Annotated in this window: 56 protein-coding genes, 2 pseudogenes and 1 riboswitch (1 of these 59 only partly in view); of the genes and pseudogenes, 17 read left to right on the top strand and 41 right to left on the bottom strand. The window is 53.3% G+C overall.

The window, feature by feature from the left end; genetic code table 11:
• On the bottom strand, positions 1–304 hold the 5' portion of the coding sequence (locus BUB55_RS05920) for a hypothetical protein (RefSeq protein ID WP_073189072.1). Its footprint begins 263 nt before the window's first position; only the first 304 of its 567 coding nucleotides appear in the window; it begins with the start codon at positions 302–304; the stop codon falls past the left edge of the window.
• 256 nt (positions 305–560) lie between these two features.
• On the opposite strand from BUB55_RS05920, the gene BUB55_RS05915 reads away from it, so the two are divergent.
• From BUB55_RS05915 to BUB55_RS05895, 5 genes are read left to right on the top strand one after another with little or no spacing between them, the layout of a single operon-like run.
• The gene (locus BUB55_RS05915) at positions 561–2,030 is read left to right on the top strand and encodes a hypothetical protein (protein WP_143152935.1); all 1,470 of its coding nucleotides are present in this window, start codon (positions 561–563) and stop codon (positions 2,028–2,030) included.
• Positions 2,031–2,039: 9 nt separating this feature from the next.
• Entirely contained in the window at positions 2,040–2,666 is a 627-nt protein-coding gene (locus BUB55_RS05910; protein WP_143152934.1) for a hypothetical protein, read from the top strand.
• Positions 2,667–2,684: 18 nt separating this feature from the next.
• Entirely contained in the window at positions 2,685–3,554 is an 870-nt protein-coding gene (locus BUB55_RS05905; RefSeq protein WP_073189067.1) for a hypothetical protein, read from the top strand.
• 12 nt (positions 3,555–3,566) lie between these two features.
• Complete coding sequence (locus tag BUB55_RS05900; protein WP_083596904.1) at positions 3,567–3,959, top strand: hypothetical protein; 393 nt, start codon at positions 3,567–3,569, stop codon at positions 3,957–3,959.
• A gap of 4 nt (positions 3,960–3,963) precedes the next feature.
• A complete protein-coding gene (locus BUB55_RS05895; protein WP_234971821.1) occupies positions 3,964–4,629 on the top strand; it encodes an epoxyqueuosine reductase QueH in 666 nt (221 codons plus the stop codon).
• Here BUB55_RS05895 and BUB55_RS05890 read toward each other — a convergent pair.
• Positions 4,626–5,378 carry a flavodoxin family protein gene (locus tag BUB55_RS05890; protein ID WP_073189065.1) on the bottom strand — a complete coding sequence of 251 codons (753 nt, stop codon included), beginning with the start codon at positions 5,376–5,378 and terminating at the stop codon, positions 4,626–4,628. The two genes, BUB55_RS05895 and BUB55_RS05890, sit on opposite strands and share 4 nt — an antisense overlap.
• 93 nt (positions 5,379–5,471) lie before the next feature.
• Between BUB55_RS05890 and BUB55_RS05885 the strand changes: the two genes are divergently transcribed.
• Positions 5,472–7,556, top strand: coding sequence for a YgiQ family radical SAM protein (locus BUB55_RS05885; RefSeq protein WP_083596903.1), 2,085 nt, complete (start codon positions 5,472–5,474; stop codon positions 7,554–7,556).
• A 13-nt stretch (positions 7,557–7,569) separates the two neighbouring features.
• Here BUB55_RS05885 and BUB55_RS05880 read toward each other — a convergent pair whose 3' ends face one another.
• The 3 genes from BUB55_RS05880 to BUB55_RS05870 form a co-directional block, all read right to left on the bottom strand.
• Positions 7,570–8,412 carry a 50S ribosomal protein L11 methyltransferase gene (locus BUB55_RS05880; protein ID WP_073189132.1) on the bottom strand — a complete coding sequence of 281 codons (843 nt, stop codon included), beginning with the start codon at positions 8,410–8,412 and terminating at the stop codon, positions 7,570–7,572.
• Positions 8,413–8,490: 78 nt separating this feature from the next.
• A complete protein-coding gene (locus BUB55_RS05875) occupies positions 8,491–9,609 on the bottom strand; it encodes an NHL repeat-containing protein (protein WP_073189061.1) in 1,119 nt (372 codons plus the stop codon).
• Positions 9,610–9,676: 67 nt separating this feature from the next.
• Complete coding sequence (locus tag BUB55_RS05870; RefSeq protein WP_073189060.1) at positions 9,677–11,740, bottom strand: TonB-dependent receptor; 2,064 nt, start codon at positions 11,738–11,740, stop codon at positions 9,677–9,679.
• A gap of 49 nt (positions 11,741–11,789) precedes the next feature.
• Positions 11,790–11,975: riboswitch (cobalamin riboswitch) on the bottom strand.
• Between the two features lie 55 nt (positions 11,976–12,030).
• Between BUB55_RS05870 and BUB55_RS05865 the strand changes: the two genes are divergently transcribed.
• Positions 12,031–13,059: a Fic family protein gene (locus BUB55_RS05865; RefSeq protein ID WP_073189130.1), complete on the top strand. Its 1,029-nt coding sequence runs from the start codon at positions 12,031–12,033 to the stop codon at positions 13,057–13,059.
• Positions 13,060–13,065: 6 nt separating this feature from the next.
• On the opposite strand, the gene BUB55_RS05860 is transcribed toward BUB55_RS05865, so the two are convergent.
• From BUB55_RS05860 to BUB55_RS05830, 7 genes are read right to left on the bottom strand one after another with little or no spacing between them, the layout of a single operon-like run.
• On the bottom strand, positions 13,066–13,785 hold the full coding sequence (locus BUB55_RS05860; protein ID WP_073189058.1) for a hypothetical protein: 720 nt from the start codon (positions 13,783–13,785) through the stop codon (positions 13,066–13,068).
• 43 nt (positions 13,786–13,828) lie between these two features.
• Entirely contained in the window at positions 13,829–15,235 is a 1,407-nt protein-coding gene (locus tag BUB55_RS05855) for a DEAD/DEAH box helicase (protein ID WP_073189056.1), read from the bottom strand.
• A 3-nt stretch (positions 15,236–15,238) separates the two neighbouring features.
• The gene (locus BUB55_RS05850; protein WP_073189054.1) at positions 15,239–16,306 is read right to left on the bottom strand and encodes a glucokinase; all 1,068 of its coding nucleotides are present in this window, start codon (positions 16,304–16,306) and stop codon (positions 15,239–15,241) included.
• Between the two features lie 43 nt (positions 16,307–16,349).
• Positions 16,350–17,690, bottom strand: a complete 1,341-nt coding sequence (gene glmM, locus BUB55_RS05845; protein WP_073189052.1) for a phosphoglucosamine mutase — start codon at positions 17,688–17,690, stop codon at positions 16,350–16,352.
• 16 nt (positions 17,691–17,706) lie between these two features.
• Entirely contained in the window at positions 17,707–18,039 is a 333-nt protein-coding gene (locus BUB55_RS05840) for a cupin domain-containing protein (protein ID WP_073189050.1), read from the bottom strand.
• A 39-nt stretch (positions 18,040–18,078) separates the two neighbouring features.
• Positions 18,079–19,827 (bottom strand): 1-deoxy-D-xylulose-5-phosphate synthase, encoded by a 1,749-nt coding sequence (locus tag BUB55_RS05835; RefSeq protein WP_073189048.1) that lies wholly within the window; start codon positions 19,825–19,827, stop codon positions 18,079–18,081.
• Positions 19,828–19,868: 41 nt separating this feature from the next.
• A complete protein-coding gene (locus tag BUB55_RS05830) occupies positions 19,869–20,756 on the bottom strand; it encodes a LysR family transcriptional regulator (protein ID WP_073189047.1) in 888 nt (295 codons plus the stop codon).
• Between the two features lie 111 nt (positions 20,757–20,867).
• Here BUB55_RS05830 and BUB55_RS05825 point away from each other — a divergent pair, with 111 nt between their 5' ends.
• Both BUB55_RS05825 and BUB55_RS14665 read left to right on the top strand, forming a co-directional pair.
• Positions 20,868–22,535 (top strand): putative transporter, encoded by a 1,668-nt coding sequence (locus BUB55_RS05825; protein ID WP_073189128.1) that lies wholly within the window; start codon positions 20,868–20,870, stop codon positions 22,533–22,535.
• 18 nt (positions 22,536–22,553) lie between these two features.
• On the top strand, positions 22,554–22,676 hold the full coding sequence (locus BUB55_RS14665; protein ID WP_255369495.1) for a hypothetical protein: 123 nt from the start codon (positions 22,554–22,556) through the stop codon (positions 22,674–22,676).
• Between the two features lies 1 nt (position 22,677).
• Here BUB55_RS14665 and BUB55_RS05820 read toward each other — a convergent pair whose 3' ends face one another.
• Positions 22,678–23,679, bottom strand: coding sequence for a bile acid:sodium symporter family protein (locus tag BUB55_RS05820; RefSeq protein ID WP_073189045.1), 1,002 nt, complete (start codon positions 23,677–23,679; stop codon positions 22,678–22,680).
• 13 nt (positions 23,680–23,692) lie between these two features.
• Positions 23,693–24,037 carry a hypothetical protein gene (locus BUB55_RS05815; RefSeq protein ID WP_073189043.1) on the bottom strand — a complete coding sequence of 115 codons (345 nt, stop codon included), beginning with the start codon at positions 24,035–24,037 and terminating at the stop codon, positions 23,693–23,695.
• A gap of 107 nt (positions 24,038–24,144) precedes the next feature.
• Between BUB55_RS05815 and BUB55_RS05810 the strand changes: the two genes are divergently transcribed.
• The gene (locus tag BUB55_RS05810) at positions 24,145–24,465 is read left to right on the top strand and encodes a hypothetical protein (protein ID WP_073189041.1); all 321 of its coding nucleotides are present in this window, start codon (positions 24,145–24,147) and stop codon (positions 24,463–24,465) included.
• On the opposite strand, the gene BUB55_RS05805 is transcribed toward BUB55_RS05810, so the two are convergent.
• Positions 24,455–25,156 (bottom strand): hypothetical protein, encoded by a 702-nt coding sequence (locus BUB55_RS05805; protein WP_143152933.1) that lies wholly within the window; start codon positions 25,154–25,156, stop codon positions 24,455–24,457. The genes BUB55_RS05810 and BUB55_RS05805 overlap by 11 nt on opposite strands.
• A gap of 259 nt (positions 25,157–25,415) precedes the next feature.
• Here BUB55_RS05805 and BUB55_RS05800 point away from each other — a divergent pair, with 259 nt between their 5' ends.
• On the top strand, positions 25,416–26,159 hold the full coding sequence (locus BUB55_RS05800; protein ID WP_143152932.1) for a hypothetical protein: 744 nt from the start codon (positions 25,416–25,418) through the stop codon (positions 26,157–26,159).
• Between the two features lie 9 nt (positions 26,160–26,168).
• Positions 26,169–27,086 (top strand): hypothetical protein, encoded by a 918-nt coding sequence (locus tag BUB55_RS05795; protein WP_073189035.1) that lies wholly within the window; start codon positions 26,169–26,171, stop codon positions 27,084–27,086.
• Between the two features lies 1 nt (position 27,087).
• Here the strand turns inward: BUB55_RS05795 and BUB55_RS05790 are convergent, their stop codons facing one another.
• From BUB55_RS05790 to BUB55_RS05720, 16 genes are all read right to left on the bottom strand, one after another.
• A complete protein-coding gene (locus BUB55_RS05790) occupies positions 27,088–28,134 on the bottom strand; it encodes a tetratricopeptide repeat protein (protein ID WP_073189033.1) in 1,047 nt (348 codons plus the stop codon).
• A gap of 13 nt (positions 28,135–28,147) precedes the next feature.
• A complete protein-coding gene (locus BUB55_RS05785) occupies positions 28,148–28,795 on the bottom strand; it encodes an energy transducer TonB (RefSeq protein ID WP_234971820.1) in 648 nt (215 codons plus the stop codon).
• Between the two features lie 105 nt (positions 28,796–28,900).
• Entirely contained in the window at positions 28,901–29,305 is a 405-nt protein-coding gene (locus tag BUB55_RS05780; RefSeq protein WP_073189032.1) for an ExbD/TolR family protein, read from the bottom strand.
• Positions 29,306–29,307: 2 nt separating this feature from the next.
• Complete coding sequence (locus BUB55_RS05775; RefSeq protein ID WP_073189030.1) at positions 29,308–29,991, bottom strand: MotA/TolQ/ExbB proton channel family protein; 684 nt, start codon at positions 29,989–29,991, stop codon at positions 29,308–29,310.
• Positions 29,992–29,998: 7 nt separating this feature from the next.
• On the bottom strand, positions 29,999–31,519 hold the full coding sequence (locus BUB55_RS05770) for a MotA/TolQ/ExbB proton channel family protein (protein ID WP_083596901.1): 1,521 nt from the start codon (positions 31,517–31,519) through the stop codon (positions 29,999–30,001).
• On the bottom strand, positions 31,516–32,352 hold the full coding sequence (locus BUB55_RS05765) for a DUF3450 family protein (protein WP_073189028.1): 837 nt from the start codon (positions 32,350–32,352) through the stop codon (positions 31,516–31,518). The genes BUB55_RS05770 and BUB55_RS05765 overlap by 4 nt, the downstream gene beginning before the upstream one ends.
• 76 nt (positions 32,353–32,428) lie before the next feature.
• Positions 32,429–34,060 (bottom strand): hypothetical protein, encoded by a 1,632-nt coding sequence (locus BUB55_RS05760; protein ID WP_159431933.1) that lies wholly within the window; start codon positions 34,058–34,060, stop codon positions 32,429–32,431.
• Positions 34,044–36,575 (bottom strand): TonB-dependent receptor plug domain-containing protein, encoded by a 2,532-nt coding sequence (locus tag BUB55_RS05755; RefSeq protein ID WP_234971819.1) that lies wholly within the window; start codon positions 36,573–36,575, stop codon positions 34,044–34,046. Before BUB55_RS05755 ends, BUB55_RS05760 begins: the two co-directional genes overlap by 17 nt.
• Positions 36,576–36,665: 90 nt before the next feature.
• A complete protein-coding gene (locus BUB55_RS05750; protein WP_073189024.1) occupies positions 36,666–38,969 on the bottom strand; it encodes a caspase family protein in 2,304 nt (767 codons plus the stop codon).
• Complete coding sequence (locus BUB55_RS05745; protein ID WP_143152930.1) at positions 38,966–39,778, bottom strand: hypothetical protein; 813 nt, start codon at positions 39,776–39,778, stop codon at positions 38,966–38,968. Before BUB55_RS05745 ends, BUB55_RS05750 begins: the two co-directional genes overlap by 4 nt.
• A complete protein-coding gene (locus tag BUB55_RS05740) occupies positions 39,775–40,278 on the bottom strand; it encodes an RNA polymerase sigma factor (RefSeq protein ID WP_073189020.1) in 504 nt (167 codons plus the stop codon). The genes BUB55_RS05745 and BUB55_RS05740 overlap by 4 nt, the downstream gene beginning before the upstream one ends.
• A gap of 71 nt (positions 40,279–40,349) precedes the next feature.
• Complete coding sequence (locus BUB55_RS05735) at positions 40,350–41,330, bottom strand: hypothetical protein (protein WP_073189018.1); 981 nt, start codon at positions 41,328–41,330, stop codon at positions 40,350–40,352.
• Positions 41,331–41,393: 63 nt separating this feature from the next.
• Positions 41,394–42,146, bottom strand: coding sequence for a thioredoxin family protein (locus tag BUB55_RS05730; RefSeq protein ID WP_083596900.1), 753 nt, complete (start codon positions 42,144–42,146; stop codon positions 41,394–41,396).
• Between the two features lie 41 nt (positions 42,147–42,187).
• A complete protein-coding gene (locus BUB55_RS05725; protein ID WP_073189014.1) occupies positions 42,188–42,523 on the bottom strand; it encodes a CopG family antitoxin in 336 nt (111 codons plus the stop codon).
• Positions 42,489–42,731, bottom strand: a complete 243-nt coding sequence (locus BUB55_RS13975; RefSeq protein ID WP_143152929.1) for a DUF4258 domain-containing protein — start codon at positions 42,729–42,731, stop codon at positions 42,489–42,491. The genes BUB55_RS05725 and BUB55_RS13975 overlap by 35 nt, the downstream gene beginning before the upstream one ends.
• Before the next feature lie 553 nt (positions 42,732–43,284).
• A complete protein-coding gene (locus BUB55_RS05720; protein WP_073189012.1) occupies positions 43,285–44,694 on the bottom strand; it encodes an RNA-binding domain-containing protein in 1,410 nt (469 codons plus the stop codon).
• A 343-nt stretch (positions 44,695–45,037) separates the two neighbouring features.
• Here BUB55_RS05720 and BUB55_RS05715 point away from each other — a divergent pair, with 343 nt between their 5' ends.
• Positions 45,038–45,841: a hypothetical protein gene (locus tag BUB55_RS05715; RefSeq protein ID WP_143152928.1), complete on the top strand. Its 804-nt coding sequence runs from the start codon at positions 45,038–45,040 to the stop codon at positions 45,839–45,841.
• Between the two features lie 137 nt (positions 45,842–45,978).
• Here BUB55_RS05715 and BUB55_RS05710 read toward each other — a convergent pair whose 3' ends face one another.
• A complete protein-coding gene (locus tag BUB55_RS05710) occupies positions 45,979–47,139 on the bottom strand; it encodes an NYN domain-containing protein (protein WP_073189008.1) in 1,161 nt (386 codons plus the stop codon).
• Positions 47,140–47,201: 62 nt separating this feature from the next.
• Between BUB55_RS05710 and BUB55_RS05705 the strand changes: the two genes are divergently transcribed.
• Positions 47,202–47,387 (top strand): hypothetical protein, encoded by a 186-nt coding sequence (locus BUB55_RS05705; RefSeq protein ID WP_073189006.1) that lies wholly within the window; start codon positions 47,202–47,204, stop codon positions 47,385–47,387.
• A gap of 54 nt (positions 47,388–47,441) precedes the next feature.
• Here the strand turns inward: BUB55_RS05705 and BUB55_RS05700 are convergent, their stop codons facing one another.
• Entirely contained in the window at positions 47,442–48,050 is a 609-nt protein-coding gene (locus tag BUB55_RS05700) for a C-terminal helicase domain-containing protein (RefSeq protein WP_073189004.1), read from the bottom strand.
• An 11-nt stretch (positions 48,051–48,061) separates the two neighbouring features.
• Here BUB55_RS05700 and dinD point away from each other — a divergent pair.
• Positions 48,062–48,232, top strand: a pseudogene (gene dinD / locus BUB55_RS14740) (DNA damage-inducible protein D); the annotation flags it as partial.
• Positions 48,233–48,403: 171 nt separating this feature from the next.
• Here the strand turns inward: dinD and BUB55_RS05690 are convergent.
• The 8 genes and pseudogenes from BUB55_RS05690 to BUB55_RS05660 all read right to left on the bottom strand — a co-directional run.
• Positions 48,404–48,625 carry a hypothetical protein gene (locus tag BUB55_RS05690; protein WP_073189000.1) on the bottom strand — a complete coding sequence of 74 codons (222 nt, stop codon included), beginning with the start codon at positions 48,623–48,625 and terminating at the stop codon, positions 48,404–48,406.
• Positions 48,618–49,634, bottom strand: a complete 1,017-nt coding sequence (locus BUB55_RS05685; protein WP_073188998.1) for a helix-turn-helix transcriptional regulator — start codon at positions 49,632–49,634, stop codon at positions 48,618–48,620. Before BUB55_RS05685 ends, BUB55_RS05690 begins: the two co-directional genes overlap by 8 nt.
• A gap of 98 nt (positions 49,635–49,732) precedes the next feature.
• Positions 49,733–51,127 (bottom strand): AAA family ATPase, encoded by a 1,395-nt coding sequence (locus BUB55_RS14565; RefSeq protein WP_234971824.1) that lies wholly within the window; start codon positions 51,125–51,127, stop codon positions 49,733–49,735.
• Positions 51,124–52,029, bottom strand: a complete 906-nt coding sequence (locus tag BUB55_RS14560; protein WP_234971818.1) for a hypothetical protein — start codon at positions 52,027–52,029, stop codon at positions 51,124–51,126. Before BUB55_RS14560 ends, BUB55_RS14565 begins: the two co-directional genes overlap by 4 nt.
• A 14-nt stretch (positions 52,030–52,043) precedes the next feature.
• Positions 52,044–52,763: a hypothetical protein gene (locus BUB55_RS05675; RefSeq protein ID WP_143152927.1), complete on the bottom strand. Its 720-nt coding sequence runs from the start codon at positions 52,761–52,763 to the stop codon at positions 52,044–52,046.
• Between the two features lie 114 nt (positions 52,764–52,877).
• Entirely contained in the window at positions 52,878–53,861 is a 984-nt protein-coding gene (locus BUB55_RS05670; RefSeq protein WP_073188994.1) for a hypothetical protein, read from the bottom strand.
• Positions 53,862–53,917: 56 nt separating this feature from the next.
• Positions 53,918–54,643 (bottom strand): metallophosphoesterase family protein, encoded by a 726-nt coding sequence (locus tag BUB55_RS05665; protein WP_073188992.1) that lies wholly within the window; start codon positions 54,641–54,643, stop codon positions 53,918–53,920.
• A gap of 2 nt (positions 54,644–54,645) precedes the next feature.
• Positions 54,646–55,146 (bottom strand): annotated as a pseudogene (locus BUB55_RS05660) (type II toxin-antitoxin system death-on-curing family toxin); the annotation flags it as partial.
• Between the two features lie 178 nt (positions 55,147–55,324).
• Here BUB55_RS05660 and BUB55_RS05655 point away from each other — a divergent pair.
• Complete coding sequence (locus tag BUB55_RS05655) at positions 55,325–56,014, top strand: hypothetical protein (RefSeq protein ID WP_073188990.1); 690 nt, start codon at positions 55,325–55,327, stop codon at positions 56,012–56,014.
• A gap of 59 nt (positions 56,015–56,073) precedes the next feature.
• Entirely contained in the window at positions 56,074–56,370 is a 297-nt protein-coding gene (locus BUB55_RS05650) for a hypothetical protein (protein WP_143152926.1), read from the top strand.
• Positions 56,371–56,484: the final 114 nt, after the last annotated feature.

Here is a 56,484-nt window from a genome sequence, read left to right as displayed (position 1 = left end):
GCGGCAAAAGACTACTCGAAGAGCTAGGAGGCTGCTGAACGTCCGACGAGCTGGTTGGCAGTGCATCCGACGAACTGGTTGGCAGTGCGTCCGACGAACTGGACTCGGGTATAAAAACAGCGCCGCCCAGGGGTTCCACCACAGAGCTGGATTCGGGGGCGGGTTCCGCTGCGTCGTCGCCCGAAGACGAGATATCGCAAGCCGCCAGCGGGAGGCTCACGGTGATACCCAGGGCCGTAGCAAGGGCGCCCCTCCTAGAACGTGTCCACTTGGACTCAGTAACAATGTGCTTTTCGATCTTCATGCTACCGAATATAAACTAAAAAAATACCCATTTTCAAAGGATACAAAAAGAATACAGGAAAATGCAAAAAAAAGGGGCGGAAATCACGTCCTTTGCGTTTTTTCACAAAACAGACGCCTGCCAACTGGGAATTTGTTGACGGCGGGCCGTTTCATGGATTTTTCAAAAAAGCGCTTGACACGGGAGTTTTGTGTATTTATTTTTACAATGCATTCTTCTCACCATATTGGCAGTAACCCGTAGCCTCGTCTTTTCCATGAAAAAAATCCTACTCACTTTGATTGCAGCCACGGTCCTTTACGCCAATGAGGCCGGCATGTGCAGGTCCCTTTGCGGGCCATGCGCAGAGACTCCCGAAGACGCCACCTGCATGAGGCTCGATTCCCTATGCAGCTGCCAAGCACTTTTGGATAACATCGCAAAAAACAAAGAACTGTTCAAGGAGAAAGCCCTGGCATCGGAAGGAAAGTCCAAGTTTTACTCACGCACAGTACATTTTAAGGACGGCGTGTTTGTGGACGCCCAAAAGGCAAAGAACCCCTTGACAGAAGATCAACTCAAGCAGTTTCACAAAGAGCATAATCGGGCTTCTGCAAACGCCGAAGCCCCCATCCAGGTTCCCTCCATGGGCGACCAATGCAAGCAAATCTGCACCTCCTGCCCCGCCGACACAAGCCTATTCGAAACCACAGCAACGGCTCCCGAAAACACCAAGAACCCGCTCTGCAACAAAGTGGAAGAAACATGCAAATGCTACGAATATAGCCGCGCCCTTTGGCAGGCGGCAAAGTTCCACGAACAGGACAGCATCGCCAAAATCGAAGCGAGCCTCAACCGAATACAAAACGAAAACGCCGTAACAGATTCCATATTTGGAGTGTGCGACACGGTTGGCGACTGTTATGTCATCATAACCATGCACCGCGAGACGGGACTCCTCGTTGAAGTCGCAAAAACCGCGACAGATGCAGCAAAAGATTCCGCAACCGCTGTCGTCGCCGTAGACTCCCTGGAAACAGGACGCGACAAGGTGGAACCTACAAAGAACGATGAAAAGCCCAAAGCCCCGACAAAATCTGGAGACATCTTCTACTGGGGCATAGGCCTTGTAGTGGGAAGCCTCGACGAGAACGACTTCCTGGAGAACCACATTGACGGCGCCAACGAGATGGTCGGCGACTTCAATATGGAGGCAGGTATTTCATTCCTATTCCGCTGGTATTTTTACAGCGCAGGTTCATTCCAATTTGGTCTGAGCGCCCTGTACCGTCACCATGACTATATGCATACGAACGGGCAATATCTGGGCGAAATTTCAAATTCAAATTCCTTTTTTGGCACTTCGTACGCAACCCTCTTTGTAGACCTGTGGGCCGAATATCACGAGCTACTTGCTGAAATTCCTCTTTCCCTGAGGATAGGCATCCCCATTGTCAAATTCTTCGCCCCCTTTGCCGACTTGACCTTCAGCGTCCGCAAGCCCATCTATGGCTGGAATACAGCAGACATTAACGGATGGCGAGTCGACGAGACCTTTAACTGGGACGGTGATTTCTATAGCGAAGAAGACTGGGAATTCCTTTTGTGGCTGGGGCCTGGGATTGAATTTACCAAACACTTCTCTGTAGAAATCCTCTTTATGCTCATTGACGCCAAGTCTGGAATTGGGCATAACTACGCCGACGAGAACGACAGTTTCCGCCTCAACCTGCAATTCGCCTGGTAAGAAGGGATTATGAAAAAACGCATTTCACTTTCATTTGCCGTCTTTTTGACAATTGCCGCACTTACCGCCTGCGGCAACGGCCCTCTCAGCCCCGACACCTACGAAGACGCCATTTATGATGTCTCTCGTGAATCTTCAGATGAGATCGACTTCTATAACAGAGAAAACGATACAGACGATGATTACTCTTATTCTGGCAGTTCGGCATATACTTCAGCCTACACAAATGGACAAACAACGCTGTCTGTGTTCTTGGAATATTACTTGCAGCTAAAAACAATGGATGATAACGGCTTAAGCGATGGGGACCCGCGTATTTCATTTACCCTAAAAACTTATCGTGACGGGGAAAAAAAAGATTCCATCAAGACTTCAACAATCAATTTAGGAGATAATGTCGGCATCTGGAGTGATAACAAATCCGTTACGGTCACACTTTCCAGCGGCATCAACGAGATTTATGTGTGTCCGAATTTTGTAGATGAAGACCCGTTTTTTGACGACAAGGAATATTGTTCTAATTACTGCTACGGCTTTGACAATGTCGGGCAAAAAATAGGCGAGGAAATACTACAGGACGATTATATGGCCACCCACTACGTACTTAAATGGTATGCAGTTCTGGACTACAAATAAGCCCTAACGGAGAGCACTATGAAAAACGTTCTAAAAATCAGCGTAGCCTTTGCGGTAGCGGCCCTTTCGTTTTCCGCTTGCGGCGACGATTCCAGCAGCAACGCATCCACAACATCATCCGCCAAGTACATCCTTGACGAAGCCAACCAGCGCTTTGGCATCATTTATGATCGCTGTTACATAACGGAGAATTCCACCCGCTGGGACGAGAATGTAGATACGACGTTTTTCCGTTACAAATTCGAAGGCGACGCTCTGATCGTCTCCGATGACAATGAACACGATGAGTTATTCACGATGACTGGCGGCAAAGCGGGGAGTATTTTCAGTACGTGGAAAACCTCCGGAATCGCAAAGGACTATGGAGACGGCGATGTGGAATACAGCACCTTTATAACCACTCTCCGTGTAACCGACCATAGCCTAAATTTTGCAACTGAATTCAACACGGACATTTGCTACGCAGAAGACGAACTCCTTTACAAAGCCGAAGACTTGCTATCTGCAGAGTTCGACATTGACGAAGATGACTTTGACCTTGAAAGTGACGGATGTGAAACCGTTCAAATTAAATATGACGGAAAGAAATATTCTTACACAGAAACCATGGACATTGATAGCGATGGTATATTGCACCGCGAAACATCGTTTAGTGGCAATGGAAAGAGCTGTACAAAGAAATTGGATTTACTGGACGAAATTTTCCAATATCCAAAGTCCGTTTGCAACGAAAAGGACATGAGCTCCCAAATGGAAAAAATCAAGCGTAAAAATGCAGAGGGTGAAAAAGACTATTCAGGCTATTTGATCAACGAATACGAAAACGAAAGCATATCCTATGAGGAATTCGTAGAATGCATCGCCAATGCCCTCGGCGTTGAAATTTGATATATTTACCGCATGCTGATTGCCGCCATCATCGGGGCTGTATTCTTTTTGCCCTCCATTGTATTGAATATCGCGCTCGCCAGTGGCGCCCCCTGGGGCATGTACGCCATGAACGGGCGGCACAAGGTAGTGCCCAAGGAAGTCCGCAAGGCGTTCGTACTGCCCGTCTGCATGCAGTTCGTGGCACTCTTTACACTACTCTCGGCGGGAGGTGCCGTGCCAACGCCCATCCCCTTTATCATCACACGCATTCTCTCGTTCTTTTTTGCGATCTACCTCACGTTCTACACGGCGACGGTCCTGTTCAGCACCAGCCAAAAAGAGCGCCGCGTCATGGGGACGCTCGCCATCGCGGCCACCATCTGCTTTTGGGTGGTAGCCTTTGGCACTTTGAACTGGGAGTAGCAAAATGGGCGATGTCAAAAAAGCGGGCATGCCCCCCAAACACAACTACCAAGTGGACCTGGACCGCATAATACGGCGGCTCCAGCGCACGGGCGAAGTTCCGAGCCTGCTTTTGCACGCGTGCTGCGGACCTTGCAGCAGCTACACCATCGAATACCTGTCGCAGTATTTCAACATCACGATTTTCTATTACAACCCGAACATCGCGCCCGAAGCAGAATACCGCCACCGCGTCGAAGAAATCAAGCGCTTTATTTCGGAATTCCAGGCGAACCACCCCGAAATGAAACACCCGGTGAAATTTATCGAGGGCGATTACCATCCCGAGAAATTCTACGCCATCGCACACGGCCTAGAAAACGAGCCCGAGGGCGGCAAGCGCTGCCGCAAATGCTTCGAGCTCCGCCTCGCCGAATCTGCACGCATCGCCAAGGAACAGAAAGCCGACTACTTCACGACGACCTTAACCATAAGCCCCATGAAGGATGCCCAGGTGCTGAACAATGTGGTGCAGGAGCAGTGCGACATCTACGGCGTGCGCCGCCTCCCGAGCGACTTCAAAAAGAAGGGCGGCTACAAGCGCTCCATCCAGCTCTCGCACGAGTACAACCTGTACCGCCAAAATTTTTGCGGCTGCGTCTACTCCATGCGCGACGCCAAAGATCTTTAAAAATTGTCGTCCCTATCGAACATGTGCGTCACAAACTGCACCACGAGTTCGCGGTAGGCAGCATCGCTAAAGATGGGCTTTTGCATGTAGTCGATGACTTCCTGGGAGAGCTTGCCGGTGGTCGCGAGCTCGGCGCCGCCCTTGCGGAACTTGTCGCGGAGCATGTTCAGGCGGCGTTCGCCACCACGGTGGTGCAGTGCGCGCATCTGCGGCGCCACCACCAAATCGTAACCGTCCTCACCCAAAATGATGTTGAACTGCTTGCGAATGGGCTCGTACACCACGTCAATGTCAGTCCAGGCGCAGCTTGAAAGCAAAATGATCTTTTGACCCTCTTTTTGAAACTGCAAACCGTGCATCTTTTTATTCATGTAGTCGGGGTCTTCCAGGCGCTGCCCCATGTACGGGTGAACCATACCCACAATGCGGTCCATGAGCACTTTCATTTGCCCAGGGATGCTGAACAAGAAAAGCGGGAAACTCCAAATGACCACATCGGAATTGATCAGCTTTTCGCGAATCATGGGGATGTCGTCGTCTTTCATAAAGCAGCTGCCGTCTTCACGGCCCCAGCAACTGAGGCAACCGCGGCAGGGAGTAATGTTCAGGCGGTCGATAAAGACGTATTCGGTCTCGTAATTACCGTTCTGTTCGAGGCCCTCCACAAACGCCTTCGTCGGGATCAAAGTCCCGCTGCGTTCATTTTTGGGGCTTCCTACCATCACCAGTATTTTCTTTGTTTCTGCCATAATCAAAGCCAAAGATAAAAAAACGTTTCAACCTCAACAATCCTAACCACTAGTCACCAACCATCAATCACTTCTTTTTCTACATTACTTCACATGTACGACCCGCGATTCCTCCCCATTTGCCAAGAAGACCTGGACGCCCTAGGCTGGGATTACGTGGACGTCATCCTCATTAGCGCCGACGCCTACGTAGACCACCCGAGCTTTGGGCATGCCGTGGTGAGCCGCCTCTTGGAGCACGAAGGACTCCGCGTCGCAATACTCCCGCAGCCAAATTGGCGCGACGACTTGCGCGACTTCAAAAAGCTGGGGAAACCCCGCATGTTCTTTGCCATTTCGAGCGGCATGGACAGCATGGTGAACCACTACACCGCGGCAAAGCGCCTGCGCAGTGACGACGCCTTTACGCCAGGCAACAAGGCGGGGTTCCGCCCCGATTACGCAACATACACTTACGCAAAAATTTTGAAGCTCCTCTACCCCGACGTGCCGGTAATGATTGGCGGGCTCGAAAGCAGTCTTCGCCGCGTAACTCATTACGATTATTGGAGCGACAGACTCAAGCCGAGCATTTTGGCCGAAACGCAAGCGGACCTGCTTATTTACGGCATGGGCGAAAAGCCAATGAAAGAGATGGTGCGTCTCCTCAAAAAAGGCGTGCCGTTCAAGAACCTCACAAGCATCCCGCAAACAGCGTACCTCGCCCCGCGCGGCCACGTGCCTGCAAACAAGAACTGGGAAGACCTGCATCTCGCAAGCCACGAGGAATGCCTCGCCGACAAGCGAACGCAACTGAACAATTACCGCAAAGTGGAACTCGAAAGCAACAAGATCCACGCCAAACGTATTTTGCAGAACGTTGGCGAACAAACGGTCGTCATCAACCCGCCATACCCGCCGCTCGAATACGGCGAAATCGACGAGAGTTTTGAATACCCCTACGCCCGCGCACCGCACCCGCGCTACAAAAAACGCGGCGCCATCCCGGCGTTCGACATGATCAAGTTCAGCATCAACACGCACCGCGGCTGTTTTGGCGGTTGCAGTTTTTGCGCCATCAACGCACACCAGGGCAAGTTCATTGCGAGCCGCAGCCGCGAGAGCATTTTGCGCGAGGTGGAAAAAGTCACGCAAATGGAAGGCTTTGCCGGGACAATCACCGATTTGGGCGGTCCCAGCGCGAACATGTACAAGATGCGCGGACGCGACCGCTGCCGTTGCGAAAAGTGCGCCCGCCCGAGTTGTGTGTTTCCCAAGATTTGCGACAACATGGACACGCACCACGCCGAACTCTTGAGCCTGTACCGCGAAATCCGCGCGAACCCGAAGGTAAAGCACCTGTTTATCGGTAGCGGCGTGCGCTACGACCTGCTATTGCAAGAGACCGACGACGAGGCGCTCCGCAAGGACCACGAGGAATACGCCCGCGAGCTCATTGACTACCATGTGAGCGGCCGCCTCAAGGTCGCCCCCGAGCACACGAGCGAAGCGGTGCTCAAGCTCATCCGCAAGCCGAGTTTTTCGCTGTTCCGCAAATTCAAGGAATTCTTTGACGCCGAATGCAAGCGCATTGGCAAGCGACAGCAGATTATCCCTTACTTTATCAGTAGCCACCCCGGGTGTACCGAAGCCGACATGGCGGAACTCGCCCTCGAGACCAAACAACTGGGCTTTCAACTGGAGCAGGTGCAGGACTTCACACCGACCCCCATGACCATCGCCACGGAGATGTTCTACGCCGAGATGCTCCCCGACGGGAGCCCGCTCTATGTGGCAAAAACACCCTCGCAAAAGGCGGGGCAAAAACAGTTCTTCTTCTGGTACATCCCCGAGAACCGCCCCAAAATCCGCGCGGTACTCGAACGCCTCAAGATGGGCAAACTCTCACGGCTGCTCTTAAGCCGCACGGCAAACGCCGAAGGCAAGGAATACCATCCCAGTGAGGAACGCGAGGCCAACCCGGAGGCCCGTGAACGAGAGCGGCAAAAGCGCGAAGAGCGCGCCCAAATCATGAAACCAAAAAAAGAAAAGAAACGCTGGACCGAAGAGGAACGCGAACAACGCAACCTCGAACGCGACGAGTACTTTGAAAAACGCCGCCGCGCCCAGGACCCAGCCTTCAATCACGGGCCCAAAAAGAAGGAACGCTTCGGCAAAAAGAGCCCGTGGGGGAAGTAGCCCCTGCCGCGGCTCACGATCTCGCCAAGACGCTCCACCACTCCGTGCTTATTCTTTCTTGCACAACCTTGTAACCGGCTTCGTCGAACCACTTGAGAATGTAATCCTTCTCGGTCAACAACTGCCCGCTAATGATGAGCTCCCCGCCAGGGGCGAGCAGGTACTCGATGTCGTCACGGAGCGGCCATAGTTCGCTGCGAATCATGTTGCACAAGATGACATCGAACTTGGTGCCGTCCTTGAAGGCGTCCAAAAAGCCCAGAAGGCAATCGCTCTGGCCAAAACCGTTGCGTTCAAAGTTCTCCGCTATGCAGGGGATAGTGAGCGGGTCAATCTCGGTGCCCACGGCGAGCTTGGCTCCCATGCGGCGGGCGAACATCGCCAATATTCCCGTACCGGTACCGATGTCCAATACAGTCTTGCCCTTGAAATCGATATTCTCCATGAGCGTCGCGCAACTGCTCGTGGTGTCATGTTCACCGGTGCCAAAGGCAGTCTTCGCTTCAAGTTCCAGCACAACGGCATTCGGGTCCTCGGGTTTGAAATCGACCCAGGGCGGGCGCACCCACAGGCGGGGCGAAACCGAAACAGGCTGGGCGCGGTCACGCCACCACTTGTCCCAATCCTTCGCGGGCTCCTCGGTCACGGCAAAGTGATATTGCGGGAACTCCGCCACAATGCGGTCCCTCTCGGCCTTGTCGCCCGTATAAAAGCAAAAATCCGTACGACCATCGGCCACCGGGTCCAATTCCTCGAGCGTCGCGACGCCCGCCTCAAAAAGCAGGTAGCTCGCCAGTTCAAAATCTTCGGTAGGGCAATATCCCTGAGCCTTGTACCAGGTATCGACTTTCTTCATGCCAAAAATGTACAAAAAAAGGCCGCGGCCCACGCTGCGACCTATTTCACAAATTGCGGTCAACGACCGCATCGTCAGTTAAAGAAGGACAATGCTGTACGGAGGAAGCGCCTTGCCGTTGTCGATCTTTTCGACCTTGTCGCCGTCGTAAACGTAGACGGATTCTTCACCGTAGCTACGGTCACCAATGTAGACCTTGCCTGTGGCCTGGTCAACAGCAATGGAGCCTTCGGCATCGGCAACACCCTTGATGGTTTCGGTATCACCCTTTTCGAGATCCACTTCCACAACCGGCACATCGCCGTAGCTCTTGTAAATGGCTACGTAGGCTTCGTTGTCGTCGGCGTTCACGGCCATCGCAGAGACGCCGCCACCCAGCTTTTTGCCAGAGACAAAGAGCTTGGAGCTTTTCTTGGAGAGGTCCAGCTTTTCGATGCCGCGATTATCGTCGGCGTCGGTTCCCCAGGCGTCGTTGTAATCACCCTGGGATGCTACGAAAATGCCGGCCTTGGCCTTGGCCATGGCCATGGGGTTCTGGGTCACCAAGGAAATGGTGTCGAGAAGTTCACCATCACTGAGCTTGTACATGGCAACAAGACCATTGGGGTAAACAGTCACATAGTTAGTGTCGACCTTCTTGCTGTAATAACGGTTGAAGAGCACGAACAGCGTGTCGCCGCTGACTTCGAGGTCCGTGGCGTGCGGGTTGCCATCTTCGCCAATGGCGAAGTCGCCGGTATTCACGGTCTTCTTAGTCTTGCCGTCCTTCACGGCGACCTTGATGAGCTTGTCGGCACCATCCAGGGCAACCCAGGCTTCATCCTTGCTCGCCATCACTACGTCGGCGGGGTTGGAGAAATCGTCCAGGGAAACCTGCCACGTGACTTCGTTCTTTTCGGTATTGAAGAGAACGAGGTTATCGGCACCGTAGCGTTCCAGAACAAAGAGGTTTCCTCCAGCAGAGACCAGCTTGGCATCCTGATGGAATTCAATTCCCTCGCTGGCGACCTTGCCGTCTTTGATGGCATGGAGTTCACCCGCCGTATAGTCCGTGCCAAACACGTAAACGCTGGCAGCCGTTGCTGTCTGCTCCGCATCTTCCTCGGGAGCGGAAGAAGAAGAGGAGTCGTCACCGCAAGCCTGCATAAAGAAAGCAAGGGAACTTGCAGCCAAGAGTGTTAAGAATTTGTTATTCATATCGTTTCCTTTTTGTGTTATCGTAGCGACCCTTGCGCAAACTTTGCGTTACAGGCCTACGCGGGGGTTATAACCCCTGGGTTAATGTAAATCTCCATTCCCTGCCCGTGATGGGGTAGGGCGTAAAAATGTTCCTGTAGGTTTCGTCCGAAATATTGTTGACCGCAAAAGTCAAACGCGTTTTTTCGAGAGGCGAAAAACCGAGGGCGGCATTGTAGCCAGGCGTGGGCGGCTGCTCTATGCGGTTGGCTCTGTCCCCATACATTTTGGTGCGGTACTCCGCCGCAAAGGAGGCGTCCAAATGGAGCGGCAATAAAATGTGCCCTTCGGCAAAGTAACTATGCACGGGCTCGCCGGGGAGCAACTTCCCGTCATACGTCGGGTGGCCCGAATTGTCGCGCGGGTCCTGGACTGTCGCCCGCAAGGTCGTCTCGAAGAACTTCACGGGACGGCTTTGCAGTTCCGCCTCCACGCCGCGAATCAGGGCTCGCCCCACATTCAAGGGCTTCTTGATTTCGCCGCTGATAATCCAGTAGATTCCATTTTTTGAATGCGTCTCAAAATAGCTGGTACGGAAGACGGTCTTGCGACTGGGCGTCATGGCAAATGCGCTCGCCTCAAAGCGGTGGGCCGTTTCGTCCTTGAGTTCCGGGTTCGAGAGCAGCCCCTCGTAGGCGCCGTAAAGTTCCATCAGTTGCGGCTCCCTAAAGAACCTGCCGAACGAAGCGTTAAAACCATAGCGGGAATTTTCGGGGCCTAGCTTCAGCCGGAGCATTCCCGACCACGCCATGTCGCGGGACTTGCCGCCGTCCAACTTGTTGGAACCATTGGGGAGCACGAATTCCTCCCCCTCAATGTCGTCGTGAATGAACAGCGTGCTGCCCTCGCCGCCCACGTTGAGCCAAGGCAGGCACCACCAAGTGGCCTCTCCCGCAAGCGTACCCGAAAGGCGCTTGATTTCAAAATCGCTAATGGAACCGCGGGAACCGTAATACTCCCCACTGCCCAAAACATGGGCGCCCAACTCCATGTTGGAAAAGTTCATGTACGCCGACACCTCGGGAATGGCCTTGTAGCCCGCGAGCCCATATTGGAAAAAAGGAACGTTAAGATAGCCCAAGTGATCCAGCGGGTACGACGTGGAAGAAACTGTCTTCTCGAATTTTCCCGAGAGGCCCGTTTCAAAGCGGAGCATGTCGAAGTAGTCTGGAGTTTCTAAACGGTAGGAAAGCACCGCATTTTCGTTCACAAAGTTCGCGACCTTGGTGTTGTTGGTCTCCGTTCCCGGGATTCCCCCCGCTGCATAAAAAATGTTGCCCGACACCACCGAGAAGTAGTCGCCGCCGTGCAGCATGCGGTATTGAAAATGCCCCGAGTAATCGGTGTACTGGGAGTTGCTCCGTCTGTCCCAAAAATCATCGTCTTCGTTGTACTTGGTGCCGTTGCGGTTTTTGAAGGAATAGTCGTTGTCGGAATGCCTTGCCGAGAGCGACGCCGAGAACTGGGTGCTGTCGGAAGGGCGGGCAGTCACCTGTGCCGAGCCCTCAAAAGTGTTGTGGCTTCCATAGCTCGCCAAAACACGTCCACCGCTATGCACTGCATCCTTTGTGACAAAGTTGATGGCACCGCCAATGCCCGAACCACCAAAACGTACCGGGACACGGTCCTTGTACACCTCGATTTTTTCCATCTGGTTCAGGTCGATTTGCCCCAAGTTCACGGCACCACCTGTCGCGTCGTTCAGGGGAACCCCGTCAATGCAAATGACGATGCTCCTCGCCGCAATGCCACGCACGCTCACGGTCTGGAAACTTCCCATGCCGCCCTGCTTGTAGTACTGAATTCCGGGAAGCGTCGCAAGCACCTCGGCTGCCGAAAGACCGCGACCCTCCCAAGAAGCAGGCAAAATCTCTTCGTAGCCCGTGGACATTTGCAAAATGCCGGCTTCGTACCCCGAGACTTCCGAAACGCCCAAGTCGCGCACCGGCCCAACCGAAGCCGTATCGCGCGCCGCCAACTGGTCTGCAGGAGCATCGGCCCACAACGGAGCCGCCACGGCACACGCCCCCAGGGCGCATACACGCAAAAGACCGCGCGTTACCGCGGTATATGGAGCCAACGTCTCTCGCATCGGACCTCAGTTGTGGCAAAAACTTTTTGCAGGTCATTCCGCAAAAGGCATTTGCCTATGGCAGCCTCACAGTTCTTCTGACTCGGGGATCATCCTACAGCTGGCTCCTTCACATTCGAAAACATTGGTTCTTGCCAGTTTCGTACACCCTTACAGCGGCGGGACCGTTCCCGGTTTTCACGGGATTCTCTTACATGGGCAGTTTTCACAACCCCTGCAGCTTCTCACGGCATAAGGCTTTGAAAAAAAATAGTAAAATCCCCTCCAATTGAGTTATATTTTTTATGCATATGCTATTCATCCACCAATTCCCCGACTGGACCCATTTTAGGTTCGACACCCGGCGTGTCCTCGACGCCCTGGGCGAAACTCGCTTGCTCGAAGGCAGGCTCATCGGGACCATGAACATGTGCGGCCTCGGAAAAACCGAAAACGAAATCCTGGCAAGCGACATTGTGGCGAACTTCGCCATGGACGGCCACGACCTCGACCTGGACGCAATCCAAAAAGAGGTGGAACTCCGGAGCCAGGCTAAGCAGAACTTTGTAAAGAACTACCTGGGCGCCATCGTGAACTCGGCCATGCCCCTAACCGCGGAGCGCCTGTTCAACTGGCACGCCTCCATGTCGCCAAGCAAATCCATGCGCCTGCGCGAGACCCCCAGCCGCATTGAGTTCAGCAACGGCGATTCGACCTACGTTTTTGACGGGCCCTCGCCCGAACGCCTCGAAACCGAAGTCGAAAACTTTATCAAGTGGTTCGAGACCTCGACCATGGACGGCGTCATCAAGGCGGCCATAACCCATTTTTGGTTTTTGACACTGCGACCGTTCAACGACGCCAACGGGCGCGTGGCGCGCACCCTTATGGCAATGCAACTCGCCCGCGCCGAGAAAACCACCCATTGCCAATACGCGCTCAACGTGCAGATGGTGCAGAACCGCGCCGAGTACTTTTGCATTTTGAACCGCACGCAATGCGGCAACGGCGACCTCACCGAATGGATCCTTTGGTTCCTGGGTCAACTGCAAAACGCCATCAAGGCCACCGAAAAAAGAATCGCCCCGCAAATCCAGCGCACCGCCTATACTTGCCTGCATGCGGGCACCCCCACCAGCGAACGCGAACAGACGCTCATCAACGCGGTCATGGCAGGCTCTCTCCCGCAAAACTTTACCGCAAAGGACGCCGCCGGCCTGTTCGGCACCAGCCACGACACGGCACTCCGCGAGATCCAGAGCCTCATAGAAAAAGGGCTGGTCAAAGCCAGCCCCAAGGGCGGGCGCAGCCAAAAGTACGCCCTCGCCGAATCTGTCTAAACTACGCTAGAAAATGTAAGCGATTTCGAAACCCATAATCATGGGGTCGTCGCAACCGTAAATTTCGAACAAGTCTCCGCCCATAAAGTGCACGCCTACATCGAGGGAGAGCCTCTCCGAAACGCCGAACTTGATGCCAAGCGGAATCTCGAAGCCGTTGGCGCCCTCGCCACCCGGACCAAAGTCCTCGCCCATATAGAGGTTGAAGCCAATGTAGGGGACAACCTGACCGAGCACGATGTCGAACTCGTCTTCAAAGGCGAAGATGACCACGGAAGTCTCGGTGTTCATTTGCACCTCCAAAGAAGTACCCCAAATGAGCCTGGACCATATCGACGCATGCTGGATACCAAAGTCATACCTGATCACATCGCCCGTATAGGACTCATCGTCAAGAGGGATCATGACATCTCCAAAAATGCTAAAGACGGGAGTCACCTGGAAACGCAGACCCGGAGCCAAGTAGCCAAAGCCATCCGGTCCTACATCGTCCCCATCAAGGTGCGTAAAAAGCCGGTAATCCAAGTTGAGAGCCACTTCAATCCAGTCGGCAACAGAATAGCGGGCGCCCACCGTGCTTGTCAGCGACGTCAAGGGATCCTGATCCGTGTAAATCAGCTGCCCGCGGACCTGTCCCGTGCCGTTCGGCATAATCGGGAACAAGTCCCAAACGGCAAAACTCGTGGAAGCAGCCAAGGCAGCGATAGCGACGATTTTCTTGAACATATTTTCTCCTTTTGGGGCTGTTTGCCTGTACAAGATAACAAAATTATTGCGCGTTCTCGCGCATGCGGCGGCGGGCTCGCGAGCCAGGGCGATTACGGCGGTGCTTGTGGTGCGGTTTCGCCTCGCCATCGACTTGCTGGGGATGTTGTTGCGACTTGGCTTTTTGTGCAACCGGCCTGGGTTGCGCCGGCGCCTGCTGCGGCTTTTGCTGCACAGCCGGTTTCTGTTGTTTAGGTTGCGCCGGGTGCCTGGGCATGCGGCCACGGGCATTGCGCATTTCGCTCTCGGGCGTCTCCTTTTGTGGTGGCGGGAGCTTCTCGAATACCGCCGGGTCACCTTCGGGGATCCTGACGCGGGTCAACTTCTCGATGGCGCGCAAGTCCTGTTCCTCGTCGGGGGCGCAAAAGGCGATGGCCACGCCGTCCTTGCCCGCGCGCGCCGTACGCCCGATGCGGTGGACAAAAGTCTCGGGCTCGTTGGGCAGGTCGTAATTGAACACATGGCTCACGTCGTCCACATCAATGCCGCGGGCGGCAATGTCGGTCGCCACCAGCACGCGGATCTTTTCTTGCTTAAAGTTGCCCAACGCCTCCTGGCGGCGGTTCTGGCTCTTGTTGCCGTGAATCGCGGCGCACTTTACGCCCGCCTTTTCCAAAACGCGCACAATCTTGTCGGCGCCATGCTTGGTGCGGCAAAACACCAGCACCTTCTGCATTTCGGGGTGCGCCGCAAGCAGTTCCTTGAGGAGCGCCCCCTTGCGGCGCTTGTCGATTCGGTACAGTTCCTGGTGAATGCGCTCGATTGGCGTGCTCTGCGGGGCGACTTCCACACGCACCGGGTTGGGCCGGAGGATGGTCGACGCCAGCTTGGTGATGTCGTCGGGCATCGTGGCGCTAAAGAACAAGTTCTGCCGCACCTGCGGCAAAAGCGCCACCACCTTGCGAATGTCGTGAATGAACCCCATGTCGAGCATGCGGTCAGCCTCGTCCAGCACAAAAAACTCCAGGTTCTTGAGCGAGACCGCCTTTTGCCCAATCAAATCCAGCAGGCGGCCCGGAGTCGCCACCAGCACGTCCGCGCCTCGAATCAGCGCACGCTTTTGCGGGGCGTCGTTCACGCCGCCAAAAATGCACGTGGTCGAGATCGCCGTGAACTGCGAATACGCCTTAAAGCATTCCTCCACTTGAATGGCGAGCTCGCGCGTGGGGAGCAGCACCAGGGCGCGGCACGTCTTGGGCGCGCGTACTTTTCCGGAATCCAGTAGGCGCTGCAAAATAGGGAGCGCAAAGGCGGCCGTCTTCCCCGTACCCGTCTGGGCTATTCCCAGCAGGTCCTTGCCCTCGAGCAAGCTCGGGATGGATTGTTCTTGAATCGGGGTGGGCGTTTGGTAACCCACGGCACGAACAGCGCGTTGCAAAGGATTTGCAAGCGGGAGATTTTCAAAATTCATACGTTACTTTTGCAAGTTCAAGCTGGCGTTTGCCGCGCCATACAAACTGATGCTGTAATCCTTGATCACGTACACCGGGATCTTGTTCAAGAGCGGGCGGATGTTCGGATTGTAGTTCTTCTCGAACCACTGCATAAACAGGTTGTCGCGTTCGAGCCAGCGCAAGTCTTTTTGCACCGTGCCGCCAGCCAGGTAGAATCCGCCCAACGGGAGGAACAGCGTACAGGCGTCGCTCGCAAAGCGGGCAAGCATCTTCACAAAAAGTCGCATCATCTCGGCGGCCACCGGGTCGGTGTCGCTTGCGCGGCTAATGTACTTGGGACGGTCGTTCGGTTCCGTCTCCTCGATCTTTTTAAACGCTTCGTTGTTCGGAACGCCGCGGGTCTCTTTCCACCATTCGTACATGTTGCGCAGCCCCATGCCGCTCACCAAAGGCTCCACGCCGGGGACGCAGTTCAACTTTTTCGCCATATAGTCATGGAATTCCTGGGAATCCTTATCGAACGGGGCGAAGGTGGAATGCCCACCCTCAGAGCTCGCCGGGATGTACTTTTCACCGTCAAAGGCGAGGAAGCCTACACCCATGCCAGTACCCGGGCCAATCACCGCCTTGGTCGCCTTTTGCGGGGCCGGGTCGCTGCCGTCGGTGTGGAGCAGCTTGTGAATCTGGTTGGGGTCGTTCACATCCAGAGTCGGGATGCCATAGCTAATGGCCATGAAGTCGTTGATCACGAGCGTCGGGATGCCCGTCGCGTTCGTGATGGAATCGCCATCGACGCTCCACGGCAGGTTGGTCATCACGCACTTGTTGTTTGCGACGGGACCCGCGGCGCTAATGCAAATGTGGCTAGGCTTGAGGTCGCTGCGCGCGTCCACCGCCACCTTGAGCGTTTCCTTGATTGGCGCGTCAAGGCCGTCAATGTCCTTGCTGGGGCAGACCGTCTCCAAAATCAGCGTAAACTTGCCGTCCTTGTAGCCCACAAGGCCAAGGTTCGTGTTGGTGCCACCAATATCGCCCGCCAAAACGAGTCTATCGTACTTTGCATCGGGATTAAGCCATTTGACTTCCATAGTAAAACTCCATTTTTATTCAAAGAGAATATAGGAAATATTTTTAAATCAGGCGTTCGACCTTTGCGCAGAGGGCTTCGGCCTCTTCAGCCGTCGGCGCCTCCGCAATCACGCGAATCACCGGCTCCGTATTGCTCGCGCGCACGTGCACCCAAGATCTCTCCTTGCCCAGCCAAAGGCCGTCGCGGTCATCGTCCGTCCAGCCTTCAAATTCCTTGCGGACCAAAGGCAATATCTCGGCCACGCTCTTGTTGCCAAGTTCAAATTTCTTCTTGGGCATCACATACGCCGGGTTCTCGGCAACGAACTTTTCGGGACCGCCATCGTGATGGGCCATCCAACTGAGCACAAGCGCCGCCGCCACCAGGGAATCGCGCCCGTAGTGGAGCGCCGGCAGAATCACACCGCCGTTGCCTTCGCCGCCAATCACGCAGCCCTTCTCGATCATCTGCAGGCTCACGTTGATTTCGCCCACCTTGGCACGGCTAAATTCACAACCATACTTGGCGGCGACATCCTCGTTCATGCGACTCGTCGATAGGTTCACGCACACGGGGCCCTTCTTTTGCGAGAGCACTTCTTCCATGGCAATGGCAAGCGTGTATTCCTCGCCAATGCTCTTGCCTTCGCCGCTCACCAACGCACAACGGTCGGCATCGGGGTCCACGGCAAAGCCCACGGCGCAACCATTCGCCTTCACTGCCTCTCGCAAGTCGCCAAGGTGTTCCGGGATCGGCTCGGCACCGCGCGGGAACGTTCCGTCCGGTTCGCAGTGCACACGCACCACCTCACAACCCAGGTTCTCGAGCAAGCGCGGCACAATGTAGCTGCCGGCGCCATTCACGGCATCTACGGCCACCTTGAACTTTTTGGCACGGATGGCTTCCACATCCACAAACGGAATCTTGAGTGTCCCATCAATATGTACGCCATCGGCATCGGGGGCAACCTCGTACTTGCCCATGGTGCGGTAGTCCGGATACTGGAGCGTATGTGCATCGGCAAGTTCAAAAAGCTTTTTCACATCGTCTGGACCCAAGAAGAGTCCCTTGTTGTTCAGGAACTTCAAGGCGTTCCACTCAAGCGGGTTATGACTCGCAGTAATGATGATGCCCGCGTCGGCCTTGAATTCGGTAGTGAGGATTTCGACCGAGGGCGTCGTCGAGAGACCGACATCGACCACATCGACTCCGGCAAGGCGGCACACGCCCGCCACGAACTGCACAATAGCCTCACCCGTGGGGCGGCTATCACGGCCAATCACAATGCGTTTCGCCTTCGTGATCTCAATAAAGGCGCGCACATGGCTCTCCAAAACCTGCGGGGTGAGGGTATCGCCCACAATTCCGCGGATACCCGAAATAGAACGCATCAGTTTAGACATCTTATATACTCCGTTTTTATTCGAGTTCCGGAACACACGCGTAGAACACGAGCGGTTCCTCGTTCTCGTTGATTAAACTGTGGCTGTGGCCCTTCGGGCAAAAGTGGCATTGGCCCGCTTCCACGTATTCCACGCCGTCGTCAAAGAGCACCTTGCCCTTGCCCGCGAGGAAGAACATAATCTCGCTGTTGGTCTCGTGCTTGTGGTAGCCAATGGATGCGCCCTGCTCGAGCGTCCCGTGCATAATGCGCGTCGTCCCGTCAAAGTACATCTTCGCCTTGTATTCCTTCTCGCCGCCCTTGAAGTTCGGCAGCACCGTCGTTTCCATTCCTTTCAAATCAATAATCATAACGACCCATATATATAAAAATGCAAAACCGCAGTCAAACTACTTCAGCGCTTCCAGAACGTCGTCGGCAACCTGCCGGGGCGAAAGACGGTTGTTCTCGCAAAGCGTTTCAAAAGGCACCTTGTCGTAGAACTCCTTCGCCAGTCCGCGTACCAGGACCTTTACGCCCAACGTACCGCAGGCCGTCGCAATCTTTTGGCCGAACCCGCCCTCGGCAACACCGTTCTCGAGCGTCACAAAAACCTCGTGGTCGCAGGCGAGTTCCTCGACCAGCGCCATGTCGACCCCGCTGGCAAAGCGCGGGTTCACGAGCGTCGCGTCCACGCCGGCTTTCTTGAGTTCGAGGGCGGCAGCCACGCCGCGATCGTAAAAACTGCCCAAGGCAAAAATCGCCACGCGGGTGCCGCGATGCTCCACCTTGTAAGTATTGAGGCGGCTGTAGTCCTTGTCAAAGACATCACTCCGGTGAGTCACGCCGTTCGGCACGCGGATCGCCACCGGGCGCTCCGTCTGGTCAATCGCCCAATCGGCCATCACCTTCATCTCTTCGACGCACGTGGGGCAAAGGTATACCAGGTTCGGGATGTTGCTCATAAGCGGGATGTCAAAAATGCAGAGGTGAGTCGTGTCGTTCATGCCGTCGGCGCCCGCGCACGTCACCAAGAGCGTCGCCGGATTGTTGTTTGCGCACAGGTCCTGCGAGAGCTGATCATAGGTGCGCTGGATAAACGTGCTGTGCGTGCTGTAGATGGGTTTTGCGCCGCCCTTCGCAAGGCCCGACGCGAGCGCGACCGCATGTTCCTCAGCAATGCCCACGTCAATGTACTGACGACCCGCCATTTTGCGCCGACCCGCGTTAAAGCCAATGCCCGCCGGTACCGCCGAGTGGATTACCACCACCTTGGGGTCCGCCTTGATTTTGGCAAGCAAGTACTCGGCCAAAATCTCGCTGTAACTTTCACCCGTACCCCAGTGGATCACGCCGGTCGCCGCATCAAAGGGGGCAGCCCAGTGCCAGCCTTCGCGGTCCTCCTCGGCCCACACAAGGCCCTTGCCCTTTTGCGTGTGGACGTGAACCACCACCGGGCGCTTTGAATCCTTCACGGCCTTGAACGCCTCTATGAGCGTCGCGATGTCGTTGCCGCGTTCCACATAGCGGTAGTCAAAGCCCAATGCCTTAAAGTAGTTGTTGCCGGACTCGCCCGCCGTCGCGCGCAGTTCCGCCAGCGACTTGTAGAGCCCGCCGTGGTTCTCGGCAATCGACATCTCGTTGTCGTTCACCACCACAATAAAGTTCGTCGCGTATTCGCCCGCGTTGTCGAGCCCCTCAAACGCTTCGCCGCCGCTGAGCGAACCGCCCCCAATCACCGCGATAACGTTACCCGTTTCGCCCTTGAGGTCACGCGCCGTCGCAAGACCAAGCGCGAGGCTCACCGAGGTAGAGGTATGGCCCACCATAAAGTGGTCGTGCTCGCTCTCGCAGGGCTCCGTGTAGCCCGTGACGGACCAATACTTTTCGGGGTCCAAAAAAGCCTCGGCGCGGCCCGTGAGCATCTTGTGACTGTAGCTCTGGTGCGAGACGTCGTACACAATCTTGTCTTTGGGCGAATCAAAAACATAATGGAGGGCAATCGTCACATCGACAAAACCCAAGTTCGGGCCGGCGTGCCCGCCCGTCTTCGAAAGCTTTTGGATAAGCGCCGTGCGCATTTCGGCGGCCAACGCCTCCAGGGAGTGAACATCGAGCGCCTTCACGTCGGCGGGGGACTTTATTTTTTCGAGCATCATAGTTTACCCATATATTACAACCAATGTACAAAAAACAACCATCATCTTCGCCGGCTCCTTGACGAAGTCCTCGCAAAAGTCGTCACCAAAAAACGGTAAAAATCCTCGGTGGGGCGGTTGTCTGTCTTATTCTTGCGTAGCGTCACGAGCACGTCGCGCTTGAACTGGGCGTCGGTAATGCGTAGCAGCTTGATTTTGCGACGTTCCACACGGCCCCAGGTGAATTCGGGCCAAAAGCACACGCCAATGCCCGCGGCCACGGCGTCCTTGATGGCGGAGGTGTTGTCGCTCTCAAAACTAATGTCGGTACGTATGCCCAGGTTTTCGCAGAACTCGTTGCAAATACTGCGAAGCTGCTTGGTGCCCGCGAGCCCAATGAACTTTTCGCCGGTCATTTGACGGAGCGAGACATGGTCCTTTTTTTTGTAAGCATCGCGGTTGGGCACAGCGAGGAAGATTTCCTCCTCAAAGCGGTAGCAGGCGTCGCACTCGGGCGAAACACGTGCATCGCCCGCGACCGTAGTGACACCCACGTCGTAGAGGTTCGTAGACTCGTTCTGGATGAGGTCAAAGTTGATTTCGGGATGCAAGGCCTTGTAGCGAATCACAGCGCTCGTCACCAGGGAGGACGCCGCCAACACGTTGAGGTTCACATGCACCACCTCGCTGTTCGCCATGTCGCGTAGGCGCTGCGGCAACTTCTCTATTTCGTCATAAAGAGGTTGCAGGTGCTCATAAAAAAACTGACCATAAGGCGTGAGCTTGATGTTCCTCCCGCTCGACTTGAAAAGTGGCACGCCCACCTCGTTTTCGAGGTTATGGATTGCCTTGGTAAGGGCGGGCTGCACTATGCAAAGGTTCTTTGCACTCTTGGTAATGTGCTCGTTTTTTGCGACCTCTAAAAAATACTTCAAATGCGTCAGTTCCATAAAAGCCCGCCTTACAATTCATAACTAAAAGTGATGAATTTAATATAAATAATGTATTAGTCAATATCAATGGGGGATTCTACATTTGAGGCCGAAATCAAGGAAAAAACTATGCAGTGGCTTATCGACCTCTTTACAAGGAACTCCGTCGCAGAACAAATAGTGGCTCTCTCCGTAACAGCCGCCCTCGGGCTCATGCTCGGCAAAATCAAGGTGAAAGGCATTTCACTCGGCGGGGCGGGCGCCCTTTTTGTGGGCATCTTGTTTGGCCACCTGGGGCTCCGCATCGAAACGGACGTCCTGCACTTTATACAAGAATTCGGGCTCATCCTATTCGTTTACACCATCGGCATGCAGGTGGGCCCGGGCTTCGTGGATTCCATACGCCGTCACGGGCTCGTGCTTAACATCCTCTCGGTAACGGTCGTGCTCACGGGTGTCATCGTCACGCTATGCATTTACGCCTTTACAGATATGCACAACAACGTGCCCGTTCTCATCGGCATGCTTTGCGGCGCCGTCACAAACACGCCCTCGCTCGGGGCCGCGAATTCCGCGCTCGCGACAGCCGGTATGGACGCTTCGCTTACGGGCGTCGGGTACGCAGTCGCCTACCCCTTCGGCGTCATCGGCATCATATTGGTCATGATTCTAGTGCGCGTATTCTTCAAGCAAAACCCCGATACCGCCGCCAAGGAATACGCCGACGAAATCGCCGCCACCCGTAAAGAAATCGTCTCGGAGAGCCTGACCATCGAGAACAAGAACCTCTTTGGCCTGCAACTCAAAGAAATCCCTGGACTCATTTCGAGTGGCGTCGTCATCACGCGTCTCCTCCGCCACAACGACATCATCACCCCGAACGGCAAGACCGTCATCGAGGCAAACGACAAGGTGCACATCGTAGGCCTCCCCGATGCGGTCGCCGCCATGGAGAAGGTCATCGGGAGCCGCCTCGAGACGCCCATCACCAAACTCGCCTGCACGCTTACCACCCGTACCATTTTGGTGACGAACAAGAAGATGCTCGGCAAGACCATCGGTTCGCTCGCCTTCCCCGAACGCTACGGCGTAAACGTGAGCCGTGTGGTCCGCGGCGAATTCAAGTTCACCGGACGCCTGGACCTGCGACTCAAATTCGCAGACAAGCTACTGGTTGTCGGACCCGCCGAGGGCATCGACGCCGTCGCCAAGGAACTGGGCGACTCGCTCCAAGCTCTGGACCATCCCGAAATCATCCCCGCCTTCGTAGGCATCTTCCTTGGCATCATCGCGGGATCCATCCCACTCGCCATCCCCGGCATGCCCACGCCCCTCAAGCTCGGGCTCGCCGGCGGTCCGCTCATTGTCTCCATCGTGCTTTCGCGCAAACGCAAAATCGGCCCGCTCAACTTCTTTATGGCGGCAAGCGCGAACCTGATGCTCCGCGAACTCGGCATCACGCTGTTCCTCACGTGCGTGGGTCTCAACGCGGGCATCCACTTCTTTGACGTGCTTTTGAACGGCGACGGATTCTACTACATGGGTCTTGCCACTTTCATCACCTTCGTGCCTCTCATGGTAGCGGGGATTGTGGGCAAAATCGCCTTCCACGTAAACTACCTGTCGCTTTGCGGCATGCTCGCGGGTTCCATGACGGACCCTCCGGCACTCGCCTTTGCGAACGGGCTCTCTAACAGCGAAGCGACCAATGTGGGCTACGCCTCGGTATACCCGCTCACCATGCTACTCCGCATTTTGAGCGCACAGGTATTGGCCATCTTCCTAATGACTGTATAACTAAAAAAAGGACTCACTATGATCAATAAAATATTACTCGCACTCGCAAGCATCACTCTCATCGCCACCCTCGTGGCGTGCAACAACGGCGACAGCTACACGCACGAAGTGGAAAGCGCCGCCAAAGTCCTCGAAAAATAAACTACTTCTTTGCCGCCTTGCGGTCGTCATGCCAGGCAAAGAGCCCTGCGACTATCGTCCCCGAAATGGAATGGTAGGCACAGCTGATGGCGCAAGGCACCACGCAAAGCACCGCCTCGGGGTGGGCGGCCACGTTCTCCGGGTTCGCAAAGAACCCCGCGGCAAGTACAGTAGCCATGCCCGCGTTCTGCACGCCCACCTCGATGGCGATCGTGCGCTTTTTCGCGCTGTTGAACTTGAAAAGGCTCCCCACGCCGTAGCCCAACAGGTAGCCGAGCCCGTTGTGGCAAAAGACCACCGCGAGCACTAGCGCAATGAGGCCAAAACCGTTTGCAAAGAGCTGCGGGCGCACCGTGACAATCACGCCGCCCACAATCAAGGCGAGCCCAATGACACTCACGGCAGGCATGTTCGCCTGGATTTCCTTGAATGTCGCGCGCTTCCCGAAAAAGTGGTTGCACAAAAAACCGATAGTCACGGGGCCGATGGTCACGTAGAGGATGTTGAGGAACATCCCGAGGGCGTTCACCTCGATGCTCGTGTCGGCAAGCCAAAGCACTAAAAGCGGGGTCATGATGGGCGCCAAAAGCGTACTCGCCGTGGTCATGCCCACCGAGAACGCCACGTCACCGCGCGCCAAAAAACTCATCACGTTGCTCGAGACGCCACCCGGGCAGCAGCCCACGAGGATGATGCCCACCGCCAAGTACGGGTCGAGTCCGAACACCTTGGTGAGCGTAAACGCAATGAGCGGCATGATGGTGTACTGGGCCACCGCCCCCAGCAAAATGTCGAACGGGCGCTTGAATAGGATCTTGATGTCTTCGACCGAAAGCGTAAGGCCCATGCTCAGCATGATGATGCCGAGAATGACACTCGAGACATTCCCGTGAACCCAGCCAAACGCCACAGGAACGAAGAACGCGATGACCGCGCAACCGATTACAACGAGGGATGTGTAGGTAGAAAGAAAACGGCTAACAGCCTTGATTATCTTGAGCATGCAAAAAATATAGTCACTTGCCACTGCACATGGCAAGCATCAGTCCCATGGCAAGCGAAAGCAGGAGCAGCGAACCCACGATCCGGACAAAACGATTGTTCGAGAACAGTCTAAAAAAGATAGACCCCCTGGTTTTTTTGGAGCGGCGCACCGGCACCCCGTCGAGGCTCGCCTTAATAATGAAATAGCCTTCCTTGGACTTGCCCGCCTTGTCGATAACAAACGTATCGCCAACGATGGGCATGCGGATAATGTCGCCAAACACCCCCACATAAACGGAATACTCCACGCCGCCGGCCACGGCCTTGCCCTGGATCCCGTCCCATTCTGTAATCTTTGCCACGTTCGAAAGCGCCATGCCTTTAATATATACTTTTTATTTTAAGCGTGCCGCATTTTGCAACTATTGTTTGCACGCACAAGAACCTTCGTTTTGTAGATTCCCCCTACTAGAATGGGGAACGCATGAAATCACCGATACAAGAATACCTGGACCTGCGCAAAAACGACCTGATTGAAATCAGTGCCACCGAAATGCAACTTTCCTACGAAGCCGAAACATTTCCCATGGAACGGGAAGACGTAGACGCACTCCTCAAATACCTAAAAAAACTCCCTAAACCGCCCGAGCGCATAGCCAGGATCATCGGCACAATGGAATCCTTTGTAAAAGAGAGCGACGGGACCCGTACAGAATACCGGCAAATGGTTGCCGAACGCGAGCGCGAGAATGTCAAACGTCAAAAACTCAGGCTAAGGATTTTGGATCCAAAACCTAGTCCATAACACAGCGAATATTGTACTGCGACCCCTGCTCAGGGACGCCCAGCGCGGGCGCCTGGCGGTTGGCAAAACTCATCACCGTATTTGCATCAATCCAGTACACGTAACTGAGATTGCAGGTTTCAAACGCGCCGGGAGATGCAACCAAAATCTCTTTGAAGGCGTTCCACTCGTCGGCTGTGGGCATGTGTGAACCCTCGGGGCACGCCACAAACTGCAGGTCGTCGGCCATAACGGACCCCAGGTCCTGGAGCATCAACTTGCCTGAAGAAGTCCAAGTCCCGCAAACCGAGGAATCTGCAGTAACAGGCGTTTGAGGTTGCACGGAGCCACTGCAAGCGGACGCATCTGTCGCGACCAACTTGTTATTCTTGCACTCATAACATTTTTCATTTTGCATGATGGTGCCACCGTCGACACACTCGGTCACCTTCCAAAAACCGTCCGTGCAAAAACGTGTAAAGCCTGCAAGGGTATAGTCCGCATCGCCGGTGGTGCATTCGAATTCCTTTTGCAGCACCCACCGATCTTCTTTACACTCGTAAATACCGTCGGGTTGCTTCATGGTCGCCGTCTCGGTACAGTTTTTGTTGGGGACAGGCTTGTCCGACATGGACTCCGGATCCCACGCGTCTTTTGCATCGACGGGATCACTCTCGCTGCCACAGGCAATCAAGGCAAATGGCAGGGCCATAAAAAAAAGAATTGCGGTTAGTTTGTTCTCCATACTACCTCCATGCCATAAACATATAAATTACACATCCACTTTAAAAGAGCCCCAAAGCATTAATTGTTGTTTTCTAGTCCATGGGCTCGACGTCATTTTCTCAAAATATCTCAAAAAAAGGGTTATTTTGGGTCAAAAAGGCAAAAAAAAGAGGGCAGGAGGTCTCCTTTTTCCTGAACATTATGATATATTAACAGAAGTTAACATTTCAGGCAGAGGTTGTAGTATGAAAAGCCATATTCTTTTGGGCTCCCTGGCAGCGGTCGCTTTACTTGCCGGCTGCGCCACTACGCAAACCGATGTCCACACCGAAGTCGGCTACGTGGACAAAATCACCAACAACGTGGAGTTCGTCGGCTCTTACCAAACAGAGATCGTCAAGACCGTGACCTGGGCAAGCAAGTCCAAGTGCTCGGTATTTGACTTTGTCACCACAATTACCTCCCGCGACACTTCAATCCACGACATCATGAACATTCGTGCCGAAGAAACCACTCAAAAAGAAAGCGACGGAAAGGTAACGGATGTGCTCTGCCGGTACTGGGGAATCGCCGTCCGCTACACTCCTGTTGTAAAGTCGGGCCAGGCATGCGCCCAATCCGCCCCCAATCCAACGCAGCAGGTATACCGTCAACAACCTCCCAATACAATAAACCGAACAGTACACCCGCAACCACAGGCAAATGCTCCGCGCAACATTCCGCAATTCACCCCGGCTCCGCAGCCACAGCAACCTCCTGCGCAAACCGTGACCCAGCCTGCTGCACAACCTGCACAGCCTGCCGCACAACCTGCACAGCCTGCCGCGCAACCCAAACCGGTACAACCGCAAGCGCCTGCACAGCCAACGGCCCAGCCAAAACCTGCGCAGCAGCCTGTTGCGCAACAACCAAACGTTCGACCCGCAGCCCAGCCCGCCGTACAGCAAAGGCCCACCATCCAAACTCCCGCACCAACAGCCAAGCCCTAGCAGCACTCTATGAATAAGTGGTGGACAGTTCTCGTCGCAGGCGCGCTCAGTTGCGTCTTTGGCCAAGAGATTGGCTATGAATCCCAGGGATACGGTTCCCAGGGGTTCGAGAGCGTGTTCCCAAGCAACCCCCAGGGACCTGCCGACGAATCCGTCGAGCAAAATGTCACCACCACGGCCAACAACAACAATGATGACGGCGATGGCTCATGGGGCCTCCGCAAGGGTTTTGAATACTCCTGGCTAAAAGCTGCCTACGACCCCATGAACACGGCGCTCAAGGACGTTTACGGAGGCGGCTTCTTCTTCGGCATTTCCAAGATTTTCAACAACCGAAAAACAATTGAAGCCGTCACGAGTCTCGATTTAGACTTTAAGCTATTTGGAGGGAAACCCAACGACCCGTTCCCCTACCTCCGTGTCAATAATCAAAACTCAAACACAACCAACACCACAAGTTCCCAAAATCAAGCCGACCTGTACACCCAGATTATGAACGGGTATTACAACGGGGACTACAGCCAGCTTCTCAACCAAGCCAACCTAGGAACTTTAACAGGACTTGGCGGGGATGACGACGAAGACAAAAGCGATTTTGAAAAGTTCAAGGAGAAGGTCAACCTGTTCATGATGCTCAGCATCAAGGCGAATGTCGCCGCCCGCATCAACTTCTCCATCTTTTACGTAGAGCTTGGACCGCAATTCGGCTTTAACCTGTTCCATTACGGTTGGCTCAATTACAAAGAGGTCATTGGCTACAACGACGAGGATTGGGCATTCTTCAATTTCGCCATTGTTCCAGGAATCGGCATACGTATGGGCAGAACCGACTTTAGCGTAAAGTTAATCAGTGACGTTACCGATTTTTGGCGTATTTCCGAAACTTCCATGACAAGTCTCCAGGTGGTATTTACAACCTGGTACTGATTCACTCGGGATTTTCGATATTCAAAATTTCGGCTTCAACCGTCGCATCGTCCGGATAGTACTTTTGGGCGATTTTTAGCAGACGGAGCGCCTCGTCGTCACGCTTTTGGGCGTGCGCATCAAAAGCGAGATTCTTGAAGCCGTAAACCGCCTCGGCATTCCCCACGCGGGCGGCCTGCTCGTAGGCGGCCTCGGCACGATCATTGAACTTGGCATCGTACGCGAGGTTCCCAAGGAAAATCGCCGCGTCGGCAAAGTCGGGCTTGATTTGCAAGAGGTTGTTGAGGATATCCATCGCGACAAAGGGCTTGTCGTCTTCGGCAAGCACGTCCGCAAGCTTGTACATCGTGGCGGCATCATCGGGCCGCACGCCCAGCGCTTCGCGGTAAGCGCCCGCGCTCTCTTCAAATTGCTTGTTCAGGCGGTAGACATCGCCCAGGTACACCAGGAAATCGATTTCTTCGGGATGCGCCGCATAGCCTTCGCGGATCACGCTCACGGCACGTTCAAAATCATTGAGTGCAATATTCGCTTCCGAAAGCTGGTAGACAATACTGATATCTTCCTTGTCAAGCCGGTATGCATTCTCAATCGCACGCAGCGCGCCGACCCCGTCGCCGGTTTTACTGTAGGCTTCGCCCAAGTAAAGCCAGCCGGAAACATTTTCCGGCTCCAGTTTCAACGCGCGGTGGTACGCCGCCACGCATTCGGGATACTGCCGGAGTCTAAAGTACACGCTCGCCATGTTGAAGAGCGCCGGAGAGAAAGCCCCGTTCGAGAAGTCGATCGCCTTGCGGTACGTGGCGGCGGCTTCGGGCAAGTTGTCCATCTGGTAATAGCTATTCGCGATGTTGAAACTGGTGGCGACGGGGTCCGCGCCTCGGGATTCCGCCTTGCGGTAAAGCGTGATTGCCTGCCTGAATTTCCCATCACGGTACAAAGCGTTCGCACGCTCCATCAAATCATATGCGGATTGCGCCGCGAAAGACGGCACCGCGACAAATGCGATTGCAACCAGGGAGAAAAACGCGCAAGTCCATTTATTCATATTATGCATTTCCCTAATCCCTGAACTTCACTTCGAACGGCTGTTCCATGCCACAGAAAGGCACCGCCTTCCCCGCCTTTTCGGCCGGAGCAAACGTCATGCGGCCAAGAGCCTCGCGGCCGGCAGCGGCAAGTCCCGAACCCGCCGGAGATTCCTCGAGAACCTTGATGTCGTAAGCCTTCCCGCTCACATCCACGCAAAAACTCAAGCGGAGCGTCGCGTCAATTTCGTTGTCCCTGATTTTGGGCGGCACCTGGAAATTCGCCATCGTGCGGCTTTCGGGTTTCTTGTCCACGTCGCCCTTCTCGGTCGATAGCGCACCACCGCGGAAATCGGCCACGAGGTCGCGGCTAACGGTAGCGCCACCGTTGCCCGAAGCAGCCCCCAAGTTCATCGCAAACCGCGGACCCGCCTTGGGCGAACGCGAATTCGACTTCATGCGGTTAGGCTTGCGTGCAGGCTTTTTCTTTTCGACTTTCTTTTCAACTTCCTCGACCTTCTTGACCGCAATTTCTGTCTTCGTGTACTTTTTCTCGTGAAAGACCTTCCCCGTCAAGAACAGGTTCGCCATCGTCACGGAGAACACGAGTGCCGCACTCGCGAGAATTGCCGCAAGCAAAATAGCAAAGCGCTTGAAAATTTTCTTCAACAATCTCAACATTATAAAGTCCTAGATCCTTCGACTTCGTGCTACGCACTACGCTCAGGATGACACCGCAAAAAAATCCCACATCCCACACTCCACATCATCAATTACCAATCATCCCTATTCCGCCTGCGCCGCAATCGAGACTTTCTTTACCCCGGCCAGGTTGCACATGTCTATCACCTGCACGAGCACGCCCGTTTCGGCGCCCTTGTCGGCAATCACCACGGCTTCACGGTCCGGTGCCTTCGCGAGCGACTGTTTCAGGATATCCTGCAGGCTCGCCAGATCCACCTGGCGTTCATTCATATGGATCGTGCCTTCGCGCGTAATCGCGATCAGCAGGTTTTCCTTTTCGAGCTGGCTTGCGGATTGCGCTTGAGGCTTGGTCACGTCCACGCCCGTCTCGCGGGTAAACGAAGACGTCACCACGAAAAAGATGAGCAGGATGAACACGATGTCCATCAGCGGGCCCATCTCGATGCCCATATCCTTCTGCTTTCTTCTCGGTATGTTGAATTCCATAATCAGCCTTCCGCCTTTTCCACGAAATAGTTCTCTATCACGGTCGCGCCGAGTTCCATCTTCTGGCGCAAAATATCCACACGTTCATCCAGGCGCTGTTTCAGGAGTGTCAGCGGGAAAGCCACAAGCAGTCCGCTCTGCGTCGAGATGAGCGCTTCCGAAATGCCGTCGGCCATAAGCACCGGATTCTGGTTTCCATAAAGCGTTATCACCTCGAAGGTGGACACCATGCCCGTCACCGTCCCGAGAAGCCCGAGCAGCGGAGCGGCCGAAGCCATCACCGACACGATGTGGTTTCCCTGCTCCATGTAGCGCACCGTCTTGGCGAGGCGCACCTGCATATAGTCGCGGAATCCCGCAGGATTGTCCTGGGCCGCCTCGATCGCGTAGCAGAGTTCCCTGCCGAGAAGCCCCCCGCGCTTACGGAGCCTGCGCAGCGCCTTAGCAACGCTCGGCGGTTCAGCGTTCTTTTCGTACTCCTCGTTTCCGCCGTTCAGGTCCAGGCGCATGCGTTTGATGACCTTGTGGATATCGGCGCGAAAGAAATCGCTCCCGATGCGGAACCATCCCGAAAACAGGAAGTAAAACCCGATAACGCCCGCGATAAGAATCGGGAGCATTACCACGCCACCCGCATGGTACGTGTTTTCAAGAGACTCGATGAGTATGTAGTGGGTGTTGGACATACCCGGACTACGCTTCCTTTCCAAAAATCCTGTTCAAGAGCGCGGTGCTCTGCACATACATTTCGCTGGTGACCTTCTCGATCTTTTCGCTCAGGAGGCCGTGAAGGATCATCACCGGGATTGCAATCACGAGGCCCGTCTCGGTCGTCACGAGGGCTTCGGAAATGCCTCCCGCAAGCACGCGGGCATCGTTCGTACCCACTTCAGTAATCACCGTAAAGAGCGTGATGATACCGGTCACCGTACCGAGAAGCCCGAGCAACGGCGCAATCGTGCCCATGGCGGCCAGAAGGCCCATGCGGCGTTCGAGTTTCGGCTGCTCGCGGAGCAGGGCCTCTTGCAGGGAGCGTTCCGCATCTTCACGCTTGTCACGGGCGCGGTTCAGCACCGCAAAAAGCACCATCGAAAGGCTTGTTTCCCTCTTGAGGCAAAGGCTAGCCGCATCTTCGTAACGGGATTCCTTCACGAGCGCATAAAGTTTCTTGAGGAAGCGACGTCCCAGATGCCCGCGGTACGTGAGCACCAGGAATCGTTCCAGGCAGAGCAGCAAAGCAAAAATCGCGACAAGCATCAGCGGGTACATCACGATGCCGCCCTTCTTGAAGAACTCCTCGAACTTTTCGGTCCACGTAAGTTCCTTGGTGTCGGCAATCGCGTTCTTGACCGCCTTGTTCTGCAACACGTCCAGCGGGATCGTGACCATCGAGGAATCGGCACGCATCACGGCCTGCTTGATATCGGCGGCCATCTCGGGCGGAAGCATCGAGTTCCATTCGAAAATCTTGCCCTGCAGGGCTCCGGAACGGAGCAGCGCCTGCACATCCCCGTTATCCTGCGCGACTTCGCCAAGGAACACGGTTCCCAGACGCAGGCGGTTCACGTTCACGTCGGGGCGGCTACCCACCTGCGAAACTTCCCTGCCGAAGAATTGCGTGTATGTCAGCTCGTGGCGGAGCAGCATGTCGTCCATGAATCCCTGGACGGCACCGATCGTATTCGGGGTCTTCTTTTCCGCTTCGTCCGAAGCCTGCTTCAAGCGCAGGAGGCGGCTGTTCATGCCCACGGGATAGTCGCCCATCACATCGCCAAGCGCCTTGTCGATGGAAAGCTTCACCTGCGTATTCAATGCATCGTAGGCCGATTCCTCAGACTGGGCCTTTTCTTCGGATTCCTCGGTCAAACTCTTGCTTGCGGCAACTTCCTCGTTGACGCGACCCAAATCCGTCGACAGCTTGGAATAGCGGCCATCAAGCTCGCGGGACTCCGACTGGTGTTCTTCGGTCAGCTGCGATTCGGCATAGCGCTTGCGCCAGTGTTCCGCCTCGAGCTTTTCGAGCGAGTCCGCCTTCTGCAGGCGAATGCGGGTCAGCGCATCAACTTCACGCTGGAGATTCTTCACTTCTTCGAGCTGGAGGGAATCCTTGATGCGGGCCTGGTCTTCGGGCGTTGCTTTCTTTTCGCCGGAATCAGACCACGGCCATGCGAATGCGGATGTAGCGCACAGGAGGACTGCGATTAACTTTCTCATTTTTCACCTCCCACGATAGAGAGGCTTACCGGCAACTTCACGACCTGGGGAGGCTTCTTCGCCTGCTTTACGTCAAGCGCAAGTTTCACGGCGGCACGTTCTTCGAGATTCAGGTTCTCGTTCCATTCGTAAGCGACGGTCCCACCGTCCAGCTTGCGTACCAAGGAACCAAAAACCGTCCCATTCTCGTCGCTGTACACCATCCATTGATTTCCGATACGGAGGATCGTCGCATTGATAAGTTCGCCGTCCTTGCGAGTGAGCGGGCTGTTGATGACTACGACTTCGTCACCGAACTTGGTCTCTTCGGCCACAAGCGACTTGAGGCGAGAAAAGGCTTCTTCTTCGCTCGCGTTTCCGCTTTCGATATCGCGGGTGAGCGACTTGACGCGATCGAGCCTGCTTTCGCGTTCCCACGGGAGGGTCTGTGCCACCTGGGCTTCGAGCTTCTTGCAGATGCCCGTGAGTTCGGAGCGCAGCGCCTTGCGTTTTGCGGCCACGTTGTCGGCACGGTTCTTCGCGTGCGCCTGCTTGTTGCGTTCCGTCTGGAGTTCGCCAGCAACTGCCCTGATTTTCGCGTTCAGGCTGTCGATTTCGGCACGACGGCGGTCCGTATCCGCCTTGTAGCGGCTCTGCAGCGTCTTGTAGCGGGAATCGTCCGCCTTGAGCATCGAGTCGGTCGATGCAATCTGGCGGTTCAGTTTCTGGATTTCGGAATTCAGCTTTTCCTTTTCGAGCTTGAGGTCGCGAATCTCGGAATCGCGGTCGGCAAACGCCCACCCCGACAGCATGAGCACCAAAAGCGCAAAAGGCAACAAATTAAATCTTTTCATAACTTTCCGCAATAGGTTTTGTTCAAAATTACATAATTAAAACACCCGAATACGCACAAACTGTCACCCGATTTTATCAATTCTTTTCCTTTTGAGGTAACTTCCCGCATATTTCGGGCCTTTGAGGATTCTTTGAATTGCAAATTTCCTTGACTTCGCGCTCCAGGATGTTTGATTTCTGCTCTTCCAGGTAATAGCGGCTCACCAGGGCCGATTCGCACTGGGGATGGTCAGCCATATTCCAGTCGCGGTCGGCGCACCATTTCCACAGGTATTCCTTGCAGTCGTTCTTCTCGGGTGTTTCCAGGCACTGCTTTTTGAGATTACCGCAATCCGCGATACCGTTGCTTTCGAAATTGGTGGCCACGCAATAGCGCTTTAGGCCATCGGCGTAAGCATTGTTCTTATCTTCCGAGCTGATGCCCTCGGGCAAGAATACAGTCCACTTGGCGGTATCAAGCATCATCGCCGCCTTCACGTGCGATGCATAGCAGGTGGCATTGTCCTTCATGTATTCCGACTCCCTGTAATACAGGTAGGCATGCGCATTCGCCTCCAGCAGGCCCAGCTTTTCCATGCTGTCGGAGGGCATCCCGGAACAAGCGACATCCTGGTAGAGCCTGCACCCGCGGGAATCCCAGCTGTCCGAAAAATCCCCTTCCGTCTCGTCGCAGTTGCGGAAGGCGATATGTTCCATGTCCACGCCGTTGCCATCGACATATAGGCTGATAGTCGTCTTCGCCATGCCGCTGAATACGCCCAGGCCGTTTTCGATATTCGATTCGGGAATGATACGCGAATCGCTGAACGAATTCGTCACCTTCATCTCGTAATCAATGTAGGCGGCGTCGGTCGCATAGAAATCCACATAGATTTTGCCGAGCGGCATCATCATGTTCATTAGGTAAAGCGTATCGAGCGCATTAAAATCGGCGACCCAGCTGCTTATGGTGTACCCGAGATTCTCGCTCCTTTCGAGCGGGTCGTGCATGGCAATCCCGCTGTAACCAGTCGAGTCCTTGTCCGTCAAACCCTCAAGCATGTCGTTGATGGTCGTCTTCTGCGATTCCGCATTCGAGATGCCGTAACGCATCACCGAGATGACTCCCTTCACAGTCCTGTCATAATCCACGTCGCACTTGACAAACTCCATGTCCATCGGGAATTCCAGGAACTCGACGTGGAACTCCGTAGAATCGTTATACTCCCTCCATTCGTAGCTGCCATCCGGCAGCGGGACATTCATCCCGGGAATCGAAATGGCGTTTGGGATTTCGGCCCTGGCCGTAAAGCGCGATTTGGCCGCATGGCCCGCGCTGTCCCACTCAAAATAGGCGTCCATCTTGTACGACCTGCCCGTAATGCCGTCCAATTCACTGTAGAAGCAGTTCGGATTGTCCGCCCTGGGCGAAAGCACCAGCGCGGTATCGGTTTCTTTTCCGTCGATGTCGAACGGGCCCTGCACCGTAACGCGGGCGCTGTCGTAGAATGCGAAATTCCGCGACGCCGCTTCGTCGAGTTCGTAAATCTTGGAAAAGCAGATGTCGGAACCGCCATCGGAGAGGATGTATCCGTACGTGAAGATGCCAGTATAGATTTCGCGTTCCTCGGGATAGTATTCCCACGGCCCATGGAAATCGCCGCACGCAGTCAGCAGCAACCCAACCACTAACCACCAACCACTAATCACTCTAGAAATAGTATTCATAGCTCAGCATAATCGGTAAAAAGGGGAACTGCGAAATGGAAGTCTTCTCGGGAGGGTTCTTGCGCGTATCGTAGAAGGTAAAGAACATGTTCTCGTGATCGGTCAGGTTGATGATGGTCCAGCTGAAATTCCACTTGCCTTCGCGGCCGACATCGATAGCCTTCACGTCTACCCTGAAGTAATCCGTTTGGCGGGCCGCGTTGCGGCTACCCGGAATCACGACCACCTCGTCGGAATACTCCTGGTGACCGATATGCTCGGAGAGGTAGTAGCCCTTGTATTCGCTGATGGGCATGCCCGCCGAATACTTGAGGACAACCGAGGAACGCAGGTACATGTCTTTTTGCGTCGGGTGAACCGACATGGATTCTTCCGGGCCGCGCCAGTTGAGTCCCAAATCCATCTTGAGCGCGTATGGCTGGTGCCAACTCGGGTAATAGGGCTTTGTGCCGTCGTTGGTCTTCATCACGCTTATGCTCTGGCTCCAGTTGATACCGCCGAACCACCAGCCCTTTTCCTTGCGCAGCGAAAGTTCGTAACCAAAGGAATACGCTTCCGCCGTGCCGAACTGGTCCGCCAGCACGAGCTTACTGGACTTGGAATCTTCGCTGGTATCGAGCTGCGTCACGAACGTGTTCAGGTTGTTCTGTGTTTTGTAATACAGCCCCACGGTGGCGTCGTAATCGTCCAATATTCCGCGCTGGCTGAACTCCGTCGCAAAGAGCCACGAAGATGCCGGCTTGATTTGCCGCCCGCTCGTCGTCTTGGTCGCGGGGTAATAGAAATCGTTGAGCGTTTCCTGGTCGGTGTACACGAGCGCGTTCAGGTACTGCAGGTAGTAGCCGCCATAGAATTCGAGCGTCTTGGAATCGTCAAGGTTGACGGTGAGGGATGCGCGCGGTTCCACGCCAAAATGTTCCGAAGCCTCGTGGTAGTTGAAGCGCATGCCATATTGCAGCAGGTAATCCGGCGTAATTTTCCAGGCATCCTGCAAAAAGCCTACGTGATGGAGGGGCTTCTGAATGTCGGCCACGGATACGGTCGCCATCTTTTCCTGGTAGCGTTCGTAGTCGTATTCCAGTTCGTAGCCGAAGGTGAGCGTATGGTTCGCGATGCCGCGGTAGTTCAGCCACTGCTTGGCGGAGAACGTATAGAGGAACATCTCGATAGACATGAGGTCGCTGATTTTCATGGTCTGGTAGAACTCGCTGTACGCGAGGGTCACATTGTAGTCCCAGTTGCCGTTGATGCGGTGCGTCAGGTTTATCGGGATGGCGACATTCCCCCAGTCCATATAGAGCGGGTCAAAGCTAAGGCGGTCCTTGCCTATATAGAAGCTGAACTTGAGGCGGGTATCGTCCGTGACGTTGTACATGAACGTGCCCTGCAAATCCGTAAACTCGTAATCCAAATCCAGGTCCAGGAGGCCCACCGCGTTCATCAGGTCGAGCATATAGCCGATGTAGGTGGTGCGACCGGCGAACACCCAGCGGGCAGGGCCCTGATGGCCTTCGGTATGGAGCTGGGCCGCGAACGTGCTCACCTTGATGCTGGACTTGCTGAACCATTCGTTCACGGTATCCTGGCCGCCCGCGCGGCCTTCCATCTTGAGCACCGAACTCAGGCGGTTGCCGTACTGTGCCGGGAACCCGCTCTTGTAGAACTGCACGTCGTCGATGCCTTCCACGAGGAACGTGCTGAACAGCCCGAAGAAATGCACCGGGGAATACACGACCGCGTTGTCGAACAAGAAGAGGTTCTGGTCGGCGGCGCCACCGCGCACGTAAATCTTGGAGCTGAAATCGGAACTCGCGACCACGCCCGGGAGCGCCTGCACGCTCTTGATTACGTCGGCTTCGGCGAGACCGGGCATACGCTTGATGGACTTGGCGGTAACGACGGATTCGCCGGGCTTGCGCTTGGGGCGCTTGCGCAGCTGTACCACGACTTTCTTGAGTTCGGTCACCTTGGTGTTGTCGCCCGCGGCGAGCAAGTCGTCGACGTTGACGTCATTAGGCTGTGCAGTATCGGCGGGAGCGGCGGAATTCGGGTCTAGATCCTTCGACTCCGCTTGCGCTCCGCTCAGGATGACACCTGACGAATCGCCTGGGATTGCGCCCGCAGAATCACCGGCTGCGGCATGCGTACTATCCGGTTCCGCAAAGGCCTCTCCGAGCGCCTGCGAAAAGCTGCGTTCGCTCCCGGTGTAGACAAGCTCGTAGCATTTTTCCTTCTCGGCGCCCGCGGTATCGGAATTGGTGACGCACACGTTCCAGAGCGTATCTTCCGGGAGCACTACACTGAAGGGCGTACCGACAGTTGTCTGCAACGCCTCGCCCGATTCGAGGATTTCCACGTTCAGCTTTTCGCCCGGAGCAAACGAGGAATCTTGCACCACGCCGTTGAAGACGATTCCCGCAACCTGCGCGGAATCACCGACCGTTTCCGCCGCCGGTTCTTGCGCCAGGGCGGCCACGGCCGCAAACAAAACGATAATGCTAGTATAAATCTTCAACAAAATTCCCGCGTTCCAATCAAAAATAGCAAATAGGAATCCCTATTTGCCATTGTAACACTCAAAGGAGCAAAAAGTGTCACTTGTTTTTTAAAATTTTCCCACGGTGATTCCCGAGTAGAATCCGGGCCACACGCGGCCCTTGTGGTTCTTGCTTCCCGCGTCGTCGTGGTAGTTGCCGAGCGGCTTGAGGATTACGTCGTCCTGGTAGCCCTGGGTCGCCACGTTCACGGTTCCGCCGACGCCGAGACCGATTCCCGGAAGCAGGCTGTACACGTATCCGAGGCGCAGGCGATGATGATACCCTGCGTCGACATCGTTCATGCGGAACCTGTCGAAAACATTGAAGTGCATGTATTCGAGCTCGAAGTGGCTGCCATACGTGCCGAACTGCGTTCCAACGCCGAACCCGCTTTCCCAGGTGTCGCTGAAGTGTTCAAAGTTCGTTCCCTTTTCAAACTGGCGAGCCCCTTCGAAAGCCGTATAGAAGTATGCCGTTCCCAAGTGGAGCGAAAGTCCGAGGGCGCCCATCTCGTTAACGTAGGCAGAGCCGGACCATACGCCGTTACCCACGATGCTCACGAAGCCAACCGGAGTCTTCTCGCATTCAAGACAGACGTTCACGAAGCCTACCTGTCGGCCCTTCGATACCGTCGCCGTATTCACGTAACCGACCTGCGTGCCGCCTTCCTTGTAAGAGGCGTTCACGAAGCCCACCTGCACATCGGACCTGCCCGCGACATCCACGAAGCCCACCTGTACATCTGACTTGGGAGCAACATCAACAAAGCCAACCTGCACGTCGGACGCGCCAGCCACGTCTACAAAGCCTATCTGCACGTCAGTCTGCTTGGCGAAATCGACAAAGCCCACCTGCACCGGGCCCACCGTATCGAAACCGGCATTGACATAGCCGATCTGGACACCGTCGGACTTGTCGTTGACCCAGTTGACAAAACCGAATTGCAGGCCCTGGAAGCTTTCGGCATAGTTGACGGTTCCCGAAATCTGGGCGCCATCCACGTTTTCGCCGAGGTTTATGAGGCCAGTCACCTGCAGGCCGCGCATGTCCTTGTTCGCGCTGTTCACCAAGAAGCTCACTTGGGAGCCGATCAGGTAATCGTCGGCACGCGTGGCAAAAAGGCCTAGCTGCACGCCCTTGCGCGGTTCCTTGTCGTGGTCGTAGAGGTTGAACGTGGTGCGCGAAGTCCCGTTGCGGTCGAGCGAATCGAGAGAGCACTGGTTCGTATCGCCAGCGGCACATGTCCTTGCGGGCTTGAATTCGGTACCGCCGCGGAGCGTCGTCTTTTCGGCGGACACTGCGGCGAACTGCTTTTGCGAAAGGCGGGCACGGTAGTTGTCCTGCAGAGTCACGGTCGCTTCCTTGTACTCGGCGGGGCGTTCCATGCGTACGCTGTACTTGCCGGCAGGGAACCCGAGGCTCATCGCGCGGCCTCCCTTCTTGTAGAGTTCGGCAACGAGTTCTCCCTTCTCGTCGCGGATGAACAAGCGCCCGTCCACGTCCTCGTCCAAATCGAGGCCGGCGCTCGTGCTGCGCAAATCCGTCATCACCACGTCGCCCGTACCGGCAAGGTTCATGTCGCGGCTCGGATGCTGGGCGCCGCCCAAAGTGGTCTCCGTCTTCTGCAAAGTCTCGTTGAACGCGAACTGGTAGGCTTCGGAAAGAGTCACCCTGCCGTCACCGCTCGCATCGCCCGCACCGCGGAGGCCGCTCACCAGCGAATGCGTAAAGAAGGAACCCTTCAGCTTGTCGCTCTCCTGGCTAGATTCATCTTGCGTGCTACTCGTGATAAAGGCATAGCCCTTCATGTCGCTGCTCTTGTCCACCATGAACGCGGGCACGGCCACACCGCCCTTGAGGCGCGTAATCGCGCCCGAACCGCAGGCGTCGATCACCGCAATCTTCACGTCGCCATTGAGAGCGTCAATCCTCTTGCGGAATTCCTTCCAGTTGTAAACTTCTTCGCCAAGGCGCAGGCCCTTGTCGTCGGCGTGGCCGCTGTAGTACACCAGCACCTCGTTGCGGCCGCCAGTAGACTTGCCCTGGGCAATCTTCTTGTCGAGGGCGTCCATCTCGTGGCGGAGCTTTTCTACACTCGGGCCCTTCACGAACACTATATTCTGCGGTTGCACGCCGCCCATTTCCTTGAGCACGTTCACGAAGGACTTGGCATCGCTTTCGGCATAGCGGAGCATGGGGCGGCCCTTGCCGCCGTTATTTGCGCTCACCGCGAGCACATAGCGGTTAATCTGGGTTTCTGCCGAGCCTGTCGCGGCCTGCGACCCCGATGTTGCCGCGAGTACCAGCAAAATCACCAAGGAAAAAACCTGAAGCACTATGGACGTATCCAATTTTTCGATAATATTCCTCATTTCGACACTCCCCCCACTTTACGCAGCGTAAAACTTACCACACGGACGCCCTCCTGCTTGAGCGAAGCGTCTATATCGGACGCATTGATGGAGAACATGTTCCGCGAGGTCAACAAGAAGAACTTTTCGAACTTGGGCGCGTTATCGAGCTTGTAGGCGAACGGCAAGGTCGTCATCTCGCCTGGAGCAAGCTCAACAGCGTGGTTTTCGCTGCCCATATGCATCGTGAGGGCGCCATTCCCGTCCATGCTGAACAATAGGCCAAAACTTTTTTCGGGAACGGAATAGCGGAGCTGGATTTCGTCGCCTTCGCGGGCTTCGTCCAGGTTCGACATCTGCACGGCACTGTCGGCCGTCTTTTTCCACACTTCCATGCGGGCGTCCATGCCCTTGATGCGCGTATCGCCGGCATCGCCCGGAATTTCCGAAGCGTCGACCATCGCGACATCCATCACCTGTGCGCCTGACTGCGCCGGGGCCATGACTTCGCGCTGGCTAAAGAGCGCCACCGACACCACGGCAAGCACAAGGGCCGCGGCGGCAGCGAACTTCACGAGCTTGAAATTCACGATGTTGCCAGCGCCGTTAAAACCTGCGCCAGCACCGCGACGCGCCGACATCGCTTCGAGCTTTTCCGAGAGCCTCTCGAAGGGCATCTTGCGGAGAATCGCCGCGTTGTCCTCGCGCATCATCTTCACGCGGTTCGCGAAAATCGCGTCCGTCTTTTCGAGTTCGCGAATCTCGCGCATCTCGGCAGCGGGCAAGTCGCCCGTCAAATATCTTTCCAGTTTCCAATCGGGGATCATCACTTTACCTCCAGATCCTTTACCTTGGCTTGCAGACCCCGCAAGCGCTTGCGCACGCCGCTCACCGAGAGCCCCACCTCGCGGGCGGTTTCCTCGAGCGTCATGCCGTCTACATAGTGTAACACCGCAATAGTCCTTGTCGATTCCTGTTCCTTCGAAAAAATTCTCGAGAGGATGTTCCGGGCCGCGAACGAATCCTGTTCATCGTCCGCGCAGGCAATCGAGAGCAGGAGTTCGCTCGTGTCCATATCGAGCCCGCGGCGTTTTTTGTCGCGGATGCGGTTGAGGCAGAGCCTTGTAGCCGTATTCCACAAGAGGCTGCTCGGCTGCGATACATCCAGGCTGTCCCAGCGTTCGTACACGCGCAAAAACACGTTCTGCACCATGTCTTCGGCCTCGGATTCATCCCTCAGCAAGGCCATGGCGCGGCGGTAAACCATCGGGGCATACACCTCGTACAGTTTCGAAAACGTCATGTTATCTGCGGGATTCATCCTTTCCATGCCTGTGTAACACCTAGGGAGGTCAAAAGTGTCACCGCAAATTTAGAAATTCCCAAAAAATTGTTTTTTTTCTAGAAATTCGCCAGGTATTCCTTCGCGTCGCGGCTCACGACCATATCGCCCAGCAGGCGGCGAAGCCTTTCCAGCACAGGGGAATTTTCCGGCTCGAAAACGACCACCTTCTTGAAGCGTTCGCGATGCCGCAGCAAAAATTCCAGGTTGTTCATGTCCGTTTTCGGGAAACCGTAACCCAGGAAATAGATTTCCTTAGCGTTTTTCAGGTAGTAATCCGCCTTGCTCCAGAGCAGGTTAAAGAGGCTCCCGCGCAAAAAGGATTCCTTCGCATGCGCCATCGGGATGTAGATGGGCGTGTCTTCGCGGTAGATGGGGAAACTCCGGTCGCAGGGTTCCACCTGGCACACGTTCTTGAGGTCGAGCGGGTCCGACGCGCCCTTTACCGGGTACCAGTTGAGCGAACCGTGGAGCTTGATCAGGTCGACCGTGAGCGTCCGCGGGGCACGAACCGCACTCCGGTCCGCAGGGTCAATGCGCACGCCGTAATCCACCGCCACGCGCGAACTCATCTCCGGGTCGGCAGTAATCACGTCTTCGACAAGCGTATCGTAGTTGAACGATAGCAGTAGCGTATCGCGCACGCCCTCGCCCGGGCAGTTTTCGCAACCCGAAAGGAACTTGCGGAGCACCGCCGCGCAGTCCGCATCCACGCCCTTGTCGTGCCGAATCTCGCTTGCGATAAACCGCAAAAGTTCAAACCGCAGGCTGGAATGGTACAGGCTTTCTCGCACCCCCGGGAAAATCTGCGCCGAAAGAATCGACGTCGAAAGCCGCTCGATGTCCAGGTAATCCGGCTGGCTATTGCACAGTTCCAAAAAGCGCGTGCAGTATTCGCGCAGGTGCGGGAACTCGTCCGGAATGCCGAAGGGAATACGCTCGTTCAAGTCCTTGAGCGTGGGCATCTGCGGGCAGAAAGACTTGCTGAAGCCGGAGCCCAGCACAAAAATACGACGGTATGTACCCGATGTAGTATCCATACCCGTAATGTATATTATTTTCGCGGTTTGCGGAAGTTTTTCGCAAATAGAAAACGCGCCGGACTACTGGCAGGTAAAGCCCTGCAGTTCGAGACCCGCACGCATCTCGCCGTAAGTGGACGTACGCTTCATGTCCATCGCCTTCATGAATCGGCAGTTGTTGTCGATATGGATGCGGAAACCCGTCATGGTGGGCTCCACCTCGCCCTTCCCGCTCGCGCGCACGTGTTCCATCATCTGGTCGCGCCGATCGTTCAGCTCGGGCGGCACGAACACGTCCGTCACGATGTCAACATTCTCGATTTCGTAGTCGCCGAACACGAACGAAATGGTCACCAGATTCTTGAGCCCGTTGAACTGCCCCGGAGTCTTGCACACCATGTTGCGCTTCGCGTTCTTGACCTTCTTCGGCTTGGCTGCGGGCTTCTTGGATGGCGTGTACTGCAGGGCCGCCAGCAGTTCCTCTTCCTTGACGGCACCCACCAGCTGGTTTACAATCTTGCCGTTGCGCACCATGAAGAACGTCGGGAACGCCTGGATAGGCAGGCTCGCCTTGATCTTGTCGATGCCCGGTTCGTCAATGCCCACCGTCGCAATCTTGATGTCGGGATAGTTCTTCGCGATGCCGATGAGTGTCGGGATCATGATGAGGCACGGCGGGCAGCTCGTGGAAGTGATATCCAGGATGACCGGCTTCTTGGACTGCAGAACCTCTTTCTCGAAGTTAGCGTCGTTCACCTTGACAATCTTGATGTCTTCGGCCGCGAACGTCGCCACGGCCATAATGCAAAGCATAAGTGCGATAAGTCTTTTCATGATGTTACCTTCTACACCGAAAAGATACAACTTTTTACCATTTAAGCAGATGCCGCATTATCGAGCACCACGTTCACATAAGTCTGATACGGGATGCCCGCTGCCGCAGCCTTGCGCTTGATCGATTCCACCGTCTTGACCTTGAGCCTTATGGAATACATCTTCTTTTCTTCCTTGGCCTCGGCAATGGCACGGCTGATTCGCGCAATGGATTCCTCCAACGTCTCCGACTCATGACCGCCGGTAATTACCATCGGATCTCTCATTGTAGTATCATTTTCAAGCGCCTCGATTTCCTCTTTAGAAAGGAAATCGTCAACCAGCTTGAAGCCCTTGGGCAGCTTAATCTTCTCTCGCTTCTTGCACTTCGTCTTCATGAGCTCTCCTTACGGTTATCAATGTTTTTAAATCGTCCGAGACAATTAATGCCCAAAATCGATTATCAACCTCGGTAATAATTTTAGAAACACCTTCTTTGTCAGATGGATCGCGAACCAGGTCTTTTCTCCGCAGAACCTTTCCGAGCATTTCCACGGTGAATCCTCTCTCACGCATCCTCTCAAAAGCGTGCTTTGTGATATTCATCTATTGTCCTCATTATTATAGAAAATGTATAGATATTTGTCAATACACGTTACAATACATGTTGTAATACACCGAAAAACGGCATCATAGTCACGAGGAATAGTTCTTTTTAGCCATACAGCCTCCATTTGACCGCTTTGGCGGCCGGTTGATGTTAGAGGCGTTCTTGCAAAACCGAAAAACCGGTTAAAACAAACGCACCCAAGCCGAGAGCAGCGGAAATAAACTTGTTTATTTCCATTGCCGAGGCGAAGCGCGTTGCGTTGTAAACGAAAAACGCACCTCGCCTTAAAACAGCGAGATGCGTCGGGCGTTAATGTACCTAATATCGAGAAGTCTGGCTAGGGGAGCAAGAAAATTTTACAGAGCGATTCTAATCACTTCGCGTAGCCGACGGGATTGTTCAGCAAGGGCACCTGCGAGTCAGAAAGCTTGAGAAGCTTCTTGATGGCGGGGACGTCCATGGTCATGCGCAGGCGTCGCTGCAGATGAGCGTTGCCATAAGCGTGAGTGCAAAACGATTTTTCATGGGGAACTCCTTGAGGTTATTCCTTTAAAAAATAACTTCCCAATAACCAGTTTTGTTACCACCAATACGCTTCAACACGCCCAATCGTTGTAATTTTGACATACTCTCGCTTACAGAGGAACGCTGTATCTTAAGGATCGACGCCAATTCCATTTGTGTAATTCTCGGATTTTTGGATAATTCCGCAAGTATGGTTCGCTGCGTATCCGTAAGTTTTATTGTCGGGTTTATTGTCGGGTTTATTGTCGGGTTTACAGCATCTTCATGTGGAATGATTTTCCCCTGTTTCCTTTCGGCATCAAGATATTGCCTGCTCGGCGGGCATTCCACCACCAGACCGCCAGAATTCTCTTCGGGAATAGGCAATTTTGCCTTGCGAAGCTTGCAGACGTCGGTGATGTTCTTGTAGCCGCGACCCCAGCTTTCGACATAACCCGCCTTAAAGAACACATTTGCAATATTCGGATTGCGCGGTTCCGACGAATGCGGCTTGAACAATTTTTCGACAGGAACATCAACGGGCATCTTTCCGATATTCCAAATGCGAATCTTGTGAGCATAAACGCGAATCTGAATTGGCGTGGGCCTAGTATAATCACGATGAATCACAGCATTCAAAAGTAACTCACGGAATGCCTCCTTCGGGAAAAAGAATGTTTCTTTGCGATGAATGCCGTCATAGCTGATGAGAGCCTTCATGTACTTCGTATAGATGAGATCCATCGTCTTTTCAACCTGCATCACAAGCGAACCATGAACCTCATCCTGATAAATAATGTCTGCATCGTTATCGGCGAAGAACCCAATTTTTGTATAAGCGCACATGACCCACTTTTCGGGATCCGGGTGAAAGCACATGACAGCCGCCCTCGTCAAATAATCATTCTCAAACAACCGCAAGTTTCTCAAGAGAACATCCGTTGGAACATCCAGCGCCTTGCTATCAAGACGATTATGGTCAAGCGCCATTTTCTTGAAAAGCTTGATAGAATCATTATCCAAGTCTGCAACATCCACATGCGGCACAGGAACACTATCCCACGTGCGCCCCTGCACGGCAAGAATCATCTTGTCCAATTCATTGTCCACAACCTCTTGCGTCGTTGAACCGCTCCGCTTATAATATTTTCCATGATAACTGACCGGGAACGGATATTTCTCCACATCGATTCGAAAATACTTCTTTCCACCTTCGTCAAGAAGGTTCACTTCGCAAATCAAGCCCATGGCTTGCAAAATCTTGTTCGGAATATCTTCCGAAAGCTTGCGGTAATCCTTCACTCCGCAAATTTCGCCATTATCCTTTACACCTATATAAAGCGAGCCACCATGCGTATTGGCAAACGCGCAAATCCACTTGAGATATTCATCACGCCAGTTCTGTTTGAACTCAAGGTCGTGCTTTTCGTCTTTATCAATTTTCTTGACTTTCATACAGCCTCCATTTGGCCATAAATTGTGGCCGATTGATGTTAGAGGCGTTCTTGCAAAACCGAAAAGCCGGTTAAAACAAAAACGCACCTCGCCTTAAAACAGCGAGATGCGTCGGGCGTTAATGTACCTAAAATCGACAGATGTGGCAAGGGTTAGGAAAAAATTTTACAAAGCGGAGAATTTTGCGGTCGAAAATTTCGACCGCAAAATTTTGACTACTTAACCAACGATGTCGGAATAATGTCGGATTAATTTCGGATTAATGTCGGAATAAATTTTCCTCCATATATGTCATTATTTGTCGCAGTTGGAGATTATATTTCATATAGACAAGGAGGCCGTCATGGGCATAAGAGCCACCCGCGTAGGCAAGGAAAACTTCAAGACCATCTTCAAGCTGCAGGCATACCAAATCGTCAGCCTGTCAAAACCCGCGTACCGCCTCGACGAGGACGGACGCCCCGAAGATTACCGCAACAAGCCCGGATTCAACATCTGCGGGACAGACGCCGGCTACTTCGAGACACTCGCCGAAGCCGAAGCGCACATCGGGCAAATCGCCGCGCAGGGCTACCGGGACCTCTACGGCTTTGTCGTGAGCGAACGGCCCCTCGGCCACCACACCTCGGGCATGCGCGACATATCCACCAGGCGCTACCTGAAAGACGGCACCCTCTGGCAGGAATGCACCACCTCGGGCGTATCCCACTGCGACGGCAAGGACATGGAACTGGGCGACACCGGCTTTTACGGCAGGGACCCCGGGACCATCCCCTTCAAGGAAGGCGACATCGTGGAAGTCGCGAGCGACGAATTCGTGGAACTCGCCATCGTCTGGATAACGCCACCCACCAGGGAGCAGATATGGCCCATCTGGGACACCCTCCGCGGGCCCCTCGGCGACAACACCCCGTACAGCTACCCGGACATCCTCGACGACCACTACGTGGTCGCCATCCTCAACCCCCTGGAGGCAGACATCTTCCGCATCTACACCGACCAGCCCCAAACCGTCGACGTTCTGCCGCCCTCGCTGCCCGTACCCAAGCGGCTCGCCGCCAAACTCCGCCAGGCGCTCAAGCAAACCAAGAGATCAGAAAACCCCGAAAGCTTCCTCCCGAACCCCGACAACTTCATCCCGTTCTAACGGGCGTTCCCCGGCCTAGTGTCATCCTGAGCGAAGTCGAAGGATCTAGGGCCGGGGCCGGGCTGTACTCGCCTTGCGCGGCAAGGCTCACCGAGCCTGTAGTCTCGGCCCTTGCGGGTAACCATCCCTAACGCATCTCAGGATATTACGTCTCGATACTGCGCGAAAAGACTCTCCAAATCCTCGTCGGAATACTTTCCGTAAAGCAAGGACTTCACATCCGAAACCTTCGCAGAAATTCCGGACTCCTTGAGCCCGGCCGAAAGCCTATCAAGCAAGGCCTTGTCAATCTTTAGCCAATACTGGTTTGTATTTTCAAACGTCCATTGCCTTTCAGCTCCAGAAGCACTAACCGTCGCAAGCTCAGCCTTTAGGAAAATTCCCAAGGCGCGACTGATAATGCCATTGGTAGTTCCTGCCAAGTTCTCCGAAGCGATTTCCTGCACCAAATCCTGTTTGCTCATCGGCTTCAGCGCCGTCTTGTCGCAAGCTAGCCTATATATCTTGCGGAGAATCCCTTTCGATAAAACGTCCCAGCTCTTTTTCTTCAGCGCCTTCGCAAGCACCATCTGGGCATCTTCCTGTACAGCGACCTTCTTTTTCGACAGCGATACCATGATCGTGCCGTTGCCATCGTCCTTGACCTCGGCAAAATCGACAGAGCTGACAAATTCCTTGAAAGTCTTGAAACCAAGACGCTTCACGCTGAAGGCGTTGTCGCGTTCCAGCATCTTGGGCATCAATGCGGAAAGATGGATAGGCGCGTCCTCGCCCTGCAACACCGACCTGAGAATCTCGATAAAGTCAATCTTTTCGGAAACCAGCATGTTGTTGCGCTCGGTCTCGTCGGACTGCTCTTCGGCATTGTCCGTATAGATGTACCTGGAACAGGAATTCTTGACGCATTCGCTGAGTGGCGACTTGGGGCCCACGCCAATAACGTCCTTGCCCTGCTCGCGCAACTTGCGGAACAACGGGGAAAAGTCGGAATCCCCCGTCGCAAGGACAATCCACTGGGCCCGGGATTCGATGGCAACCTCCATGGTGTCCACGGTCATCTTGATATCCGTGGAATTCTTGCCGCTGACAGGGTGGAAAGTATGCACCAGTTCGAATCCGTTATCGTTCAATACGGACTGCAAGGGCGCAAGCTGCGTCGTAGACCATTTGCCGTAAGCCTTGCGGACGACAATCTGCCCCAGCGGGAGAAGTTCTTCCATAAGCGACTCCACACCCCCGTTCTTAATCCAGGAAGTCAGATTCTCCGCATCGATAAAAATGGCAACTTGGCTCGACATAAGCAAAACCTCTCTTAAATCCTGGAAATAAATATATATTCCTATTGAACGAGAGGCCAACTATGACTCAGAAACTCTGGAAAACCTGCAAAAAGTGCGGCTGCGACAAGCCCGAAGACACCGAAAAGCTTTGCGAGCAGTGCAAGGCAAAGCGGAAGCAATTCTGGAGCGACCTCAAGAAAGTCGGCGGCGTAGCCGCCGGCGCCCTCCTGGTAGTATTTGCTGGCGGGAAGCTGAGAAAGAAATAAAAAGACCATTTTGCCGACGTTGGCAAAATGGTTCCTTATGATAGTGATAATCGCTTATTCCTGATTACTCGTGAGATGGTATCCACATTCATCGGGGCATTGATAAACGCGCAGCGGAATCTTTTTTTTAGAACGGCGCTTCGCAGCAATAAGCGCCTCACTCTCCGTTGAATACAACATCTTCCTCTTTCCATCTTTCCCGCAACAAGTGCATTCTTTGTATGGACTTGGCGTAACACGAATTCCTAGAGCAAGATCAAATCTAATCGGCGGTAAACATTTTGAACTAAGCTTAGGAAGAACTTTTTCCAACGTCTTCCAACGTCTTTGCAGTCTATTGATCTTTTCTTCCTCCGCAGAATAAGTCGAAGGAATATAGAATGCAACCGGGCGAGTCAATTCATCATCTGCATTTTCTGCATTTGGCTTATTCAGTCGCCATACCCGTCCAAATCTTTGAATTACCCTGATTGGGTTCCATGGCAACTCATAATGAATAATCCATGCTTCCGATTGTTGCAAGTCTATTCCTTGAGAATCTTTATCTGTTGCTATTAAGTATCTCAAATCACTTTGAGGGTCATTGAAGGCATCAAGAATCTTTTTGCGGGCTCCCTTATTTAGGTAATCAACAGAACCAGAACCATATTTTGATTCAATCAATTCAAACAGTTTATCATTTTGTTGACGCCAACAAAATGATAGACCTTGCCAAAGGAGCCCAGCGCAAAATCGCTGACATCAAGCTCTCCCGTTACGTCTGCTACTTGATTGAAATGAATGGTGACCCCCGCAAGGAGATAATCGCCCTCGGTCAAACGTATTTTGCTGTAAAGACCCGTCAGACGATAGCCGAACTTGGCGGAACGATGCCCGAAAATCTCCCCACTCCAGAAAAAAGTGCGAAATTGTTGAAGAAAGAACGCTTGAAAAGAGTAGCGAGGAAATAAAAGGTCAAATTAGAAATGGTATGTGCAAAATTTGCACATACCACTTTTGATTCTAATTCACTTTATCTAGAACAATTGCCCAGGCAATTCGAGCTTTTCCTTCGGCGGGAATTCCTTATCGTACTTCTCGAACGCCTCGGGGTTGCGCATGGCGACAAAGTACGGTTCGGGGTCGCGGTAACTGCCGGTGATTCCGTCGAGGAATCCTTCTTGCAGTTCCTTGCAGAGGAAGTAGGGTGCGTCACTTTCGGGGTCGTCGGCGTAGCGAATTTGGATGAATTTACCCATACGTTTCTGTCAAGTATTCCGCAAATTCCTTGAGCCTGCTGCGCAACGCGGCGGGCTTTTTTACGTGCGCCACGTTTGAGAACGATACGACCCAGTTGAACAGGAGCTGGTTTACCTCGGCCTTGAGCTTCACGTTGATTTTCCCGTTCTTCGTCTTGCCGATTTTCATGGAGCGGTTGAACGGGTTCTCCTCGAGGTAGAGGCGCGCACGGCTCTCGAACTCGATTTCGATATCCTGGAGTTTCGGTTCCTGCCCGCTCATGAAAGCGGCACCCGATGTCACCTGCCTGCGCAGCTTGTCCACAACCTTCGGGTCTTCGACAAACGTCTGTTTCGAGAGTTTTACGCTCTTCATGCGTCTGAACTTGAGCGTATACGTGTCGCCCGCGTGCCTTTCGGACTGGCAGCCCACATAGAGTTCGCCCTCGTAAATGATAATCATCAGCGGGATGCGCTTGGACACCTTCTCTGAATTTGCGGAATCGCGGTAGGCCACTTCAATTTTGCGGTGATCGTGGATAGCCTGCAGAATAAGGCGAATCTTTTCGCTCGCATCTTCCTCGATATCGGGCGGCGTTCCCATGAACAGAATTTTCGTATTCAGGTCGTCGCCGAGCTGCCGGAGCGATTTCTGCTCGCGGGTTGGCAGGCTTTTCTCGATACGTTCCAGGAGCTGCGTAATGATTTCGCTTGTCGCGGGGTAAATGTTCGCGATGCGCTTGAGGAACACGAAATGCAGCATGGTGTTCTCGAAGTTCGGGAACAGCAGGCGTTCCGCGTTGTGGAGCGCAGAACGGTAGACCGCCGTGCGGCCCTCGGTTTCTACCGCAATGTAGCGACCACCGTCCATCTCCGACAAAAAACGCATGTCGCGCTGCACGTTGCGCCTTTCCTCGTCGGGAATGTTGAAAGATGCCATCAGGTCGCTCACGGTGAATTTCTTGTCAGGGTTCGAAATCACCTTCGCAAAGAGCTGCACAGTCCTTTCTCCACGGGTCATGTCTGCCATAAAATCTCCTGGTTGTATATACCATAAATATATACAAAAGGAACCGTTTTATAGCAAATAGTTCCCTTATGCGACAAATATGGTCGTAAAATGAGCGCTTAAAGCCCCATGGTGCGCCCTTCGCGGCTATCCTTGTAAGCAAGCTCCGACTTGAGCGCGTTGAGGACTGCTTCCGCGGTGAGTTCGCTCTCGTCGTAAAACCGGAGCGAGGCGTATGCAGCGTTGAAATCGCCCGGAGTGAGCATGCGCAGGCTGCGCGCCGCCTCGGGCATTTCGACCTTCGGGAAGAAACCCTTCCACAGGGCCTCGATGCCTTCGGGCTTCAGGTAGCCGAACTTTACCTTCAGGGCAAAACGCCTGCGCGACGCCGTATCAAGTTCCCCTTCGAAGTTCATCGCCGCGATGAAGATTCCTTTGAAGTTCTCCATCTGCGTGAGCATCTCGTTCACCTGCGTCACCTCCCAGCTGCGGGCTGCACCGCTACGGTCTCGGATCATGCTGTCCGCCTCGTCCAGGAAGAGAATCGCCTTCTTCTCTTCGGCTTCCTTGAACATCTTGCGGATGAGCTTTTCGGTATTCCCCACATAGCAATCGAGCAAGTCGCTCGCCTTCTTGATGATGAGCTTGCGGTCGAGAGTGCGGGCGATATGCTTCGCGAATTCAGTCTTGCCGGTACCGGGCGCACCGTACAGGAGCATGTTCAAGCTGTCGGCACGGTCGCCCTTCTGCATGTCCTTCCACTTCGCGTCGAACGCGCTCATCACTTTCAGGATTTTCGGCATGTCCGCGTCGGTGTTGATGGCATCGAGCAGGTAGCGCGGCGCACGGCTTTCCTTGTCGCGACTCGCGTATTCCATATCCAGGTTCAGCAGGTTCGCCTGCGCCTCCGCGATGGTGCGGATGCTCTCCAGCGGGTCCACCTTGCAGCCCGATTCCAGGAGCTTCTTGGTGCCCGCAATCGCCTGCGTAATGCCGCCCGCCGTAATCTGGAACTCCGAAGCAAAGCGCTTCAGTTCCTCTTCCGAGATAATCGCGCCTGCACCCTGTTCGCTCACCACGGACTGCCACACCTGTTCGCGCTTTTCGACATCGGGGCGTTCGAAACGCACGGAGTAGTCGAACCTGCGCAGCGTGCTGTTCTCGATGTAGTGAATGTTGTTCGAAATCCAGATGACCGGAATCTTGATCTGTTCCAGGAAGAAGTTCAGCGCACCCTTCTCGCAGCAGTTGAGAATCACATCGGATTCATCCACCAGGAGAATCGCCTTCTTCTTCTGGTACTTGGTGGCGGCATACAATATACTCCCCATGCGGCTACGCACCACCCAGTTTTCCTTGCTGTCGCGATGCACGCCCTCGGTACTGATGTTGGTGAGCACCAGCGGGCGCTTGAGTTCCTTCGCAATCGCCTTCGCGAGTTCAGTCTTGCCGGTTCCCTCGACCCCGTAGAAGAAAATGTTCAGACCCTCGCCCACCTTCGCGTGCTTGATCATGTCGAAAGCCATTTCCACCTTCGGGTCCTTGCGACAGAGTTTCTTGTAGGGCACGCAACTGCCCTCGTAAACCCTGAAGTAGAGGCTATCCAGGTCGTTGCCCGAATGCCCGTCCAGGAACATCCCGATTCGCTTGGAAATATCGAGGTTCTCGTCCAGGATGCCCATCTGCTTGAGGGTGCCCTTGTTCGAGACCAGGTTCTCGAAATCCACATCCGGATAAAGCTGCGGGAACCAATCATGTCCAGGAGCGAACTGCACTGTTCCTTGTTGAAGAAAATCCACGAGAACAGCACGATTTCCATCTCGTCGTCGCTCAGGTTGAACGCGTTCTGCACAATGTTCAGGCGGCGGAAATACCCGTCATCCACGCCGCAATTCTCCTCGAGAACCTTCTCGAGCTCGCGGGCAACGCTCTCGTAAAACACCTTCTGCGAGGAGGTGTCGAAAATGCCCTCGCCGCACAGGTAGTTGTGCACGAAATCGGCAATCTCCTTGACGGAACACGACCTGTCGATTACATCGTTGAAACGCACCACCGCCATTTGGCGCCTCTGGTAAGCAACGCTCGTCTCCTCGCTGCTTTCGTCGCAGCGGAGCCTCTTTCCGGCGTAACTCCCGTTCACCTCCTTCACGAACCGCTTCCTGGCGGCGCCGGTGATGCAGTCCTCTTCGGCGTTGAGCTTCTCGAAGTGCTCCGAGATGTCCTTCAGCACGCGCGAAGCGGCCTCCTTCGTGAAAATCGCGATGCAGTCATCCGCATCCGGCATGCTCTTGGAGGTGCGCATCATGCGGATCCAGTATTCGTAACTCTTGAGCGTCACGAAATTCAGTGAGATTTTCTTGTCGTAGCGGCCGGAACGGAGCGAGCCCAGTACACCCTTAAAATAATTCTTTCTCATAACTTTGCATATGTCTAAAGTGAAATGTCATAATTGAGGTAAAAGCACCTCAGGTCCATATTTACGATGTCGCTATACGAATAGAGACTATGGTGAAGGTCATCCATCAAGTGGCTCAGGAATATCGTCATTCCGTTTTTTACGAAGTAATCGTAGTTCAGCCAATTTCCCCAGGCTTCGAAAACACTGTTCTCGTTATCACGCGGATCTTCCGGTTCTTCCCCATCGCCAAAGGAGAACCAATCGAGTGCATGCATGTCCGCATAATCTTCCAGCATACTGCATAGCCAGTCATATTTTTGCTCATGTTCATCGTCATCGATGAACATTATATCATAATTGATTTCGCCAGTAACCTGGTAATCCTTGTAAACATCGAATCCCTGCGCAATGAGGTCGTCCAGATTCCGCTTAATCTCAACGAACTTCTGGTACATTTCGTATTCCAGTTTGCGGATGTGCTGGTCGAGGCGAATCAACTTGTCAAGATTTTCTTCGGTCCAAATGAATTCCTCGTTCAGCTTTCTTTGACGATCAAACAGGAATTCGCGATTCACTTCCGCATAGCGCATTGTATGTGCGTACCAAGGCTCAATGGCATCCTTGTCGTCTTTGACGTCGCAATACCGCTTCATCTTCTCGAGTTTTTCCAAGCCGCCCTCAACGCCCTTGTAGAAATCCTCAAGAACCTTCCAGTCCGTATGCCTTGCAATCATGTACATATTACGATTCATGGCGACTCCTTGTTAAGCGCCGCATGTAAATATATACACGCTATGCGACAACTACTGTCGCATAATAATTTATTCTATTGGGGCTGAATTATTAAGCGATTGAGTATTTGGATTTTAGTCGTCACAGCTTTTGATAGCAATCTTTGAAGTTTTTTCCAGCTGTAATCGATCCATATCATTGGTTATATAACCATTTTCATCATATTTACACAATTCTTTTATTTTCTTATTCTTTGCAGCTATTGAGAACAAACACATTTCCAGTTCACTAATAGTTATTTGTTTTTTTCCTATTTGGCGATAATCAGACTTATGGTTGTTGTAATATTTGACTGTTTTATCGAGTAATTCACAATACTTTTGGTAGTTTTCATCTTTACAATAATAAAAGGTCTTGAAAAATAATTTATTATTTTCGATTTCTTTTCCTTCAACCTTTTCCCAAAAAAATTTTTTAAAAACAGGCAATTGACGATGCTCTTTCATATCAGAATTTCGCTCTTGCCCCTCGCCAGGTTGACGGAAAAATTTCATTTTTCCATATTTTTCATCTTTGCAGTGCAATCCATTAATGAATAAAAGCCAATTTAAAGAGAATGCAACACGCGAGTCATACACTGCATATTTTTCCTCGTCCAAAAATGAAGCCACTTTAGAAAGGGAAGATATATCTTCAAATCCAATAATATCAGTATAGTCATCTCCATTTCCATCTGTTTTGATTCTTTTCCACAATTTGCACAGTTTGTCTTTATTCTTACTTACATCAAAACTTATTCCACCCCAATATACAACAACCCACTTGACAAATTTCGAATACAGATTCCAAGATTCTTCGTTTCCAATCTCATTTTGAGCGATAATGTCTTTTAGCATAACATCTTTCAATTTTTGCTTCAATGCTATTGTTTTGCAAGGAATTGAATTCACTTGGTTAATTTTTTCATTAATCATTTCGAAAATAGGATTATCTAGTTTTTTCAGGGCCAACTCAAAATTCCATACATAATACCCCTCAAGCCCCGCATTTAATTCTTTTTCAAATGTTTTCAACAGAATATCATAGATTCTTTCATCAAACTCATTTTCGTCAGCCATACAGGCCTCCTTGTCGTTTTAATTCCCTTATAAATATAATCACAACCAGCAATAAATCAAACAACCCGTGTCATTTCCGCGATATCCAAGCAGCGATAAAGCGTATTTTGGTAACTACCCTCAAAATGGCAGTGATAATGCCCGTAAAACCATAAGCTCGACTTGACTTGTGAGAGAACATAATCCAGATACTTGCGAGATTCGACAATTTTTAGCCAGGTTTCATCTCGCACATAATCCGCCTGTACAAGGGGCGGGTCAAATGAAAGCGGCGCCTCGTGCGACACCACAATATCAACGACCGTGGGGAGCCCCTCGGTAATTTGCGTGGGCGCCTCATCTGGCCACCACACACGCTTATAAGAGCCGAACTTGATTAAGGAATCGTTTATCATTCGTCGTGATTTGCGGCTCAACTGGTCAACCAAATCTATATCAGCAGAAACTGCCCCGCCAACGGGATAAATCCTCTTGCCGCATAATTCGACCATGCGATGGTCCGGCAGAAAATGCAGCCGTTCAAAATCGTGTAACCCATCGAAAAACGCAGGATCGTCGTGATTGCCACGAATCGTGTATATGCAAATGTCATTTTTCTCTAAAGCCGCACGCACCTTGCCATAAGCGACATCCATCGATTTCGGGCGACCGAAACCAGCACCAAAATCACCGACAACCAGGATATCGGCGCACGATATCCCGCGATTCACCGCATTTCGGACAAGCCCAGATATTTCGCCATGAATGTCACCGCAAATCCATAGTTGTCGTTCGTTGTGCATAATCACCTCATCAGATTCACCACGACCTTCACCAACATTTCCATGTCTTCGGGGCGGCTCTCCGCAATCATCAGCGTCATAGTCACAAGCGTCGCATCGGCAATTCGCTTGGAACCGTCGTCCCTGTACAAGATGCCGTTATTCAGCAGAAACCACAGGAAGAGTGTTGCCGCGATGCGTTTGTTGCCGTCACTGAACGAATGATTTTTCGTGACGAGATAAAGGAGCATCGCCGCTTTTTGTTCCACGCTCGGATAGAGTTCCACCCCGCCGAAGGTCTGGTAAATCTGCCCAATGCTACTCTTGAACGAGTCGTCCTTCTCATTGGCAAACAACTCGCTGCCGCCGAACTTTTCCTTGAGCTCCTGAATCGCAGCCATTGCGTTTTCGTATGTCGCATGGAACTTTTCCGCATTGGCCGACTTGCGCAGCACAAGCCGCTGATGGTCGTAATCGTCCAACGTATCTAGCGCAAAAGCGTAGTCCGTCACTACGTCAACCAACGACCGCGTATCAATATCTTTTTCATTCTGCATATTGCCTCCGTTAGGCAATATAATTTCACTATGCGACAACTACTGTCACATTTAAAACATCCAAAAAAACATTTTTTAGGGGAAAAGTGCTATTTGGCTGTTTTGAGGGTATATTTATGAAACAAATGTTCAAAAAAGAGGACGTATGACGGATAAAGAAAAGGAAAAGGCAGAAACTAAAAGAAAAGCTGAAGAACTGTTAAGATCACATTTTAAAGGTGAAAACGAAATAACCGATGAAAAATTAATAGATATTATTAACGAAATAAAAAAAGACAAACCATTAAATAATCTTTTTGAAAAATTCAAAAAATCATATAAATTTTTTGTAGACTTCGATGATAATGGAGAAAAAACAGAAAAGAATTTCTTTAGGTATTTTAAAATTTCTAGCCCATCTGAGTTGAATATTAATCCTGAAGAAATCACTAGCAAATACTCTCCGTTAGAAATGTTTTTAATATCTATCCTTTGGAAACAAGGCGATTTTGGAAAAGAGCAACGGATACTTGATGGCATAAAAAAGAATGAGATTATACCAACAGTGTTTCCTCAATTCGGACGTTTTTTGAAAACATTATCTGATGAAAATCATAACGACGAACCAAATTACGAAAATATTGAGCCAATTATAGATCAACATTCTTTGCGAGCATTTTGTTTTTCAAAGGATATTGAATACAATGAAGGCAGGGATCCTTCATATGATGTTTACGACAAATACATTAAATGCTATAAGAGCGTTATACGAAATTGTAAATGTGAAGATAAAGAACTTTGTTTTCTAATGCTAAATGAAATAATGTTTATTTTAGGTAAAGCTTTGAAAAAATAGTGATAGAACGACAACATTTGTCGCATTACGTATCTATTTTCTTTTTCAGGAGGTTTACTATGAACTATGATTTAGAATATAGATATTGGCAAGTCACGGTGGCGTTATGGGAAACCCGTAGAAACTATGTAAGCGCCATGACAATGCTATTTGACAGATTGTCCAAAACCGAGCCGGAGAATCTCTTTACCTGCACGGGCATAACCCCTAGCGAATGTGATGGCGTTCCAGATACACGTCGCCAACTCACCGCTAAAGAATGGAGCCGTATTTGGTGGAATATTGATGATCTTTTATACGAACATGTAAAGACAATTAAAATCAGGTGGAATTTTTTTCACCGCAAGAAAATTTAAACCGTCCTCCATAAAAACAGGTAGTGTCAAGGGTTTTTCGCAAAAATAGTTTGTTCCAACATCAGATTTAGGCTACATTTCCTTTCTTTCTGCTCTTTTCCAGTTCCCGTTTCA

This window comes from Fibrobacter sp. UWP2, assembly GCF_900141705.1.
Lineage (GTDB): Bacteria > Fibrobacterota > Fibrobacteria > Fibrobacterales > Fibrobacteraceae > Fibrobacter.
The sequence above is the reverse complement of the archived record's forward strand: the minus strand, read 5'-3'. Positions and strand labels throughout refer to the sequence as shown.

Coding starts and splice junctions, on each gene's coding strand:
- BUB55_RS05915 (WP_143152935.1), top strand. CDS start 561: ATGAAAAAAATCCTACTCACTTTGATTGCAGCCACGGTCCTTTACGCC.
- BUB55_RS05910 (WP_143152934.1), top strand. CDS start 2,040: ATGAAAAAACGCATTTCACTTTCATTTGCCGTCTTTTTGACAATTGCC.
- BUB55_RS05905 (WP_073189067.1), top strand. CDS start 2,685: ATGAAAAACGTTCTAAAAATCAGCGTAGCCTTTGCGGTAGCGGCCCTT.
- BUB55_RS05900 (WP_083596904.1), top strand. CDS start 3,567: ATGCTGATTGCCGCCATCATCGGGGCTGTATTCTTTTTGCCCTCCATT.
- BUB55_RS05895 (WP_234971821.1), top strand. CDS start 3,964: ATGGGCGATGTCAAAAAAGCGGGCATGCCCCCCAAACACAACTACCAA.
- BUB55_RS05890 (WP_073189065.1), bottom strand. CDS start 5,378: ATGGCAGAAACAAAGAAAATACTGGTGATGGTAGGAAGCCCCAAAAAT.
- BUB55_RS05885 (WP_083596903.1), top strand. CDS start 5,472: ATGTACGACCCGCGATTCCTCCCCATTTGCCAAGAAGACCTGGACGCC.
- BUB55_RS05880 (WP_073189132.1), bottom strand. CDS start 8,412: ATGAAGAAAGTCGATACCTGGTACAAGGCTCAGGGATATTGCCCTACC.
- BUB55_RS05875 (WP_073189061.1), bottom strand. CDS start 9,609: ATGAATAACAAATTCTTAACACTCTTGGCTGCAAGTTCCCTTGCTTTC.
- BUB55_RS05870 (WP_073189060.1), bottom strand. CDS start 11,740: ATGCGAGAGACGTTGGCTCCATATACCGCGGTAACGCGCGGTCTTTTG.
- BUB55_RS05865 (WP_073189130.1), top strand. CDS start 12,031: ATGCTATTCATCCACCAATTCCCCGACTGGACCCATTTTAGGTTCGAC.
- BUB55_RS05860 (WP_073189058.1), bottom strand. CDS start 13,785: ATGTTCAAGAAAATCGTCGCTATCGCTGCCTTGGCTGCTTCCACGAGT.
- BUB55_RS05855 (WP_073189056.1), bottom strand. CDS start 15,235: ATGAATTTTGAAAATCTCCCGCTTGCAAATCCTTTGCAACGCGCTGTT.
- BUB55_RS05850 (WP_073189054.1), bottom strand. CDS start 16,306: ATGGAAGTCAAATGGCTTAATCCCGATGCAAAGTACGATAGACTCGTT.
- glmM (WP_073189052.1), bottom strand. CDS start 17,690: ATGTCTAAACTGATGCGTTCTATTTCGGGTATCCGCGGAATTGTGGGC.
- BUB55_RS05840 (WP_073189050.1), bottom strand. CDS start 18,039: ATGATTATTGATTTGAAAGGAATGGAAACGACGGTGCTGCCGAACTTC.
- BUB55_RS05835 (WP_073189048.1), bottom strand. CDS start 19,827: ATGATGCTCGAAAAAATAAAGTCCCCCGCCGACGTGAAGGCGCTCGAT.
- BUB55_RS05830 (WP_073189047.1), bottom strand. CDS start 20,756: ATGGAACTGACGCATTTGAAGTATTTTTTAGAGGTCGCAAAAAACGAG.
- BUB55_RS05825 (WP_073189128.1), top strand. CDS start 20,868: ATGCAGTGGCTTATCGACCTCTTTACAAGGAACTCCGTCGCAGAACAA.
- BUB55_RS14665 (WP_255369495.1), top strand. CDS start 22,554: ATGATCAATAAAATATTACTCGCACTCGCAAGCATCACTCTCATCGCC.
- BUB55_RS05820 (WP_073189045.1), bottom strand. CDS start 23,679: ATGCTCAAGATAATCAAGGCTGTTAGCCGTTTTCTTTCTACCTACACA.
- BUB55_RS05815 (WP_073189043.1), bottom strand. CDS start 24,037: ATGGCGCTTTCGAACGTGGCAAAGATTACAGAATGGGACGGGATCCAG.
- BUB55_RS05810 (WP_073189041.1), top strand. CDS start 24,145: ATGAAATCACCGATACAAGAATACCTGGACCTGCGCAAAAACGACCTG.
- BUB55_RS05805 (WP_143152933.1), bottom strand. CDS start 25,156: ATGGCCCTGCCATTTGCCTTGATTGCCTGTGGCAGCGAGAGTGATCCC.
- BUB55_RS05800 (WP_143152932.1), top strand. CDS start 25,416: ATGAAAAGCCATATTCTTTTGGGCTCCCTGGCAGCGGTCGCTTTACTT.
- BUB55_RS05795 (WP_073189035.1), top strand. CDS start 26,169: ATGAATAAGTGGTGGACAGTTCTCGTCGCAGGCGCGCTCAGTTGCGTC.
- BUB55_RS05790 (WP_073189033.1), bottom strand. CDS start 28,134: ATGAATAAATGGACTTGCGCGTTTTTCTCCCTGGTTGCAATCGCATTT.
- BUB55_RS05785 (WP_234971820.1), bottom strand. CDS start 28,795: ATGTTGAGATTGTTGAAGAAAATTTTCAAGCGCTTTGCTATTTTGCTT.
- BUB55_RS05780 (WP_073189032.1), bottom strand. CDS start 29,305: ATGGAATTCAACATACCGAGAAGAAAGCAGAAGGATATGGGCATCGAG.
- BUB55_RS05775 (WP_073189030.1), bottom strand. CDS start 29,991: ATGTCCAACACCCACTACATACTCATCGAGTCTCTTGAAAACACGTAC.
- BUB55_RS05770 (WP_083596901.1), bottom strand. CDS start 31,519: ATGAGAAAGTTAATCGCAGTCCTCCTGTGCGCTACATCCGCATTCGCA.
- BUB55_RS05765 (WP_073189028.1), bottom strand. CDS start 32,352: ATGAAAAGATTTAATTTGTTGCCTTTTGCGCTTTTGGTGCTCATGCTG.
- BUB55_RS05760 (WP_159431933.1), bottom strand. CDS start 34,060: ATGAATACTATTTCTAGAGTGATTAGTGGTTGGTGGTTAGTGGTTGGG.
- BUB55_RS05750 (WP_073189024.1), bottom strand. CDS start 38,969: ATGAGGAATATTATCGAAAAATTGGATACGTCCATAGTGCTTCAGGTT.
- BUB55_RS05740 (WP_073189020.1), bottom strand. CDS start 40,278: ATGGAAAGGATGAATCCCGCAGATAACATGACGTTTTCGAAACTGTAC.
- BUB55_RS05735 (WP_073189018.1), bottom strand. CDS start 41,330: ATGGATACTACATCGGGTACATACCGTCGTATTTTTGTGCTGGGCTCC.
- BUB55_RS05730 (WP_083596900.1), bottom strand. CDS start 42,146: ATGAAAAGACTTATCGCACTTATGCTTTGCATTATGGCCGTGGCGACG.
- BUB55_RS05725 (WP_073189014.1), bottom strand. CDS start 42,523: ATGAAGACGAAGTGCAAGAAGCGAGAGAAGATTAAGCTGCCCAAGGGC.
- BUB55_RS13975 (WP_143152929.1), bottom strand. CDS start 42,731: ATGAATATCACAAAGCACGCTTTTGAGAGGATGCGTGAGAGAGGATTC.
- BUB55_RS05720 (WP_073189012.1), bottom strand. CDS start 44,694: ATGAAAGTCAAGAAAATTGATAAAGACGAAAAGCACGACCTTGAGTTC.
- BUB55_RS05715 (WP_143152928.1), top strand. CDS start 45,038: ATGGGCATAAGAGCCACCCGCGTAGGCAAGGAAAACTTCAAGACCATC.
- BUB55_RS05710 (WP_073189008.1), bottom strand. CDS start 47,139: ATGTCGAGCCAAGTTGCCATTTTTATCGATGCGGAGAATCTGACTTCC.
- BUB55_RS05705 (WP_073189006.1), top strand. CDS start 47,202: ATGACTCAGAAACTCTGGAAAACCTGCAAAAAGTGCGGCTGCGACAAG.
- BUB55_RS05690 (WP_073189000.1), bottom strand. CDS start 48,625: ATGGGTAAATTCATCCAAATTCGCTACGCCGACGACCCCGAAAGTGAC.
- BUB55_RS05685 (WP_073188998.1), bottom strand. CDS start 49,634: ATGGCAGACATGACCCGTGGAGAAAGGACTGTGCAGCTCTTTGCGAAG.
- BUB55_RS14565 (WP_234971824.1), bottom strand. CDS start 51,127: ATGATCAAGCACGCGAAGGTGGGCGAGGGTCTGAACATTTTCTTCTAC.
- BUB55_RS14560 (WP_234971818.1), bottom strand. CDS start 52,029: ATGAGAAAGAATTATTTTAAGGGTGTACTGGGCTCGCTCCGTTCCGGC.
- BUB55_RS05675 (WP_143152927.1), bottom strand. CDS start 52,763: ATGAATCGTAATATGTACATGATTGCAAGGCATACGGACTGGAAGGTT.
- BUB55_RS05670 (WP_073188994.1), bottom strand. CDS start 53,861: ATGGCTGACGAAAATGAGTTTGATGAAAGAATCTATGATATTCTGTTG.
- BUB55_RS05665 (WP_073188992.1), bottom strand. CDS start 54,643: ATGCACAACGAACGACAACTATGGATTTGCGGTGACATTCATGGCGAA.
- BUB55_RS05655 (WP_073188990.1), top strand. CDS start 55,325: ATGACGGATAAAGAAAAGGAAAAGGCAGAAACTAAAAGAAAAGCTGAA.
- BUB55_RS05650 (WP_143152926.1), top strand. CDS start 56,074: ATGAACTATGATTTAGAATATAGATATTGGCAAGTCACGGTGGCGTTA.